At 53.8% G+C, this 57671-nt stretch carries 50 protein-coding genes and 3 pseudogenes (2 of these 53 cut by a window edge); 44 read left to right on the top strand and 9 right to left on the bottom strand.

The features are described 5' to 3' along the window. From KXU80_RS15395 to KXU80_RS15385, 3 genes are all read left to right on the top strand, one after another. Positions 1–164, top strand: the 3' portion of a protein-coding gene (locus tag KXU80_RS15395; protein ID WP_219834146.1) for a TetR/AcrR family transcriptional regulator. 418 nt of this gene lie to the left of the window's left edge; the window shows 164 of its 582 coding nt (coding positions 419–582); its start codon lies off the left edge, out of view; the stop codon is at positions 162–164. Positions 165–277: 113 nt separating this feature from the next. After that, positions 278–1102, top strand: a complete 825-nt coding sequence (locus KXU80_RS15390; protein ID WP_219834145.1) for an SDR family oxidoreductase — start codon at positions 278–280, stop codon at positions 1100–1102. 177 nt (positions 1103–1279) lie between these two features. Further along, positions 1280–2533, top strand: a complete 1254-nt coding sequence (locus KXU80_RS15385) for an MFS transporter (RefSeq protein WP_219834144.1) — start codon at positions 1280–1282, stop codon at positions 2531–2533. A gap of 134 nt (positions 2534–2667) precedes the next feature. On the opposite strand, the gene KXU80_RS15380 is transcribed toward KXU80_RS15385, so the two are convergent. Continuing rightward, the gene (locus KXU80_RS15380) at positions 2668–3543 is read right to left on the bottom strand and encodes an AraC family transcriptional regulator (RefSeq protein WP_219834143.1); all 876 of its coding nucleotides are present in this window, start codon (positions 3541–3543) and stop codon (positions 2668–2670) included. Between the two features lie 147 nt (positions 3544–3690). On the opposite strand from KXU80_RS15380, the gene KXU80_RS15375 reads away from it, so the two are divergent. The 3 genes from KXU80_RS15375 to KXU80_RS15365 all read left to right on the top strand — a co-directional run bounded on the left by KXU80_RS15375 (position 3691) and on the right by KXU80_RS15365 (position 7372). Continuing rightward, positions 3691–6429, top strand: a complete 2739-nt coding sequence (locus KXU80_RS15375; protein ID WP_219834142.1) for an alpha-L-rhamnosidase — start codon at positions 3691–3693, stop codon at positions 6427–6429. Between the two features lie 360 nt (positions 6430–6789). Next, complete coding sequence (locus tag KXU80_RS15370; protein WP_219834141.1) at positions 6790–7023, top strand: ferredoxin; 234 nt, start codon at positions 6790–6792, stop codon at positions 7021–7023. Continuing rightward, the gene (locus KXU80_RS15365) at positions 7016–7372 is read left to right on the top strand and encodes a globin domain-containing protein (protein ID WP_219839063.1); all 357 of its coding nucleotides are present in this window, start codon (positions 7016–7018) and stop codon (positions 7370–7372) included. Before KXU80_RS15370 ends, KXU80_RS15365 begins: the two co-directional genes overlap by 8 nt. A gap of 72 nt (positions 7373–7444) precedes the next feature. Here KXU80_RS15365 and KXU80_RS15360 read toward each other — a convergent pair whose 3' ends face one another. Next, positions 7445–9040 (bottom strand): phytoene desaturase family protein, encoded by a 1596-nt coding sequence (locus tag KXU80_RS15360; RefSeq protein ID WP_219834140.1) that lies wholly within the window; start codon positions 9038–9040, stop codon positions 7445–7447. 242 nt (positions 9041–9282) lie between these two features. Here KXU80_RS15360 and KXU80_RS15355 point away from each other — a divergent pair, with 242 nt between their 5' ends. The 4 genes from KXU80_RS15355 to KXU80_RS15340 all read left to right on the top strand — a co-directional run bounded on the left by KXU80_RS15355 (position 9283) and on the right by KXU80_RS15340 (position 11061). Further along, a complete protein-coding gene (locus tag KXU80_RS15355) occupies positions 9283–9816 on the top strand; it encodes a DinB family protein (RefSeq protein ID WP_219834139.1) in 534 nt (177 codons plus the stop codon). A gap of 98 nt (positions 9817–9914) precedes the next feature. Beyond that, positions 9915–10100, top strand: coding sequence for a hypothetical protein (locus KXU80_RS15350; protein ID WP_219834138.1), 186 nt, complete (start codon positions 9915–9917; stop codon positions 10098–10100). Between the two features lie 65 nt (positions 10101–10165). Next, positions 10166–10540, top strand: coding sequence for a VOC family protein (locus tag KXU80_RS15345; RefSeq protein ID WP_219834137.1), 375 nt, complete (start codon positions 10166–10168; stop codon positions 10538–10540). Positions 10541–10746: 206 nt separating this feature from the next. Then, the gene (locus tag KXU80_RS15340; protein ID WP_219834136.1) at positions 10747–11061 is read left to right on the top strand and encodes a cupin domain-containing protein; all 315 of its coding nucleotides are present in this window, start codon (positions 10747–10749) and stop codon (positions 11059–11061) included. Between the two features lie 133 nt (positions 11062–11194). On the opposite strand, the gene KXU80_RS15335 is transcribed toward KXU80_RS15340, so the two are convergent. Next, entirely contained in the window at positions 11195–11980 is a 786-nt protein-coding gene (locus KXU80_RS15335; protein WP_219834135.1) for an SDR family oxidoreductase, read from the bottom strand. 335 nt (positions 11981–12315) lie between these two features. Here KXU80_RS15335 and KXU80_RS15330 point away from each other — a divergent pair, with 335 nt between their 5' ends. The 12 genes from KXU80_RS15330 to KXU80_RS15275 all read left to right on the top strand — a co-directional run bounded on the left by KXU80_RS15330 (position 12316) and on the right by KXU80_RS15275 (position 24463). Then, positions 12316–13935, top strand: coding sequence for a response regulator (locus KXU80_RS15330; protein ID WP_219834134.1), 1620 nt, complete (start codon positions 12316–12318; stop codon positions 13933–13935). Then, complete coding sequence (locus KXU80_RS15325; RefSeq protein ID WP_219834133.1) at positions 13932–15710, top strand: sensor histidine kinase; 1779 nt, start codon at positions 13932–13934, stop codon at positions 15708–15710. The genes KXU80_RS15330 and KXU80_RS15325 overlap by 4 nt, the downstream gene beginning before the upstream one ends. Before the next feature lie 116 nt (positions 15711–15826). Then, the gene (locus KXU80_RS15320; RefSeq protein ID WP_219834132.1) at positions 15827–17272 is read left to right on the top strand and encodes an ABC transporter substrate-binding protein; all 1446 of its coding nucleotides are present in this window, start codon (positions 15827–15829) and stop codon (positions 17270–17272) included. 118 nt (positions 17273–17390) lie between these two features. Beyond that, complete coding sequence (locus tag KXU80_RS15315; protein ID WP_258171463.1) at positions 17391–18308, top strand: carbohydrate ABC transporter permease; 918 nt, start codon at positions 17391–17393, stop codon at positions 18306–18308. Continuing rightward, complete coding sequence (locus tag KXU80_RS15310; RefSeq protein ID WP_219834131.1) at positions 18305–19135, top strand: carbohydrate ABC transporter permease; 831 nt, start codon at positions 18305–18307, stop codon at positions 19133–19135. Before KXU80_RS15315 ends, KXU80_RS15310 begins: the two co-directional genes overlap by 4 nt. Before the next feature lie 43 nt (positions 19136–19178). Next, on the top strand, positions 19179–21020 hold the full coding sequence (locus KXU80_RS15305) for a glycoside hydrolase family 127 protein (RefSeq protein WP_219834130.1): 1842 nt from the start codon (positions 19179–19181) through the stop codon (positions 21018–21020). A gap of 320 nt (positions 21021–21340) precedes the next feature. Continuing rightward, positions 21341–21814, top strand: coding sequence for a DUF2975 domain-containing protein (locus KXU80_RS15300; protein ID WP_219834129.1), 474 nt, complete (start codon positions 21341–21343; stop codon positions 21812–21814). Next, positions 21811–22014, top strand: coding sequence for a helix-turn-helix domain-containing protein (locus tag KXU80_RS15295; protein WP_113035934.1), 204 nt, complete (start codon positions 21811–21813; stop codon positions 22012–22014). Before KXU80_RS15300 ends, KXU80_RS15295 begins: the two co-directional genes overlap by 4 nt. A 281-nt stretch (positions 22015–22295) precedes the next feature. Further along, positions 22296–22643, top strand: a complete 348-nt coding sequence (locus KXU80_RS15290; RefSeq protein WP_219834128.1) for a hypothetical protein — start codon at positions 22296–22298, stop codon at positions 22641–22643. Between the two features lie 16 nt (positions 22644–22659). Further along, positions 22660–22833 (top strand): hypothetical protein, encoded by a 174-nt coding sequence (locus KXU80_RS15285; protein ID WP_219834127.1) that lies wholly within the window; start codon positions 22660–22662, stop codon positions 22831–22833. A gap of 109 nt (positions 22834–22942) precedes the next feature. Then, positions 22943–23182, top strand: coding sequence for a hypothetical protein (locus KXU80_RS15280; protein ID WP_219834126.1), 240 nt, complete (start codon positions 22943–22945; stop codon positions 23180–23182). Between the two features lie 234 nt (positions 23183–23416). Continuing rightward, positions 23417–24463, top strand: a complete 1047-nt coding sequence (locus KXU80_RS15275; RefSeq protein WP_219834125.1) for a hypothetical protein — start codon at positions 23417–23419, stop codon at positions 24461–24463. Between the two features lie 406 nt (positions 24464–24869). Here the strand turns inward: KXU80_RS15275 and KXU80_RS15270 are convergent. Then, positions 24870–26131, bottom strand: a pseudogene (locus tag KXU80_RS15270) (IS110 family transposase); the annotation flags it as partial. A 247-nt stretch (positions 26132–26378) separates the two neighbouring features. Here KXU80_RS15270 and KXU80_RS15265 point away from each other — a divergent pair. Beyond that, a pseudogene (locus KXU80_RS15265) lies at positions 26379–27665 on the top strand (IS110 family transposase). Between the two features lie 614 nt (positions 27666–28279). On the opposite strand, the gene KXU80_RS15260 reads toward KXU80_RS15265, so the two are convergent. Further along, positions 28280–29179, bottom strand: coding sequence for a LysR family transcriptional regulator (locus KXU80_RS15260; RefSeq protein ID WP_219834124.1), 900 nt, complete (start codon positions 29177–29179; stop codon positions 28280–28282). 299 nt (positions 29180–29478) lie between these two features. On the opposite strand from KXU80_RS15260, the pseudogene KXU80_RS28095 reads away from it, so the two are divergent. From KXU80_RS28095 to KXU80_RS15210, 9 genes and pseudogenes are all read left to right on the top strand, one after another. Then, positions 29479–30225: pseudogene (locus KXU80_RS28095) on the top strand (SDR family oxidoreductase). 114 nt (positions 30226–30339) lie between these two features. Further along, on the top strand, positions 30340–31779 hold the full coding sequence (locus KXU80_RS15245) for an ester cyclase (RefSeq protein ID WP_219834121.1): 1440 nt from the start codon (positions 30340–30342) through the stop codon (positions 31777–31779). Between the two features lie 252 nt (positions 31780–32031). Then, a complete protein-coding gene (locus tag KXU80_RS15240; RefSeq protein ID WP_219834120.1) occupies positions 32032–32601 on the top strand; it encodes a hypothetical protein in 570 nt (189 codons plus the stop codon). Between the two features lie 168 nt (positions 32602–32769). Beyond that, positions 32770–33180, top strand: coding sequence for a hypothetical protein (locus KXU80_RS15235; protein ID WP_219834119.1), 411 nt, complete (start codon positions 32770–32772; stop codon positions 33178–33180). Between the two features lie 330 nt (positions 33181–33510). Continuing rightward, positions 33511–33942 carry an NUDIX hydrolase gene (locus tag KXU80_RS15230; protein WP_219834118.1) on the top strand — a complete coding sequence of 144 codons (432 nt, stop codon included), beginning with the start codon at positions 33511–33513 and terminating at the stop codon, positions 33940–33942. A gap of 282 nt (positions 33943–34224) precedes the next feature. Beyond that, a complete protein-coding gene (locus tag KXU80_RS15225; RefSeq protein WP_219834117.1) occupies positions 34225–35187 on the top strand; it encodes an ABC transporter permease in 963 nt (320 codons plus the stop codon). Between the two features lie 14 nt (positions 35188–35201). Continuing rightward, positions 35202–36101 carry a carbohydrate ABC transporter permease gene (locus KXU80_RS15220; RefSeq protein ID WP_219834116.1) on the top strand — a complete coding sequence of 300 codons (900 nt, stop codon included), beginning with the start codon at positions 35202–35204 and terminating at the stop codon, positions 36099–36101. 84 nt (positions 36102–36185) lie between these two features. Continuing rightward, complete coding sequence (locus KXU80_RS15215; RefSeq protein ID WP_219834115.1) at positions 36186–37967, top strand: extracellular solute-binding protein; 1782 nt, start codon at positions 36186–36188, stop codon at positions 37965–37967. A 142-nt stretch (positions 37968–38109) separates the two neighbouring features. Next, positions 38110–40002 carry a sensor histidine kinase gene (locus KXU80_RS15210; protein ID WP_219834114.1) on the top strand — a complete coding sequence of 631 codons (1893 nt, stop codon included), beginning with the start codon at positions 38110–38112 and terminating at the stop codon, positions 40000–40002. A 2-nt stretch (positions 40003–40004) separates the two neighbouring features. Here KXU80_RS15210 and KXU80_RS15205 read toward each other — a convergent pair whose 3' ends face one another. Next, a complete protein-coding gene (locus KXU80_RS15205; protein ID WP_219834113.1) occupies positions 40005–41549 on the bottom strand; it encodes a response regulator in 1545 nt (514 codons plus the stop codon). 208 nt (positions 41550–41757) lie between these two features. After that, entirely contained in the window at positions 41758–42651 is an 894-nt protein-coding gene (locus tag KXU80_RS15200) for a helix-turn-helix transcriptional regulator (protein ID WP_219834112.1), read from the bottom strand. 197 nt (positions 42652–42848) lie between these two features. Here KXU80_RS15200 and KXU80_RS15195 point away from each other — a divergent pair, with 197 nt between their 5' ends. Next, positions 42849–43802: a glycoside hydrolase family protein gene (locus KXU80_RS15195; RefSeq protein WP_219834111.1), complete on the top strand. Its 954-nt coding sequence runs from the start codon at positions 42849–42851 to the stop codon at positions 43800–43802. A 341-nt stretch (positions 43803–44143) separates the two neighbouring features. Here the strand turns inward: KXU80_RS15195 and KXU80_RS15190 are convergent, their stop codons facing one another. Further along, a complete protein-coding gene (locus tag KXU80_RS15190) occupies positions 44144–45073 on the bottom strand; it encodes an AraC family transcriptional regulator (protein ID WP_219834110.1) in 930 nt (309 codons plus the stop codon). Between the two features lie 187 nt (positions 45074–45260). On the opposite strand from KXU80_RS15190, the gene KXU80_RS15185 reads away from it, so the two are divergent. The 6 genes from KXU80_RS15185 to KXU80_RS28090 all read left to right on the top strand — a co-directional run bounded on the left by KXU80_RS15185 (position 45261) and on the right by KXU80_RS28090 (position 51060). Beyond that, positions 45261–45995, top strand: coding sequence for a ThuA domain-containing protein (locus tag KXU80_RS15185; protein WP_219834109.1), 735 nt, complete (start codon positions 45261–45263; stop codon positions 45993–45995). 374 nt (positions 45996–46369) lie between these two features. Continuing rightward, on the top strand, positions 46370–46984 hold the full coding sequence (locus KXU80_RS15180; protein ID WP_258171023.1) for a M15 family metallopeptidase: 615 nt from the start codon (positions 46370–46372) through the stop codon (positions 46982–46984). Positions 46985–47077: 93 nt separating this feature from the next. Next, the gene (locus KXU80_RS15175) at positions 47078–48184 is read left to right on the top strand and encodes a sugar ABC transporter substrate-binding protein (RefSeq protein WP_219834108.1); all 1107 of its coding nucleotides are present in this window, start codon (positions 47078–47080) and stop codon (positions 48182–48184) included. Between the two features lie 99 nt (positions 48185–48283). Then, on the top strand, positions 48284–49807 hold the full coding sequence (locus KXU80_RS15170) for a sugar ABC transporter ATP-binding protein (RefSeq protein WP_219834107.1): 1524 nt from the start codon (positions 48284–48286) through the stop codon (positions 49805–49807). Next, positions 49804–50790 (top strand): ABC transporter permease, encoded by a 987-nt coding sequence (locus KXU80_RS15165; protein WP_219834106.1) that lies wholly within the window; start codon positions 49804–49806, stop codon positions 50788–50790. The genes KXU80_RS15170 and KXU80_RS15165 overlap by 4 nt, the downstream gene beginning before the upstream one ends. A 141-nt stretch (positions 50791–50931) precedes the next feature. After that, complete coding sequence (locus KXU80_RS28090; RefSeq protein WP_258171022.1) at positions 50932–51060, top strand: hypothetical protein; 129 nt, start codon at positions 50932–50934, stop codon at positions 51058–51060. A 125-nt stretch (positions 51061–51185) separates the two neighbouring features. On the opposite strand, the gene KXU80_RS15160 is transcribed toward KXU80_RS28090, so the two are convergent. Beyond that, positions 51186–51992 carry a class I SAM-dependent methyltransferase gene (locus KXU80_RS15160; RefSeq protein ID WP_219834105.1) on the bottom strand — a complete coding sequence of 269 codons (807 nt, stop codon included), beginning with the start codon at positions 51990–51992 and terminating at the stop codon, positions 51186–51188. Positions 51993–52257: 265 nt separating this feature from the next. Between KXU80_RS15160 and KXU80_RS15155 the strand changes: the two genes are divergently transcribed. From KXU80_RS15155 to KXU80_RS15135, 5 genes are all read left to right on the top strand, one after another. Next, positions 52258–52845, top strand: a complete 588-nt coding sequence (locus KXU80_RS15155; protein ID WP_219834104.1) for a DUF6518 family protein — start codon at positions 52258–52260, stop codon at positions 52843–52845. Between the two features lie 121 nt (positions 52846–52966). Further along, positions 52967–53476: a GNAT family N-acetyltransferase gene (locus tag KXU80_RS15150; RefSeq protein ID WP_219834103.1), complete on the top strand. Its 510-nt coding sequence runs from the start codon at positions 52967–52969 to the stop codon at positions 53474–53476. 14 nt (positions 53477–53490) lie between these two features. After that, complete coding sequence (locus tag KXU80_RS15145) at positions 53491–54036, top strand: nucleoside-triphosphatase (protein ID WP_219834102.1); 546 nt, start codon at positions 53491–53493, stop codon at positions 54034–54036. A 251-nt stretch (positions 54037–54287) separates the two neighbouring features. Beyond that, the gene (locus KXU80_RS15140; RefSeq protein WP_219834101.1) at positions 54288–56003 is read left to right on the top strand and encodes a response regulator transcription factor; all 1716 of its coding nucleotides are present in this window, start codon (positions 54288–54290) and stop codon (positions 56001–56003) included. Between the two features lie 13 nt (positions 56004–56016). Continuing rightward, positions 56017–57671 carry the 5' portion of a cache domain-containing sensor histidine kinase gene (locus KXU80_RS15135; RefSeq protein WP_219834100.1) on the top strand. The gene runs 163 nt beyond the window's last position, so 1655 of the gene's 1818 nt are visible here — the first part of the coding sequence; it begins with the start codon at positions 56017–56019; its stop codon lies off the right edge, out of view.

Genomic DNA, 57671 nt, shown 5'->3' with positions numbered 1-57671 from the left:
ATCAGCAGCTATTCGTGAAGATGGACCCTAAGCTGATGGTTCAGATGCATTACGGCTCTATTGTCTACAGCGTCAAAGGAAATATTCAGAGCAATTTCGGACTGAACGCGGAAACCACGCGCCAAGTCATCCAAGCCTGTTGGAATTCCGTTCTGGCGAGATGAAATTAAGTCCTGGTCGCCCAGGACCCTTTTTTCGCCTATTTATAGAATGAATATTCGGTCTAACGGGAATGTTATAAATAACAATACATGCACGCACAAAGGAGTTTACAACCATGAAGAAAACTATTTTTATTACAGGCACGAGCTCAGGACTTGGCAAATTAACCGCAATTGCTTTTGCTAAGCTGGGTTGGAACGTTGCAGCGACGATGCGGACGCCGGAGAAAGAAACAGAGCTGACGCAGTACGATAATATTAAGCTGTTCAAGCTCGACGTGACCGATGTCGCTCAGGTGAAATCGGCGGTAGAGCAGGCGATTGCGGCTTTCGGCCGAATCGACGTCGTGGTCAACAATGCGGGCATGGGCTCGTACGGCGCTTTGGAGCTGGCGAAGGAAGACACGATCGATTGGCAGTTTGCCGTGAATGTCCGCGGTCCTATTAACGTTATTCGTGCCTTCCTGCCGCATTACCGGGAGAACAATGGCGGGAAGTTCATCAATATCAGTTCCTATATGGGCGTCACTTCCGCCGTACCGCTCGGTTCACTCTATAATATGTCCAAATTCGCGCTGGAAGGCTTGACCGAGGGCCTCTATTACGAACTGAAGCCGTTCAATATCGGTCTGCATCTGATCGAACAAGGGGGATCCAAAGGCAACAACTTCATCGACAGCATCGTCTGGAATACAAGCGAAGAAATTAAGGCTTACGACGGAATCATAGCCAAATTGAAATCCCTCATGGAATCAGCCAAGGACGACGAGAGCTTGGTCGATGATCCGCAGACGATTGTTAACGCCATTAAAGCGCTGGCCACCGGGGAGAGCACGCAGTTCAGAACGCTGGTGGGCGATTCCGCGAAAGGCCTCATGGCCATGCGGAATTCGATGCCGATCGAGGAATATCTGGAGAAGATCGCAGCGAACTATAATTAACGGTCTACATCTTATACAGGGTTAAAGCATAGAAAGCAGGATCAGTAGAAACCAGGATGGCCAGAGCGGCCTCCTGGTTTTTGGCTTGCTGTCCTTCTGCGGTTCATGTTGACAAACAAAGCGGTTGATCGGAAGATGAAGAGGTGCTCCGTCAACTTCGCGGGCATAATTCTATGAATGAGGAATAATCCATTGCAGAAAAGAACCTTAACGCTCAATCATCTGCTCTTGCTGCTCGTCGTGTTCGGCGGCTTTCTGATCTTCGGCTTCTCGGAAAATATTAAAGGGCCCGCGATTCCTCGCATGCAGGCCGACTTCAGTCTGGACGAAGGGCAGCTGGGCGTGCTGCTCGCGCTGAATTCGCTCGGTTATCTGGTGGCCTGCTCCTTTACTTCCGCGCTGTCTAAGCGGATCGGGATCAAATGGACGGGCATCGCCGCGTTCGCTTCGATGACGCTCGCTGGCGTGCTTATTTATGCGGCGAAGAGCTATCTGTTTCTGTCCGCATCGTATTTTCTCATGTACATCGGCAATGGCATGCTGGAGATCGGGCTTGCGATTATGGCCGCCCGGATATTCACGAAGAATACCGGCACGATGATGAATCTGGCGCATTTCTTCTATGGACTAAGCTCCATCGTTGCGCCGCTGATCGCCGCCTCGATGATGGGCTGGCACCTATCGGGCGGCGGCGAACTTGGCTGGCGCGGCATGTATCTAATCATGCTGTCGCTTGCCGTGCTGCCCATTCTTCCTTCGCTGCGAGGTAAGTTTCCCGAAGAGCGGCACGAAGCCGCCGAGCATGTCTCCTACCGCGAGCTGCTGCGCGATCCTATAGCTTGGCTGATCGTCGCCATCCTGTCGTTCGGCGTCGTATCGGAGCTGGCTGTCGGCAGCTGGCTGGTCAACTTTCTGGAGAAGGCTTACGGCTGGAGCATGGGTGACGCTTCCGGCATGCTGTCCGCCTTCTTCTTGTTCTTCACGCTTGCGCGGTTGTTTCTGGGGCCGGTCACGGACCGGATCGGCTACACGTTGTCGGTTATGATTTTCGCCGCGTTCTCCGGATTGTGCAGCTTGGCCGCCGTTTTGATCGGCGAGAATGGCGCGATCTTGTTCGCCGTGGCAGGCGCCGGCATTGCCCCAATCTATCCCACGATCATGGCGATGATTACGAAACGCTACCCCAAGGGAACGGATACGGCGATTACGTTCACCGTTACGCTCATGGGCATCGCAAGCGTCATCGGCAATCTTCTTATCGGTTATGTGATCGATTTCGTTCGGGGGCAGTTCGAAGGCAGAGGCAGCGCGAAGGGGCAGATTCTTGGCCTTCAGGCCGGTTACGAGTTTATCGCCCTGCTTGCCTTGTTATGCTCGGGCTGCTGCTTGGTTCTCTATATGCTGCTTCGCCGCCGCGGAGAGGTCGTATGAATACAGATACTTCGGCGCGCGCCGCGTGCATGACAGGCACGAAGAACCGCCGCTCCTTTGCAGGGAGCGGCGGTTCTTCGTTGTAAACTCGTTATGGAGCGATGCCGCTTAGCTGCTCATAAGGAGAGCTGGGCTTAGTGCGCTGAGCTCGAAGCACGGTACGCCCTCGGCGAGACGCCGTTCTTTCGTCGGAACAGGCCATTAAAGAAGGGAAGGTCCTGATAGCCGACGGCGGAGGCGATGTCGCTGATTTTGCGGTTGGTCGTGCGCAGCAGGCGGCAGGCTTCGAGCATGCGGACATGCTGGTGGTATGCCTTGAATGACATGCCGGTCTGCTTCGCGAACAAGCGGTGGAACTGCCGTTCGCCGATGCCTGCGATGGCGGCCATCGCAGGCGCGGACAGCTCCTGATCGAACCGGCTGTGGATCGTATCGATGACCGTTTCCAATCCGACCGGCATAGCCGGCCTCGCCGCCGCGGATGCAGCGGACCGCTTGCGGTCCAATCGGAACAAATAGATGAGCAGGCCGAGCACGCCTTGATACAGCGCCGCTTCTCGTCCGGGATCGCTCGCGAGGAATTCGTAATGGAGCCGTTGGAACATTCGCTGAAATTCGCCGTAGGGATCAGCATAACGCCGGTAATCGGCAGCATCCAGAAGCAGCGCCAGCTCGCTGCCGCCCGGTACGCTGCCTAGCAGCCGATGCACGGCTTCCGGCGCGATGACGCAGTTGTAGACGATGAGCGGCTGCTTCGGCGCAGCCGTCAACGGACGGAACACATGCGACACGCCGACGGGAATCAGGAAGATATCGCCTGGCGCGACCGGAAACGCGCCTGCGCCGATGTGATGCGTGCCTGCTCCTTCGCTTACGTAGCTGATCTCCAGAAAATCATGCCGGTGCTCCGTCAGCTGATAGTCCTCGACCGCCCGATTCACGTAGATCGGCAGCGCAGCGTCGAAGAAATCGATGCCGTGCATAAGCGCAATGGGGCGATGGATCGTCATCTGTGCATCTCCATTTCGTAATGGCTGAATCGCCATGCATAAAAGTCTGATTCACCCAAGATATTGCGATGAATTCCATCTTATACTGAAGACAAGGATGGCGCAAGCAAACCGCAATTACGATGAACGAATGGAGCGTGAGCACGGATGGTTTTTGAAGTGAAATCGCTTACTTGCGAGTATCGCAAAGGTCTGCTGGGGACGGATGTTCAGGTGCCTCGGTTCGGGTGGGAACTGCGGGCTGGCCGCAGAGGAACGGTGCAGTCGGCTTACCAGCTGCAGGTCACGGAAGAGGAAGGCGGCTTCGAGTCTCCACTGTGGGACAGCGGCAAAGTAAACGCTTCGCAATCGATTCAGGTGGTCTATGGCGGACCGCCCTTGTCTTCGCGGACAAGGTATTACGTACGCGTGAAAGCTTGGGATCAGAACGGCTTGGAGTCGGCGTGGAGCGATCCGGCCTGGTGGGAGACGGCGCTGCTAGCGCCCGAAGAATGGCAAGCGGAGTGGATCACGCCGGACGAGGCCGCCATTGATCCGCAGGCGGAGCCGGTATTCATGCTGGGCAAACGGTTCGGCGTCAAGCCAGGCATCGTCTCGGCCCGCATATACGCAACGGCAGCCGGCGTCTACGAGCTGTACGTCAACGGAGTTAGAGTCGGTGACGAGCTGCTTGCTCCGGGGTGGACCAGCTATCGGAAGCGGCATGCCTATCAATCGTACGACGTAACGGACATGCTGGCGGACGGGGACAATGCCATCGGCGCACTGCTCGGCAACGGCTGGTATAAAGGCCGGCTGGGCTGGTCAACCGGCCACCAGCTGTATGGGGAACGCCGTGCGCTGCTGCTTCAGCTGCATATTCGCTATGCCGACGGCACGGAAGAGACCGTCGTGAGCGACACGACGTGGAAAGTCTCGGAGGCGCCGATCCGCAAATCGGATATTTACGACGGCGAAGCGTATGACGCCCGTCTCGAGCAAAGCGGATGGAGCACCGCGCAGTTCGACGATTCGGCTTGGAGCGGGACGCAGCGCCTCGCGCTGCCGATCTCGCAGCTCGTCGCGCAGGAGCATCAACCGGTACGGGTTACGGAGACGATTCGTCCGCGGGAGCTGATGATCACGCCGCGCGGCGAGACCGTGCTCGACATGGGGCAGAACATGGTGGGTAGGATCCGGTTGACGCTGAACGTCCCGGCGGGAACCGAGATTCGGCTGACCCACGCGGAAGTGCTGGATAAGGAAGGAAATTTCTATACGGGCAACCTGCGTACCGCGAAGCAGGAAATTGTCTATACGGCAAAGGGCGTTGACGGCGAGACGTACGCGCCAACCTTCACGTTCATGGGCTTCCGGTATTTGAAGGTCGAGGGCTATCCGGCCGGGCAGGAGGCAGAGCTTACTGACCGCATCCAAGGCGAGGTCATGCATACGGATATGACGCCGACAGGCGAGTTCGATTGCTCCAGCGAGGCGGTGAATCAGCTGCAGCGCAATATCGTATGGGGACAGCGGGGCAATTTCCTCGATGTGCCGACGGACTGCCCGCAGCGCGACGAGCGTCTCGGCTGGACCGGCGACGCGCAGGTGTTCGTCCGTACGGCGGCGTTCAACTATGATGTCGCCTCGTTCTTCGCGAAGTGGCTTCGCGACCTCAAGGCGGATCAGAGCGCAGAAGGCAGCGTGCCGTTCGTCGTGCCGGACGCGCTGAATGCAGTCAATGCTTCGGGCGCGCAGACGAAGGAAGGGGAAATTACGGCTTCGTCCGCTTGGGGCGACGCCGCCGTCATTTGCCCATGGACGATGTACCTCTGCTACGGGGATGTCCGCGTACTTGAGGAACAATTCGACAGCATGCGCGCGTGGATCGGCTACATTCGCAAGCAGGGCGATAACGAGTATCTTTGGAATACCGGCTTCCACTTCGGCGACTGGCTCGGCCTGGATGCCAAGGAGAACAGCTACGTTGGGGCAACGCCTCGCGATCTGATCGCGACGGCATTCTACGCATATTCTACGCGGCTGGTCAGGGAAACCGCGGTCGTGCTTGGCCGCGCCGAGGAGGTTCGCGAATACGGCGAGCTGTACGGCCGAATCAAGGCCGAATTCCAGAAGGAGTTCGTGACGCCGAACGGCCGGCTGGCCGCGCCGACGCAGACGGCGCATGTGCTGGCGCTGACGTTCGAGCTGGTCGAAGGAGAGGTCAAGAAACGCATCGCCCGGGACCTGAACGAGCTTGTCGTTAGCAACGAGTATCATCTAACGACGGGCTTCGTCGGCACGCCGTATCTGTGTTTCGCGCTGTCGAACAACGGCTTCCACGAGACCGCCGTGAAGCTGCTCATGCAGGAGAAATACCCGTCATGGCTCTATCCGGTGTCGAAGGGTGCGACGACAATCTGGGAACATTGGGACGGCATCAAGCCGGACGGGTCGTTCTGGAGCGACGACATGAACTCGTATAACCATTATGCTTACGGCGCGATCGGTGAATGGATGTACCGCTGCGTGGCAGGGCTGGATATGGATGAGACGGAGCCCGCTTATCGGAAAATCCGCATTCATCCGCGGTTTGCGGATGGCGCGCTGACGCATGCGAGCGCCGCGCTTCAATCGCCGTACGGCCGAATCGAGTCGGCATGGTCGGTAGACGAGGAGCAAACCGTCGTACGCATGACCATTCCGGCGAACACGACGGCGGAGGTTATTCTGGACGGCACGACGCTTGCCGAAGTGAGGGAGGGCGGAATCGCGGCCGTTGCTGCAGACGGCATTACCGCCGCGGCGGAATCCGAGAATGGCGTCATCCTGACGGCGGGTTCGGGCACGTACGAGTTCCGCTATGCGATGAAGAAGGAAATCGAGATCGAGGCGGCGCTCGTCTAGCGCTGTCGCTGTGCAATACCAAAGCCGGCTTCTGTTCACAGCAGTAGCCGGCTTTTGGTGTTGTCCTTAGGCTAATTTGCCTTGGGAGCCGAGATGGACGCCGGAGCAGATGTCGGACGCTGCGAAGGAGCTGCTCGATCTGGAGGCGCTTCGGCGTTGGAAGGAGCAATGAAGAAGCGCCAAACTTCAAGAGAATCGTTTTTTTTTGTGCAGGACTTGAATATCTTATCCTGAGGCTGTCTAGACAACTGCGGATAAGCATCGATGCTTGGCCATGACAACCTGATTTTGAGCCTGAAGCCGTGTCAAACCATGACGCGGACCCAGGCAATCTCCATCCAGGAAAGGAACGTGGACGCGATGGGTTTTTATACAAAGGTTGATAAAGAAACCTGCATAGCATGCGGGGCGTGCGGCGCGGCTGCACCGGACATATTCGGCTATGACGATGAAGGCTTGGCGGAGAATATCCTGCCAGGGGACGGTAATGAGGGCATTATTGAAGTGTCGAAGGAGCTGGAGGATGATTTGGATGATGCGGAGTCGGGCTGTCCGACAGGCTCGATCGTAACGTCGAAGAAGCCTTATAAGTAAAGCGGCACATGGCCAGTCAGGCGTTTTTCTGCCCGTTTGTCTACGCGGACCCCGAGCTCTCGCCCTTATTTATGGGGAAATTGAGGAGATCAAAGGTAAACAAAAGAAGTTTCTGACCAGCTGCTCGGCGGGCTGCCGCTGTATACGGAGTCGTATGGCTTCACGAATGAGAAAGCTTCATATGGACTTCATCATTCATCCAAGGCTCGCCGCAGCGTGGCTGTCCTGCATGGAGCGGGCGATGAATACGGTCGGTCTAACCGGCGAGGAGCGGGAATTCCTCTTCGATCGGCTGCGCAATGTGGCAGCGGTAATGGTGAATGCCCCGGATGATACAGAAGCGGCCTGACCATACGGTACTGCTTGACAGCAAAGTCCCTCCCGATTCCGGAAGGGACTTTTTTGCGCGGGGATTCTTAGATTACGGGTGATGCGATAGCAGCTGCTGCGCCACGATGTAGCCCGAGCCGCCGTTGATGCCGTGGCCCGGCCAAGTGGCAGCACCCAGCATGTACAGGTTCGGGATTTCCGTCCGGTGGCCCGGTTGAGCAGGCAGCGGTCGGAACAAGTAGCTCTGCGCGAAGTCGTGCGATCCGCCGTAGGGATCGCCGGGACCGGAATTCGGGTTGAAGCGGGCAATCGTGTCCGGCGTAACGACATACTTGCCGATGATCGCGCCCGGAACGTTTGGAATATGCTTGCCCACGATGCCAATGACGCGCTCCGCGAATCGTTCGGTCAGCTCTTGCGTCCACGTGCCGTCGCCGACGTCGATCTGACCGGCTGCATCGCCGCGGGGACGGCAAGGCACCTCAAGAACTTGGAGGCGCATGATGGCTTTGCCTGCCGGTGCTCGGCTCGGATCGAGATTGGTGGAGCAATCGACCGTAAAGGTCGGCTTGGCCGGCAGAAGATCGGCCATCCCCTGCGCGATTGCTTGGGTAAAGCCATCGAGCCCATCGGTCAGATGGGGCTGGCCGACGTTGGCAAACCGCGGATCCGGCCACTTCGGCGCTTCGCTCAGTGCGAGATGGATCTGAATGCAGCCTCTTCCATAGCGGAATCGCTCTGCCTGCGCGCGCAGGACGGGGCTGACCTGTTCGTCCGCTAAGAGCGACAAATACAGCTGATCCGGGCCTGTAGAGGCGACGACAGCATGCTTCGCGTGGTATTCTTCCCCTTCCGCCGTGCGCACGGCAACAGCCTTGCCGTTCTTGACGAGGATCCGCTCAGCTCCCGTACCTGTTACGATCGTGCCGCCCTGATCCTGGACTAATTGACTTAGTGCCTTCGCAAGCATCTCGCTGCCGCCCTCCGGGATCGGCATCCCGCCGCCCATAAGCGCCATTGCCGTGAGCGGCACCCAGATGCCGCTGCCGATTTCGTCCGGCGTGCGGCCCAGATGCGTAACCCATGATGCGAGCATGGCGCGCATGACAGGAGACCGGAAATCGCTTACCGCATTGCGGGCGGTGGAAAACAGGGAAGCGGCGAACGGCGAATAGCCATTTCCTCTGGATTGCTCGTTATGCAACAGCTCCCGAATAATGCGGGAAGCTGGCTGACCGGACAAGTCGAGATTAAATAACTTGAATACATTCCCCGCATAAGGCGCGAATGCTTCGAACATCCGTCCGAGCGCTGCGCCATCGCCGGGGGCCAGCCGCTCCGCTTCAATGGCCAAGTCCTCGCTTGAGCGCGATAAAACGGCTGTCTCTCCGTTCTCCATCGAAACGCCTGTCGGCAGATCCGTGTTCACGTAACGCAGGCCGCGCGCCTCGAGCGCATCCTTGAAGTCCGCATAAGCAGGGCCGGTCAGGAACAGGGGATGGGCTGCCGCGTAGACATCATGCTTGAAGCCGGGCAGCGTCAGCTCTTCCGTGCGTAGAAATCCCCCCGGGCGGTCATTCTTCTCCAGGATAAGGACGCTTCTTCCCGCTCGCGTCAAATAAGCAGCCGCGATCAGCGCGTTATGGCCGCTCCCAATCATAATTACGTCGTATGTGTTCTTCAACAACGATTCCTCCTCCGATTTAACGAAGCCAAATCTAGTTTAGCGTAAGGAAGCGGCGAGGGATGGCGTTTGTTGTCGATTAATACAAAATTTACCTAAATTTTTAATAGCGAATTAAGGAATTTTTTATCCAGGAAGAGAACCGTGGACGTGATATGCGTTGTGTGTTGTGCTGAAGGGGCAGTTATCCGCAAACAAATATGTTAAAATATAGATATCAATTATCCGGGAGAGGGTTGTTACAAGTGAAATACGTAGAAGAAATCATGAGTACCATGAATACGGAACTAGATCGAATTCTTTCCTGCTTGGATTTGTTATCGGAAGAACAAATCTGGTGCAAATTCAAGCCTGCTATGAACGCAGTGGGAAACTTGTGTATCCATTTGGCTGGAAATGAATATCAGCATGTTATAAGCGGGATCGGAAGAATGCCAAACATTAGACAAAGGACAAGTGAATTCACTTCCGACCGTACCTATACAAGAGATGAACTAAAAGCATTGTTAACTCGAACGAGAAACGAATCATCAGGGATCCTCAATCGCTTAACCGAAGATGAACTGAGCCAACCTGTAAGAATCCATTATTCAATAGATGATTGGAATACGATGAAGGATAGAAGTCCGAATGAAGCTGAAGAGGCTGGATATACAAGGGATATCCAAACTATATTACACCAGGTAAGCGAGCATTATGGTTATCATACCGGTCAAATCATTTTACTTACAAAGCTTTTAATCGATACGGATAAATCCTTATCAGGATATACGCATTGAATGAAGATGATGCGCAGCGTATTAAGCTGTGAGGAATCAAGAAAACCTTTGGTAAATATATGTTAAATAGAAATGGAATCTTGAGGTGGTTAATAAATATGACCGTCGTTGTACGCCTCATGCTTCTTAGCGGGTTTACGGATAAAGCAAACTATTATGGCGGCATAACAAAACAGATCTTCCCGAATACCCGAAAAGGGGATTTATCCGTTTATTACAGCAATAACTGTGCCGCTACAGCATTCAACGGCGAAGATGCTCGTCACATGGAGGGATCATTCTGAATTACTGGAGTTAAAACCTGTGACAGATTAATGCGTTCAAAATTCAAGTTAAAAGGAGAATAAAAATGAACGAAGCGAAGTCCTTTCTCGATCAGATTCATTACTTCCGAATTCCGGTGACCGATCTTGACGTATCCGTTCGTTGGTACGTAGATATTCTTGGCCTTGCGCTGCGTACAAAAACAGACGAGCGAGCCGTCTTTGAAGTTGGGGATGGGGCGCTTCTGGTGATCGTCAAGGCAGATGCAGATTCAAGAGGACATTTTTACGTTGAGGGAGCACCAGCGTTTTCGGTCGGGTTTACGTGCCCGGATATTCATGAGTTTCGGGAATATCTTATCGAACAGGGAGCTCGTGCAGATTCGATGGAAGAAGAAGCGGGTCACTTCTACTTTTGCTTCTATGATCCGTCCGGCAACAAACTGCAAGCGCATTGGTGAGATTATAGTTTCCACTTATCACGTCCTGCGCGGTCAATTCAGGAATGTTTATTAGCAATATAGTAGTAAGTAAGCGGCTTCCAGTAAGATAAACGTGCTCTAGAATGCAATGGGGGCGTGACCGGAAATCACATTCGAGCGCCCGGGCAGGGCTTATAATGGAGAAGGTTAGGCAACGCAATCGTAATTGACGGAGGTTAGGAATCATGGATCATCGATTTGCTTTAACGCATCCGGACAAAATCAAGCCGGTCCTGACGGAAAACAAACTCAAAGTCGTGGCGCTGCACCTGCAGCCGGGCGAAAGCTTGGAGAAGCATCATGCCAGCCGGCTGCTGCTGCTGCAATGCTTGGAAGGGAAGCCGAAGTTCGTGCTCTACCCTGCCCGCGGCGACAGCCATCCGCCGGAGGAATTTCGACTGGAGCCGCTGACGCTGTTCCGCGTGGAGGCCGAACGTGAGCATGCCGTATACGCGGACGAGGGCGAGTGCCGATTGGCGCTGTGGCTTGTGGAAGAATAAATAGATCGATAGGCATGGCAAATAGCCCTGAGCCGTCTCATACAGACAGCTCAGGGCTATTGTTATTGTCTTGATCGATAGGGAATAACGGGGTTGCGGTCAGCCTGGCTGCTGCGCGGGCAGGCCTTATCGCTTACAGTCCGCGCACAAGCCCGCCGTCGACCATGAGCGCTTGGCCGGTCATGTAGCTGTTCGCGGGCGAAGCCAGGAACGCGACGTACCGGGCGAATTCCGCCGGTTCGCCGTAGCGGCCGACGCCGATTTCGCCTGCGGATTTTCCGCGCTGCTCCTCGTACGGCACGCCGGCTGCTGCGGCGCGTGATTCGTCGAGCGAGCGAACGCGATCCGTCGCGAAGCGGCCGGGAGCCGCCGCATTGATCAAGATGTTCCGCGGCGCCAGCTCGTCGGCAAGCGTCTTGATCAGCCCCTGCACGCCAAGACGCAGCGAGTTGCTGAGCACGAGGCCGGGAATTTGCTGCTTAATCGACGTGGAGGAGACGTACACGATGCGGCCGCCTTCGGCCGGGAAATGCGGCAGCGCATGCCGGATCAGCCGGACGACGCTCATGACGCTCAATTGAAACGCGGTTTCCCACTGCTCGTCCGTAATCGCGGCGAACGTGCCCGCAGGAGGGCCTCCGGCGTTGCAGACGAGTCCGTCGATCGCGCCAAACCGCTTCGCGCTTGCCGCGACTAGCGCTTCGATGTCCGCCGGTGACGAGAGATCCGCCTGCACGGCGAATACGTCCCCGCCGGTCTCGGCCGCGATGCCGGACGCGGCTGCTTCGATCGTCTCCGCGTTTCGTCCGCAGATGACGACGTTTGCTCCCTCCGCGGACAGCCGCAGCGCGGATGCCCGACCAAGCCCCTTGCTTGCTGCCGTGACGAGCACGGTTTTACCTCTTAAATCAAGATCCATATGGAAGACTCCTCCTGTCGCCGTGGATAGCATGATGCTGCAGCTTTCTAAGGCCGACGGCGTTTTATTACCAGCATGCAACATTTGGCCGCAGATGTCGAGCTTGGCTGCAGACTTAATGGGGATAACGTTTAACCGCATGAAGGGTCGCTTGCGAAATCGCCTCCGGATTATGATTAGACTGCCTATACGCGGATACGTTAATGCCGTTAATCCCAGCTGCTTGCAAATATATACTCTGTTCAACGCTTCGAAGACGTAGTACTGTATAGAAAATATCGGAGGGGCGCCGGCTGGTTCGAGTTACTGGCGGTTTCCGCGGGAAGGAGAACGGGATGAACATTCTCATCGTGGACGACGAGCCGAGACATCTGAGAGGGATGGCGGGTATGATCCGATCGATGCGGCCGGAGGCGCGTGTCTCGGTTGCCAAGGACGGAGAGGAGGCGCTTGCGGTTGTCCGCTCGGAGCTGCCCGACGTGGTGCTGAGCGACATTCAGATGCCGAATATGGACGGGCTTGCCTTCTTGAAGCATCTGGAGGAGGAGGGCATTCAAACAAAGGTCGTCATGGTATCGGCGTACAACCTGTTCGAATACGCGCAGATCGCGCTCCGTCACGGCGCGCATGATTATCTGCTGAAGCCGGTGGATGCCGACAAGGTGGAAGCGCTGCTGCAGCGGCTGGAAGCGCAGATTGCGGTAGAATCGAAGCAGCGCGAGGAGTCGGAGATGCTGAAGCAGCGCGTGGAGCTTGCTTCTTCCGCTTACCGCAGCAGGCTGCTGCACTTGTGGCTAAGCGGCAATCTAACGCCGAGAGAACGGGCGGAGCTGGAGGAGTGGGAGCTCGCGCGAACGGCGAATGCTATCCTGCTGACGGAGATCGACAGGCGCACGGGAAATCAGGACGAGCTGCAGCCGGAGACGCTTCACGCGATTGCGAGGCAAGTGGAGCAGCTCGGCTCGGCCTTCGGACAAGCCGCTACGTTTGCGCTGCAGACCGCATGGAACCAGCGCGCGCAGCTGGTCACGATTTTGCGGCTGGGAGAGCCCTTCGATCAGCTGCGCCAAGCGCTGCGCGGCGCGCTCATCGCCGGGAAGCAGCAGCTGCTGCCGGCAGGCGCACTGACGCACGGTATCGGAGGAAGGCAGGAGGCCGATCCATATGAAATCGATATCATGACAATGCATAAGCGGGCGCAGACTGCGCTCTCTTATGCTTTTCACGACGGGTGGCAGGGCGTTGTCGATTACGATGCACTGACTGTCCGGGCGAAGCCCGTATTTCGACTGGACGGGGAGCAGCTGTTCGAAGCGCTTCAAGAACCGACGATGGCGGCCGCAGAACGCATGTGCCGGAGCGCCTTCGAGGAGCTTGCCTGCGGCGGTCATGCGGATCCGAAGCTTATGAGGGATTACGCGGCGCTGACGCTGATGAAAGTGAAGAGCCGGACGCGGGACATCACGGACCGCCGGATTGGAAGCGTTATCGGGGATACGGCTGTTTCCGCAATTCCGGAATGCAGCGGCAGCGGCGAGCTTATGGAGCTGCTGCTGGATGCGCTGAGCTGTATCCATACGTCGCTGAACGAGAGCAAGCAGGATCGAAGCGAGATGATTATCCATACCTGCCTAAGCTGGATTCAGGAGCATTACCGGGAGGATCTGACCTTAGAGATGGCGGCGGAGAAGTTTCACTTCAACGCATCGTATTTCAGCACGTTAATGAAGAGCCGGACCGGCCGGTCGTTCTCCGACCATATCGCGGAAGCGCGCATGCGCCGGGCCAAGGCGCTGCTTATGAGCGGGCAGCACAAAATCTATGAAATCTCGGAGCAGTGCGGCTACCGGGATACGAAATATTTTACGCGTATATTCAAGAAGCAGGTGGGGTTGTCCCCGGAAGCTTATAAGCGTATGGCTCACGCACAGGCCGGAAATGAGGATGCCGAATGACCTTTCGCGCGCGTCTGCTGCTCAGCTATCTCGTTCTGATTGCCCTGCCTCTCTTGGTGCTGAGCACCTTGTTTTACCGGACGAGCCTGAACGTCGTCACGGAGCAGGCCCAGAAGAACGTGTATGCCGTCGTGCAGAAAAACAACGAGGTGATCGATACGAAGCTCGGCGTGGCGGACCAGAGCAGCCGGGCATTATTCGTCGACAAGGATTTATACGATATTTTCAGCAAGCTTGATCCGGACAAGGGGGAAGAGCTCGTTGCAGCCGATCGCCAAATTACCGCGATTCTAAGCAAGTACTTCTCTCAGAACGAGGACGTCTACAACGTGCAGCTGTGGACCTCGTACTTTAACTTCGGCGCCTCGCGTTCGCTGCCCCAAGGCGACCCGACGAAGTCGCAGCTGTACCGGGAAGCCGAAGCGGCGGCGGGCAAAATGGTCTGGTATCCGACGTACGATTTCATCACGATGTTCGACCAACCCTGGCTGGAGGCGGGGACAATCGATTTCAGGTATTTATTCTCGGCGACGCGGCTGCTGAATTTCTCGCATCTCGAGGACAGCACGCTGGTCAAGCTGAAGCCGGAGATCGAGCGCCCCGTGCTGACGATCAGCTACAAGTCCACAGTGCTGGACGAGCTGTTCGAGAAAAGCATCCCGTCCGGCTCCAGCTACATGGTGCTCGATCCGAACGATATCGTGGTCGCATCGAGCGGCAAATCCCAAATCACGAAGCGCGACAAGCAGAGCTGGATCGCTGCTTTCCGCGTACAGGGCAGCGGAACGCAGCGAATCAAGATGAACGGGCAGAACATGATCGTCTGCTTCGACCGCTCGGAGGTGACGGGCTGGCTGTCCATCGTCATTACGCCGGAGTCGGCGCTCGTCAGCAGCCTGGTGCCAATCATCCGCACGTCGACAATCGTCATCGCGCTTATCCTGATCGGCGTCGCGCTGTTGTTCGCGTACTTCATTCTCGGCCGGATGACCGGTCCGATGAAGAAGCTGATGGGAGCGATGCGATCCGTCGGCGAGGGCGATTTTCAGACGCGGGTCGACGTGGACCGCAACGACGAGTTCGGCCTGCTGTCGCAGCGGTTCAACCGGATGAACGACCGGATCCATATGCTGGTCAAGGAGAATTACGAGATAAAGCTAAAGGAGAAGGAAGCCGAGATTCACGCGCTGAACATGCAGATGAATCCTCACTTCCTGTACAACACACTCAACATCATGAATTGGACCGCGATCGAGAACAACCAGAAGGAACTAAGCAAGATGCTCGTCGGCTTGTCCAATATGCTGCATTATACGTCCCGCAAGGATTGGGGGGCCGTTCATCTGTCGGAGGAGCTGGAGTGGATGCGGAACTACTTCTTCATCATGTCCGCCCGGTTCGAAGGCAAATTCAGCGTCAGCTACGACATCGAGCCTGCGCTTTACGAAGAGAAGCTGCCGCGCCTGCTTTTCCAGCCGTTCGTCGAGAACGCCATTCTGCACGGGTTCAGCCAGCTGGATGCGGGCGGCATCATCATGATTCGCGGCTGGACGGAGAGCGGGAGCCGGTATTTCGAAATTCGCGACAACGGACGCGGGATCAGCAAGGAAGGCATTGACGGCATTCTCTACAAGGAATCGGCCTCGATCGGCATTAAAAATACGATTTCACGCATCCAGATGGCTTACGGGGATGTCTACGGGATCCGGATCGATTCCGCGCCGGGCGAAGGTACCAGCGTCATCATCCATTTGCCGCACAACACCCAATATTAGTCCACCATTCTAGAAATGTTCGGGTTTTGAAAGCGCTGTCTGTCCCTTACAATAAAACCATCATAGACTGCAGCTATGAGCGAACAACGATGAAAGCAGAGAGGGGCTCGTTATTCATGGTAAGAAATCAATGGAAATTTGTTTCCGTGCTCTTGGTCGTCATGCTGTCGAGTATCGCCATCTTGACCGGCTGCACGAAGTCGGACGGCGGTAATGCCAATACGAATAATAATGCTGCAGGCAGCAGCGATGCTGGTCAGGACACGAACGCCGGATCGGCCGACGCGGGCAACGGGGAGAAGATTCAGCTTCGGTTAACAGGCTGGGGCGCGCCGCAAGAGGTTGCATCGTATAAATTCGCCATCGAAAAGTTCGAGAAGAAGCATCCGAATATTAACGTGGAATTTCAGGCGATCAGCGCCGATTACGATACGAAGCTGACGACGATGGTTGCCGGCAACGACGAGCCGGACGTCGCCATGATGGAATCGGCTACGATTGCTTATCCGCTGGCCGAGCAGGGCAAGTTCGTGAATTTGCAAGACTACCTGTCCAAGGACACGGAAATCACGCCTGACGCGCTGGTGCCGAACATTACGTACTCCTCGCAGCCCGGCAACGTGATCGGGATCGGACCGGGGCCGGAAACGTTCGTGCTGTACTATAACGAAGACGTGTTCAAGGCTGCGGGCATCGAGCCGCCGCCGGCAGATCCTGCTGGGGCGTGGAAATGGGACCAGTTCGTAGACGTCGCGAAGAAGTTGACGATCGACAATAAAGGCCGCAACGCTGCCGAGGAAGGCTTCGATCCGAAAAACATCAAGCAATTCGGCATCAACTTGCCGACGTGGTGGGGTGTCTACAGCAACTTCATCTACTCCAACGGCGGGGATTTCCTCTCGGAAGACGGCAAGAAGCTGGGACTTAACGAGCCGGAAGCGGTCGAGGCGATCCAAAAGATGGCCGATCTGATCAACGTGTACCATGTGGCTCCGTCCCCGCTGCAATCAAAGAACATTCCGGGTACGAATGTCGCGCTGCAGACGAAGAAAGTCGCCATGGCTTTCGACGGGCAATGGGCAGCCGCGAGTCTTGCTCAGTCCAAATTTAATTACAACGTGGCCCCGATGCCGGTGTTAAAGGAGCCGGTAACGACCGTCGTAGCCGGCATGTTCTCCATCTTCAAGTCGACCAAGCACCCGCAGGAAGCGTGGGAATTGCTCAAGGCGCTGATCGATCCGGATGCTTCGGTGGATGTTATAAAGGCAGGCCTCTGGATGCCTTCCCATAAGGATTGGTACACAGATGCCAACAAGCTGGCCCAATGGACACAAAACCTGCCGTCCCGTCCTTCCGGCTACAAGGGCGCAGTCATCGACATGCTGCTGAACCACAGTCACGCGACGCCGACGGCGTATGTCAAGAACTTCAACAAAATCATGGATGCCATCAATCCGGCACTCGATAAAGTATGGCTTGGCAAGCAATCCGCTAAGGAAGCGTTGGATGCGGTTGCCGCGAAAGCACAAGAGCAGGTGCAAGGACGCCGGGACGTGAAGTAGAGTCCGGCGGCAATAAATGACGAAACGCAAAGGCATAGAGGGCGGCGGTTCTTGCCTAAGGACGCCGTCCTTTGCTTTAACGACAGGAGGGATCGGCATGGAGGTTCCGGCTTTGCAGATGAAACCGGCCAGGAAGAAAAGCTCGGCAAGGGAGCGCAAGGCGCTCTTCTACGGCTTGCTGTTCACGTCGCCGGCGATTTTGGGCTTCTTGATTTTTACGTTCGGACCTATGGTCGCAAGCTTCTATCTCAGCTTGACGGATTACAACGTCTTCAAGGCGAAGACGGCATTTATCGGATTCGACAATTACGCGAAGCTGTTCTCGGGCGGGGACGAGCTGTTCTACCAATCGCTCAGCACGACGTTCTACTTTGTCATTCTACGCGTGCCTGCGGTCATTATTATCTCGTTCTTCCTAGCGCTTTTGCTGAATATGAACGTTAAGGGACGGTCCGTGTTCCGGACCATTATCTATCTTCCGAGCATTGTGCCGGCGGTGGCGTCTTCGATGATCTGGCTGTGGCTGCTGAATCCGGATCTCGGCCTCGTCAATACGGTGCTCCAGAAGCTGCATCTGCCGACGAGCGACTGGTTGTTCGGCGAAGCCAGCGTCATTCCGTCGATCGTGCTCACCACGCTGTGGGGCATCGGCGGCACCGTCATCATTTTCCTGGCGGGACTTTCGGGCATTCCGAAGCAATATTACGAAGCCATCGACGTCGACGGCGGCGGCTGGATGCACAAGCTGCGGCATATTACGATTCCAATGGTGACGCCGACGATTTTCTTCAACACGATCATGACGATCATCGGCTCCTTCCAGGTATTCAGCGAAGCGTACATCCTGACGCAGGGCGGCCCGAACAACAAGAGTTTGTTCTTCGTGTTTTATCTGTGGCGCACCGCGTTCCGGGATACGGAAATGGGCTACGCTTCGGCGCTGGCATGGGTGTTGTTCGTTATCATTTTGATCTTTACGTTTATCGTATTCAAAACCTCGAAGTCCTGGGTCTATTACGAGGGGGATAAAGCATGAGAGAGTCCAGGCTTAAGCTTACGGGGGGCTATATTGCCCTGCTGATCGTATCCGTGATGTTCATCGTGCCGTTCGTGTGGCTGCTGCGCAGCTCCGTCATGGATCTGTCCCAAATCTTCATCATGCCGCCGGAATGGATTCCGAGGCCGTTCCATCTCGAGAACTTCAAGGAAGCGCTGACGGTCTTACCGTTCGGCACGTTCTTCACCAACACGTTCATTATCGTCGCCGGCGTCCTGCTCGGCACGGTCGTCTCGAGCACTGTCGCCGCGTTCGGCTTCTCGCGCATCCGCTGGAAGGGGCGCGACGCGGTCTTCGCAGTGCTCATGTCCGCGATGATGCTGCCTGGCGCCGTGACGCTCATTCCAAGCTTCCTCGGCTGGAAGACGATCGGCTTCTACGATACATTCTATCCGCTGATCGTCCCGGCGTATTTCGGCGGAGGCATCTTCAATATCTTCCTGCTGCGCCAGTTCTACTTAACGATTCCGCGCGATTTCGACGAGGCGGCGTTCGTGGACGGAGCGAATTATTTTCAAATTTACTGGCGCATTCTGCTGCCGCTCAGCCGCTCCGCGGTCATCGTCGTCGCGCTGTTTACGTTCCTCGGCTCGTGGAATGATTTCATGGGGCCGCTTATTTACTTGAAGAGCGACAGCCGCTTCACGCTTGCGCTCGGTCTGCAGATGTTCCAAGGCAGTTACACCGCCCAGTGGGATCTGCTTATGGCGGCATCGGCGGCCGTCGTTCTGCCCTGCGTCGTCGTATTTCTCGTCGGACAGCGCTATTTCCTGGAAGGGATTACGCTTACAGGGTTGAAAGGGTAGTAGAGGTTAGGGCAAGGCGAATGAATCAGGGAGGGTTATGCGCATGTCGAAGGTAGGAAATCCGGTGAAGGGCTGGCAGGGCGTGCCGTTCTCCAAGGTCGTCATTGACGATGCGTTCTGGCGCCCGCGGCTCGAAGTGCTGAAGAACGTCACGATCAAGGTATGCCTCACCAAGTGCGAGGAGACGAACCGGATCGCGAATTTCGCGCTGGCAGGCGGGCTCATCGAAGGCAAATTCGAGGGTATGTACTATAACGATTCCGACGTATACAAGGTGCTGGAAGGTGCGGCGTACGCCCTCATGACGGAGCGCGATGCCGAGCTGGAAGCGGAGATCGACCGGATTATTGCGCTGATTGCCGCCGCGCAGGAAGAGGACGGATATCTCTCTACGTATTACACGCTGGAAGCGCCGGCGCTCAAGTGGACGGATATGGAGAAGCACGAGATGTACAACGGCGGCCATCTTATCGAGGCGGCAGTCGCGTATTACGAAGCAACCGGCAAGTGCGAGCTGCTGGATGTGGCCTGCCGTATGGCCGACCATTACGACACGATATTCGGCCCCGGCAAGCGCCACTGGGCGGAGGGGCACGAAGAGATCGAGCTCGCGCTCGTGAAGCTGTTCCGCGCCACGGGCGAGGAGCGCTACTGGAAGCTGGCGCTGTGGCTGCTCGAAGAGCGGGGCCACGGCCACGGCGTCGGAGCGATCTGGGATAAGCCGGACTGGGGTCCGGCTTACTGCCAGGACGACGTTCCGGTGCGCGACATCCAGGAAGTGAAGGGACATGCGGTCCGCGCGATGTATCTGTATACCGCCATGGCAGACGTAGTCTTGGCCTCCGGCGATTCGGCTTACATGGATGCGCTGGACCGGGTGTGGGCACATACGGTGGAACGCAATATGTATGTGACGGGGGGAATCGGACCTTCCGTGCATAACGAAGGCTTCACGCATGATTATGACCTGCCGAACGAATCGGCGTATTGCGAGACCTGCGCCGCGATCGCGATGGCATTCTGGAATCACCGGATGAACCTGCTGCACGGCGACGGGAAATATGCCGATCTTGTGGAGCGGGAGATGTACAACGGCGCCTTGTCGGGCATCTCGCTGTCCGGCGACAAGTTCTTCTACGTGAACCCGCTCGCTTCGAAGGGGGAGCATCATCGCGTCGACTGGTTTCACACGTCCTGCTGTCCGACGAATTTGGCCCGTTTCCTGCCGTCCATCGGCCAGTACGCGTATGCCGTAGCAGAGGATGGCATCACGGTCAATCAGTATATGAGCAGCACGGCAACAGTGGTAGCGGCAAACGGCGCAAAGGTGGAGATGGTTCAGTCCACGGCGTATCCGTGGGACGGCCGCATTGTGCTGACCGTATCCCCGGAGCAGGCGGGCAATTTCACGGTGCGGCTCCGCCTGCCGGGCTGGTGCAGAGGCTATCGGGTTTCCGCGCAGGGCGAGCATGTCACCGGCACAGAGGCGCTGGCGGAGAAAGGCTACATCGTGCTGAACCGGCACTGGACGCCGGGCGATACGATTGAGCTTGCGCTCGATATGCCGGTGGAGACGGTGCGTTCCCGCTCGGAGGTTGAAGCGAACCGCGGCCGGATCGCGATTCAGCGCGGTCCGGTCGTGTACTGCGCCGAACAGGCCGACAATGCCGGGCTGGACTATGACGGCTTCGCCCTGTCCGCGCAGGAGCCGTTCGCGGCGGAGCATCGCGGCGAGCTGCTTGGCGGCGTGACAGTGTTGCACGGCAGGGAGAGCGAAGGCAAGCCGTGCGTGCTTGTGCCGTACTATGCATGGGACAACCGCGAAGCGGGCTTCATGCAGGTGTGGGTGCGCGAGGCGGAGGACCGGCGGTTGTACCGGTTCTAGCGAATACGCAAAATAGGGAAAATAATGAGGTAGAGCCGTTCGTTGTCGGTCGCGTGAAGCGATTGATGGCGGACGGCTTTTGCGGCTAACAGGAGGTTACGCTAATACGAATGGGCAGGATAGTTTAATCATTTTTGCGAATAACTTCAATTAGTGGGTTCATAAATATGTCCGTATCTCGGATCAAATTTGAAGGAGGAACAAATAAGCCGTATGGCTTCTTCTTTATAAATAACTTGTTGGGCTCAAACGAAGGTATCAATACATTTTTATTGTAAAACGATAAATGAAGTGATAAAATCAAAAATGAGGTGAAATAGATGAAAAAAGAGACGCTCTTTTTAAAAGTTGTTCTGGTTGTTATGGCAATTCCTGCATTAGTGATGTGTTTTTATGGACTCCCAGCGATGGCGCATAGTATGATGCCGGATTTCCCGGATATTAAAGTTTATCTTTCCGCTTTGGCTGCGTATGTGGCGTCTATTGCGTATTCATTTACGCTACTTCAGGCATTTAAGCTTCTCAGGTACATCGATACAAATACCGCTTTTTCGCAAACCTCTGTTTTAGCGCTTAAGAAAATAAAGCGAGCGGCGGTTGTCGTATCACTCATGTTTGCATGTAACCTCCCGCTTTTCTACTTTGTAGCTGACGGCGCAGACGCACCAGGCGTCATGGTCATCGGGCTATTTATAACCTGTGCGCCAGTCGTAATCGCAGTATTTGCCGCAGTTCTTGAGAAACTGCTCAAAAACGCGATCGAGCTCAAAGAAGAACAGGAGTTGACCGTATGATAGTGGTTAACATTGACGTCATGCTTGCAAAGCGGAAAATGAGCGTTACTGAGCTATCGGAGAAAGTCGGCATTACAATGGCGAACCTGTCGATACTTAAAAACGGAAAAGCGAAAGCCATTCGAATCTCAACACTCGAAGCGATCTGCAAAGCACTCGATTGCCAGCCTGGAGATATTCTCGAGTATCGGCAGGATTGAATAAAATAAAAAACCCGCCGTAAGTCGCAAATGTAAGTAATGATGAAGAGTTCGAAAGCTATATCAATCCTAACGACTACATAGCCTTCGCCTTTGAGGTTAACGGCAATATGACACTATACCATAAGAATAACTCATCAATAATAATGCTTGCTCATGACCATTTTTAGGTAAGCAGTTTTGTATGGAACCGGCTGAAAAAGATGTATGATTGTATAATTTGAACTTTTATAACATATATTAGTAAACGATTTGCAACTGTAAATAAAGGAGGGTGGTTAATGCTTCCGCCAGATGATACTTCCTTCCGGGCCGACGAGACGGAGGGACAAGCTGCCGCTTTGTTATCCACGGGATTAAACGAAACACTCATGGAACGTTTCAAACGTTATTACCGACAATATCGACTGAATTCCGGGGCGGATGAGGGCTTTATTCTAGCCAGAGAAACATTGGTGCTCGCCATGTTGAATGACATTAGCAATTATGCCAATGCGGACGATTTAATATCGATACGCCGAATGATGGGCGAATGGGATGAAATTCACTTGATGATTCAAGCCAGCAATGATTCTCTTAAGGAGAGTTTCGAGCAGGAGCTCAAGCTGCACACGTCAACTAAGCATTAGGGAGGAGGCCATCTTTATGACCCGCAAAATTCCAGAAACGGACGGTAATCAGGATACATTATATGAGGATCTGGAGGTGCATGAACGAACGGGCTTCTACTCGAACGAGAAGCTGTCGGACGAAACGAACACCGGATCGGTATCCGACATTGATGAGTCCGCCGACAGACTACGGCACAAGAAGGATTAGCTGATATGGCCGGAAAATCCTGTATGAGACGTGTTGGAGGACAAGAACAGAGGTACATGAAGATCCGCGGTTTCCGCGGATTTTTTATTTTGCCAAGGAGCGACTAGACTTGAAGAACGTGGCCGTTACGGGAAGAAATATATACGGCGAGCCGGGATTAGGTACAAATGTGTTCAAGCTGATTGTGCATCAAGGAGAGCTAACGCTGGAAAGTAAGGCTGCATATTGCGGCGTCCGTAAAACAGACAGCCTGTTTCAATATCCGGGAGGGATCGTCCTCGTCGACAGCGGCCATGTGTTGCTCGCCCCGGCCCGATGGCACTGTGATGCAGGAGGCGGATGTGGATAAAATGCTGGATACGAACGATACAAGCAGCTATTGCCCACGGAGCTTTCAGTCAGGTAAGAGATAAATAAAACACGGAAGCAGCCGTCTTAGTTCGGTTGCTTTTTCATTGAACGGGAGTTTAGCTCAGAAAACAAGGGCACTTCAACGACCAAGACCAACACAAAATATGTTTTAGTCTAATAAAGGATTTTCAATGTCATTTGGGGAAATTAACCAGAAAATAGGGGGTGCGTAATGTCAGATAATATTGGAATTAATATCAATAAAGTACAATTAGAAAACTATAAGTTTAGTGGAATTGATGCTTCTTTAGTCGGTGCGATTAAATCAGTTGCTGATTATTATCAGATCCCTTTGACAACATCATGGATATATGGCATGACAGGGCTTTCCTTCTTGAATGTACTTGATGAAAACCTAGTGGAACCCAATGGAGGACCACCTGAACCAGAGGTTTTTGATCTTGTACGTAATATTGGATTAGAGATAGATGGTCTGCATGTTTATGCAGAAAGTAAAGATTTTATTAACTTGCAGGCAGAAGCATGGGAGAAGGCAAAACAAGCCATTACCTCAAAGCAACCAGTTTTCGCAAAAAATATAGATATTGGGAATCAAACATCAGTGATTTATGCTTATGATGATGTCGGTTATTATACGCGAACATGGCATTCTGGATATGAGAACAGTGAAGACGTTATTCCTTGGAACTCACTAGGCTTAAGTCAATGTCCATGTATTGATTGCGAAAATTATCGGAAATCAACCAACCAGACGGTTAACTCGGAAAGTGGTTTGATTTCTTTACATTGGGCTACTCCAATCGAACCAGTAGATGAATTAACTACTCTTAAAAATGCACTTGGATTTGTTATTCGACTAAACGAACAAGGAAGTTATATGTGGTCAGAAAAAACTTATTACGTCGGTTCAAAGGCCTACGAAAAATGGTTGAATGCATTGGAAAGCGAGGCTGTAGATAAATATTTTTTCAGCCTCTTTTTAGAGATTTTGTATGAAGCAAGAAGCCATGCGGTGAAGTTTCTTACGCAATTGAAAGGAAGAATTACAGGTTTAAATGAACAAATGATTGATGAAGGGATAAATATATACAGCGAAGTGGCTTCAAGATACAAAATCTTGAAAGAGATGTATCCGTATGAAGAACCGCGTCAAAGCGAAATAAAGCAAAAAGAGCAATGTATCACAATCGTCAAAGAGTTATATCAATTGGAGAGATATTGTTTCAAATTTCTAAAAGAAATCCATGCTAGATTATGAGTCAAGTCATTAAACTCCCTCGGTACGATTTAGTTTTCTCACGAATGCTCGCTTATTCCCAGGATTTCACCCTCGACAGAAATACAGAAAGATAGTAAAGGTGACACCGCAGTAAACCAGGACATCATGAAGGCGTGAGGAAATAGAGGGGGAGGGTGTATAACCCATATCCTTCCATATACTGCACGCTTCTCCACGCCGCCCCCGGAGGTTTTCACTCCCATGTCTCAACGGGTCGATGCCCTCTCATTCCTTCGTTACGCCTGTCCAAGGGGTGGAGGCCGGTCTTGCTAACGGTACGGGTCGGTGCCCTTTGGTTGAATGGATCCGGTACTCCGTGCTTTCTTTGAAATCCCGCGAATAAGCCAAAATTCGTGCAACGAAACGGTAGAATCTGGTTATCAGCTTGCTGAATAGGCATCGTTTTATGAGGATTGTAGGCTTCCCGGCTACGAGCCATTCCAACGAGTATGCGAGCTAGTTTACCACACAGCTTCATAAGTGACCTCATTTTCTTCATCTTTTTCACCTGTACATTGAATGCATGCATGGCTTTGAATTCCGGATTGTTCGCTATTAAACTCATGGCCATCATGAAGATAAACCGTCGGAGGCGAGAGCGTCCGCGTTTGCTGATTTTCATCTGTCCGGTCCATTTGCCTGAACTTGCTTCCGCAAGGTTGAGGCCGGCGTGACGCAACAGGGCATTGCCATGAACAAAGCCGCTTAGATCTCCTGCCTCACCAAGAATACCGGCCAGTGAAATGGCGCTAATCCCTTTGACAGCAAGCATGGATTTCGCAAAAGGAATCCGATCTAAGACGGAGATGATCGCCGTCTCTACCGTTGCTAGCTGCTGGCAAGCAAGGTCATATTCATCAAGCAATTGCTTTAAGTGAAGCTTGTAAGCAGGCGTAGCCTGTTTAGATCCAACAGAATGACTAGCAAGCGAGATAAGAGCTCGAGCCCTGCGCTCACCAGAATGCCGTTTCATAAGGGTTTTCCAGCCAGCTATGACGTCTTGGGGCTGCAGCTTACTCAAATCCTCGGGCGAGGGAAAGAGACGCAAAGTAGCCAACGAGCCCGTGCACATCAAGCTCTTGAAGACTTGTCGCAACTCTGGGAAAACAACGTCAACCCACCGATGGATTTGGTTCTTGGCACTGACAAGTCTCGTCACGACAGAGTCGCGGTTTGAGAGATGAACACGTAATTCTTCAAAGGCTTCCGGCGTGTTTCGGATGAACGAGTAGTAGCCGTTTTTGACCATGTCCGCAATGCGAGCGCATCCTTTTTGTCGCTCTTGGAAGGGGTGTTGTCGCGGTTTTCCTTATTCTTTTTCACTAGATGAGGGTTAACGAGAACAACTTCAACTTGATGATTGGAGAGCCAGTTAGCGAGATTATGCCAGTAATGACCGGTTGGTTCCATGCCCACAATGGCTGGAGTTAGATTATGAGTCGCTTGTAGTGAATGGATCCATCGAAAAAGAGTTTGAAAGCCTTCTTCGTCATTGGAGAAGGAAAGGGGATGACCAAGTGCGATTCCTCGAAAGTTAACAGCCCGTGCCACATGGGTTTGCTGAGCGATGTCGATACCGACGACCAGATGGTGAGCGGTAATTTTTTCAATGAGTTGATTTTGTTTGTCCTGCGATTTAAACTTCATAGTAGAGCGTCCTCCTGGATGATGGGATTTTAAGGGCTATGACCCGTTGCGTACTCCCATCGTACCGAGGCGCTTTTCTTTTTTCAAAGACGAAATTAATCCATCTACAGGAATGCTAACGGGCAGCATTCCTATAATGTAAAAATATCAGGTTTGAGAAAGAAAAAGACTCCTTGGTAAGATTGTTTAGGGATCCCGGTAGCTGGCCAGCGAACGGATCCAAAAACAAAACCAAGGAGACTACAACATGAATTCTACCCAAAACGAGCGAATAACTCAAATCACATCTACGACTCTAATCGTCGGGGTGGACATTGCAAAGTTCAAGCACGTGGCTCGTGCCCAGGACTTCCGGGGAGTCGAAGTTGGGAAGCCGGTAACCTTTGAGAACACGTTAGATGGATTCGAAAGATTCAATTCGTGGTTTCGCAAGCTCATGGCTGAGCAAGGATATAATGACGTCATCATCGGTATGGAACCGACAGGCCATTACTGGTTGAATCTCGTTCATCATTTGAAGCAGTAAGATATTACGTGTGGTGTGGTAAATCCGTTGCATGTGAAGCGGACCAAAGAACTCGACGACAATTCACCGACGAAGAATGACGTCAAGGATGCACGCGTCATTGCCCAACTGGTCAAAGACGGGCGGTATGCCGTACCCAGCCTGCCGCAGGGCGTTTACGCCGAACTGCGAGAGGCGACGAAGATTCGCGACCATCTGTCGACTGACCTGCGTGTGGTGCAAGGGCGCATGCATAACTGGCTGGACCGCTATTTCCCGGAGTTTTTGACGGTGTTCAAAGATTGGGAATGCAAGTCGGCGATACAGCTTCTTAAGCTCAAACTTCTGCCGGGTGAAATTGTCCATGTATCGGATGAGTATCTCCTTGAACATATGAGACAGGTAGCGAAGCGCGGCGCCGGATTGAGCCGGATCCACCGGTTTAAAGAGGCGGCTCGCTGTTCTGTAGGCATTGAGCAAGGCAAAGAACTGGCCAAGATGGAACTGCAGCTGCTGCTTACGCAGTACGAATTTCTTCAGGAGCAGTTCACCGAGTTGCATGCAAGAATGGATGAGCTCCTGGAGCAAATTCCAAGCAGCAAGCAGCTTTTGGCCATGAAAGGGATTGGTCGCGATACGGCGATTGGATTTCTCGCAGAAGTCGGCGACATTCAGCAGTACCGGCATCCCAGACAGATCAGCAAGCTGGCCGGTCTAAACTTGCGTGAGAATACGTCCGGCAAGCACAAAGGCCAGACGAAGATCACAAAGCGCGGCAGGAAGGGGCTTCGAGCCTTGCTGTTCCGGGTAGTCATACCGCTCGTGGCGAAGAACCCAGCCTTTAAGGCCTTGCATGAATACTACACGACAAGACCAGAAAATCCGCTTAAGAAAATGCAGTCGCTCATTGCGTTATGCAACAAGTTGATCCGTATTCTGTTTGGCATCTTGAAGAAAGGCCATGCATTCTACGAGGACAGGATGCTGGCTGATATCCCTCGATTTGCAAGTGAACCGATTGCCGCTTAAGTTACGAACGGGCATTAAACGAAATAAACCATGACAACAGCAGAAGCACGGATGAGTCGGAGCTAACTAACATACGGACGTAGATCCTGGCGGGCAGCATATCTGACCTCCACCTCATGGATAGGTTGAATGAAGGAATGTGGGAGCGAAGATTCTGTGAGACATGGGAGGGTCACCACCATGAGACCTTGTGGAGATCCAAAAGTGCGACTATATCTTTCCTAAGTAACCACTTTTTAAAGCAGGTGGTCTAAGGAGAGGTTGCTTTGCGCTTTTCCCGTCTCCAAAGTTCCCCTCACCTTGATAACCAATCCAACTGCTCATGGTTAATGTGTTTTTGAGAATGCCGCATTCTTGAGAATAAGCGAGAAATCCTGAGAAAAGCGTTTGCTCATAGAGGGAGGTTAATGCAGCAAATGAGCTGGCTGATTCAAGGTAAACGGATGGCTAAAGGGCTATAACAATAGTAAACGACATTACGTAATTGGGCTGCTGGGTTCACGTAGGCGGAAATTTCAAGAGGCGCTCAAGAGGTGCCTGTCAAATAGCAAACATAAATTGCGCAAGACAATAAAAGTCCACCCAGTGAATCAAAAACCTGGTGGACTTTTACTTTAATCAGAACCTTCTCTTTGTGTTACTTCGCGCGCGATCTGACGTATTTCTTGCAAAATCGGTAGTTGTTTTTCCTCCTTCCATAGCACTGCCGCCTCCGAGATCAGCGGGGGATCGATAAGTCGCCGATAGGCGACTTCATCCGGTCGAACTCTGCTAATGCTGCTCGCTACTAGAGACACCCCAACTCCGGCTGCCACAAGACTAATGATAGCAGACTCGGTTGCCGCCTCTTGATTAATGACGGGGCTAAATCCAGCCAAATGGCATAACGAAATGAAATCGTCGAAGATCATGCGATTTGCGCTGCGTGAGTACATCACGAACTTCTCGTTTTCTAGTTCCCGGAGCGAAAGTGATTGTCGCTCGGCTAGGGGATGATTCTTGGGGAGCGCGATCGCGGCTGGCTCCTGATAGATCGTTTCATACGCTAATCCAGACATTTTGGCGCCGGGGAACATCAAGAAGCCAATGTCCACGTCTTCGTTTAGAACCTTAAGCTCCAATTCAGGAGAAACCAACTCGAGAAGCACGATCTCAAAATGCGGGAACCGTTCTCGAAACTGGCGCACAATCGGTGGCAGAACGCTATATAAACTGTAACTTGAGTAACCAATAATCAACTTGCCGCCTTCACCGCGCGCGATTCGTTGCGCTATTTCCACCCCTCGGTCAATTCGCCCAAGACCGGCCTGAACATCGGCCAGCAGCGCCTCGCCAGCGGACGTTAGCGCGACCGTACGGGTCGTTCGCTTCAACAGTTCAACGCCTATCTCATCCTCAAGCCTCTTTATTTGATAACTGAGCGGTTGTTGGGCCATATGCAATTGCTCGGCCGCGCGTCCGAAGTGTAAGGTCTCGGCTACCTTCATAAAATAGCGCAATTGTCGCAGTTCCATGAAAACCCTCCATGTTTGATCAAGCTTCAGCGACCATTATATATAGATTTAGTGTTAATGTACATTGATATAGTGTTTATCATGCGGTAAGTATCGATGTAAAGTAGTACTTGTACCGGGGCGGAACAATTTATTCTAAGCATGATCTAAACGTATTTTGTCAGTCACAGCGTATCGAAAGCCGGCATCATAGTAGGGCAGCTTATAATATTCGTGCGTTCCGGTAAGCCTCGGGAGCTTAGATAAGTTAACCCCAATTTTTTCAATTAAGTCTAGAAATTAAGGAGGGAGGAATTTACATGGACAGATTATCTCTTCAGGGCAAAGTAGCGTTGGTGACCGGAGCGTCGGGTGGGATTGGTAGGGCTATCGCCGAGCGTCTTAGTAAGGACGGTGTCAACGTGGTAGTCAACTACTACCCCAGTGCCCGTCAAGACGCCGAAGAGGTCGTGCAATGCATCGTACAAAGCGGTGGTAAGGCTATCGCTGTGGGGGCTGACATCTCCGACTCCGCGCAAATGCGAGGACTGTTTGATTTAGCCGAGAAATAATTTGGACACGTGGATATCGTGGTGCTCAACGCTGCGAATGTGAAACACGGCACCATTGTCGGCACGACGGATGAACAGTTCGATGAAATGTTTGCTACCAACACACGCGGGAGCTTCATTGCCCTCAAAGAAGCGGCCATCCGACTTCCGGATGGAGGGCGGATAGTCGCTATCTCTGCTGGACTGACAATCATCCCTCGTCCGGGAACTGGCGTTTACGCAGCGAGTAAAGCCGCTACTGACCATCTTGTTCGAGTGCTCGCTCATGAAGTAGGCGCTCGGGGAATTACCGTCAACAGCGTCCTTCCCGGCGCTACCCTTACGCCGGCTCTGATCGCTGCCGGACAAGCGGTTATCGACGGAGAGATTGCCCAAACACTTCTGGCACGCGTCGGTACGCCGGAAGACATCGCTGACATTGTCGGCTTCTTGGTATCAGATCAAGCCCGATGGATCACCGGTCAAACAATCGGCGCCGGCGGCGGGATGTTCTGAACGCATGACCTTACTCGGATAGTAACCCCTTCGAGTAGACAAGTGCTAAGAGTCTCTTTAAGCCGATTACCTTAAAGACTTAACTAAATGATGCTAAGGGAGAGATAATTTGCGATGAAGAAATTCCATAATAAATTAAAGGTATTAAGTCTTGCTCTAACGATGACACTTGGTACAGTCGGAACAGTATCGTTCTCGAATAGTTCGCATTCTTACGCAGCTACTGTTGTAAGAGCGAACAAAGTTGAAAAATCCAACCAGGGTGCATCGTCTAGTCATCAACTGAAGCCAAAACAGGTAGCCGCGGCGTTCTACGCCAGCTACAACGGGGATCTCGCCGCTGGCTTCGAGAAATATATTTCAAAGAAATTGGTGCTTCACGGGTTCGACGGTCCCATGGACCGCGGAGTTTGGCTCGCTAGCGACCTCGAGCTAAAAGGGGCGCTCAAAGGTTATAAACTGCAAGTTCTCGATCAAATAGCGGAAGGCAACAAGGTCGTCACACGTTGGACACTGGGCGGCGTCCAAACCGGCACGATTCTGGGAATTCCAGCGTCCGGCCGCGAAGTCCACCTCAGCGGTATTTCCATCGACCGCATTGAGAACGGCAAATCCGTCGAGCACTGGTCGGAAGGGAACTTCGGACGATTCTTGCAGGAGCTCCAGGCTCCCCCAACCAATCAAGTAACTCAAAACATTAAAAACAATAAAGTCCAGGTATCAAGCGAAGTCTCGGCCAATCACCTACTGAAGCCAAAACAGGTCGCCACGGCGTTCTACGCTAGCTACAACGGGGATCTCGCCGCCGGTTTCGATAAGTATATCTCGAAGGACCTGTTGCTTCACGGATTCGACGGTCCCATGGACCGCGGAGTTTGGCTCGCTAGCGACCTCGAGCTAAAAGCGGCGCTCAAAGGCTATAAATTGGAAGTGCTCGATCAAATCGCAGAGGGCAACAAAGTCGTTACGCGTTGGACCCTGGGAGGCGTCCATACCGGCACGATTCTAGGAATCCCAGCATCCGGCCGTGAAGTCCACCTCAGCGGTATTTCAATCGACCGCATTGAGAACGGCAAATCCATCGAGCACTGGTCGGAAGGAAACTTCGGTCGTTTCCTGCAGGAAATCTCGACTCCTCTAAACAACCAACAGGATCCAAAACAAGTAGCCGCGGCGTTCTACGCTAGCTACAACGGGGATCTCGCTGCCGGCTTCGATAAGTATATCTCGAAGGACCTGTTGCTTCACGGATTTGACGGTCCCATGGACCGCGGAGTTTGGCTCGCTAGCGACCTCGAGCTAAAAGGGGCGCTCAAAGGTTATAAATTGGAAGTGCTCGATCAAATCGCAGAGGGCAACAAAGTCGTTACGCGTTGGACCCTGGGAGGCGTCCACACCGGCACGATTCTAGGAATCCCGGCATCCGGCCGTGAAGTCCACCTCAGCGGCATTTCCATCGACCGCATTGAGAACGGCAAATCCGTCGAGCACTGGTCGGAAGGGAACTTCGGCCGTTTCCTACAAGAAATCTCGACACCTCTAAACGGCAAGTAATGCTGCACGGCTGAACCATAGGTACTCGGCGGCGGGATGTTCTGAACGCAGGACCTCACACGGATAGTATCCCCTTCGAGTAGACAAGTGCTAAGAAAGCACTACAGTCTACTTGAAGGGGACTTTTTATGTCTGAGATCCACAAGACAAATTCGATAGTTAAATGCAAGCTGGCTTTGTCCAACTAACGGGCAGAATAATTCAATCGGCGACATGGTAAACTACTCCAAAAAATACCGGAGGTTTCTTTCCATGTTCCGGAGAGCCATTTTAATTTTCTTAACTTATGTAAGCTGCTTCATTGATATGGGCGCAGTAAGGGCATCTAATAGCCCAGCAATTTCTTTACTAGAGGCTCATCAGATCGGTCTTGGCGAAGCTAGAAAATGGGATACTCAGGCAGAGTTAATTTACATTACGAGTGTTGGTGATAAAGGATCGATGCCTCCTTCAACGCTTGGGCATGATGGAAAAAGGGAAATTTGGAATTTGCTCTTTACAAATGGTCCGCGAAACCAAACTCTGATCATCAACATAAAAAAAGGTAAAATCGCAATTGAACAAATAGCCAAAGAAAACACTCAAGATTTTAAAATTATTCCACAAGGTGATCTTTTACTTGATTCAACAGATATGGTGCAGACTGCGATTAAATACGGTATAAGACCAGGGGAGGGATGGGCTGAAGGATATCACTTCAAGATTAGTAAAGATCAGCATGCACTGTTTTTCGGAGTAATTGGGCAGAACAAGGATGGTAAGATGACAAAGTTGTACATGGACAAGGCAGGGAAGGTTCTTGGATCTGAAACGAAAAAATGATTGATAACAATAGAATCAATTGGCATTGGAATAGAAAGTCGTCGAATTGACAAGAACTTGATCTCATTCCCGATGAAAGGCAGGAATCGCATAACACTAAAGGGCAGATAATGCGTAACAAACTCTTTGCATACTGCGTTTAAGATATAATTGGGATTGCAAGGAGGAATGATTTTTATTCGACAAAAGACGCTCGTCACGTTGGCATTGCTACTTCTCGTTATCCTTTTCATTGTCCTATGGTTCGTATCGGGTGGAAGAGGCAGTACAGTCAAGAGCTTCGAGGATTCGATCGAAACGATACAAAATCGCGAATTTCTCGTGAACTGCTCTGATGAAGTCAACCGCGGCAAACACGGAGCAATCGACGATGTCGGTTACTTATGCAACATCAAAGTAACGAGCGAAACCAAGCTTGCGGACGCCGACGGGAAGCCGCTTCGGTTTGAAGATTTCGCGTATGGCGATACGATTCGGATTACATTCTCCAAAGGTAAAAACATCAGCAGCAATAAGAAGAGAACATTCGACGCGGCCGAAATCATTCGACTACAGCAAGCATTGGGTGTTCAGGAGTAGTATTAAATTCATCCAAGCTAGAGGGCAGAGTAGATGTCATTGTTAAACTAACTGGGAACGTTAGCGTTCAATAATAGAGCAGCAGCTCAGACTTTTTTTCTCGTCTGATATGCTGCTGTTCCGTTTTTAGGGGTCAGTCTAATACTTATTTTTCAGAGCCTGACGGGTTTGGCAATTCGAAACACCGCACGAATTCAATACATCCAGTCTAATACTTTATTTTCTTAAGACAGGAGGCGGAACTGTGCCGCGTCTAAAGCATCTAAACAAGTCTTCGTTTGAGTATTATAATAAATGGATTTACTGGGCTTAGTTAACACGGAGGATACCATGAGAACCCCAATTTTCTTCGGAGCCGTCCATCTCCTCTTCTATCGGAACGAGGAAGTGCTGCTCCTGAAAAGAAAGAATACCGGCTTCGAAGACGGCAAGTGGAGCGTCGTGGCAGGACGGATCGACGGCGGAGAAGAAGTGAAATCGGCCGCGATTCGGGAAGCCAAGGAAGAAGCGGGCGTCGATATTTTGCCCGAGGACCTGGACATCGCGGGCGTGATCCATCGCAAGAACGGAAACACGGAATGGATCGATTTCTATTTGAACGTTCGCGCTTGGCGCGGAGTGATCGTCAATGCCGAACCGCATAAATGCGAAGCGCTGCAGTGGTTCGACCGCAGGGCGCTGCCGGAGCCGATGATCGGTTATATCCGCACGGCCATTGGGAAGAACCGCGGCGAGATGTGGTTTGATAGCTTAGGCTGGTAAGCTGGAGAAGGTTGAGACCGGGATCAAAATACTGAAATTAAGCGGCAAGTCGTCGGCATTCTCCCTGCGATCTGGTTTTTTGGTTTTCAGCCGCAGGGATGCATCGCTCTTTATCATTGCGGGACCGACCATTAGGTCGGCCTTTTTTTTTGATCCTGGACGCAGGCAGCAAACGACTCCAAAACCGTATCAGCATTCGAAATTATTATTATTTGCAGCGCCTCCTCTGCTCGCTACACTGAATATGACAGCGCATCCATAACTGAAAGGAGCATGACTTCCATGAAAACTGCCGCTGAACCGAGGGCCGGTACCCTAGCTCCGAAGAAGGATTCCAACGCGCAGAAACGAGCCGGCTTTCAGCTGTTTCTGCTGACAACGCCGCTGCTGGCCGTCGTCCTTTTATTTTGTTATTACCCGCTCTATGGTTGGATTTATGCGTTCTTCGATTATCATGCCGGGATGAAGCTGTCGGATACGCCGTTTGTCGGCTTGAAGCACTTCGCCGCGCTGGTGGACAATGCGGTGACACGGGAAGACATCGTTCGCGTGCTGCGCAATACGTTTGCGATCAGCTTTCTGGGCATTCTGACATCGCCCTTGCCCGCGATCTTCGCGATCTGCTTGACGGAAGTCCGCTTCAAGCGATTTCAGCGTCTTGTGCAAACGCTTACGACGCTGCCGAATTTCATCAGCTGGATTCTGGTCTACGCCGTCGCTTGGTCGGTCTTCTCCGTAGGGGACGGATTCCTCAACCGCTTCCTGCTCGCGGCGGGCCTCATCCATAATGAAATCAATTTCCTAGCCACGGACAGTCATATCTGGCTGACGATGCTGGCGTACGCGACCTGGAAAGGCCTCGGCTGGAGCGCGATTATCTACCTTGCCGCGATTGCCTCGATCGAACAGGAGCTGTACGAAGCGGCGACCGTCGACGGAGCCGGCCGTTTTGCGCGGATTTGGCATATTACCGTACCGGGCTTGATGCCGACATTCTTCGTGCTGCTGCTGCTGTCGATCGCCAACTTCATCAACAACGGACTGGAGCAATATTTCGTCTTCCAGAACCCTATGAACAAAGGCGGCATCGAGGTGCTTGACCTGTTCGTGTACAACCAAGGGATGCTTGGCAACGATATTCCGTTCGCCACGGTCGTCAGCATGCTGAAGTCGGTCGTCAGTATCGTGCTCTTGTTCGCCGCGAACGCGATGTCACGGGCAATCCGCAAAGAATCGATTATTTAAGGAGGTCTACCCGGATGCTGCATGAGGAGCGAACGCTCGGCAACCAACTATTTAACGTCATGAATATTATCGCCTTCACCTTATTTACGCTGGCTTGCATTTTCCCGTTCTACTACATCTTCATTAACACGATCAGCGATAACAAGCTCGCTTCGACCGGGCAAATTCTGCTGCTCCCGAAGGGGACGCACTTCCATAATTACGTCGAAGTGTTCAAGATCAAGGGACTGTGGAACGCCGCGTTCATCTCGGTCGCCCGCACCGTTCTCGGCACGCTGCTGACCCTGGTGGGTTCGGCCTTCCTCGGCTACGCGTTCTGCCGGGGCGAATATTGGAAGCGGACGTTCTGGTACCGGTTCGTGATCGTGACGATGTACTTCAATGCGGGATTGATTCCTTGGTTCGTGACAATGAAAAATTTAGGCATGCTAAATAACTTTCTGGCCTATATCCTGCCCGGCTTGGTGTCGCCTTTCTTCGTGATTTTGTTCAAAACCTACGTCGAGCAAATTCCGCCGGCCCTGGAAGAGTCGGCGCAGCTCGACGGAGCCGGCTATATGGTGCGGTTCACACGGGTCGTGCTTCCGCTCTCGATGCCGATTTTGGCCACCATCGGCGTATTCGCAAGCGTCGGACAATGGAATGCCTTCATGGATACGCTGTTTCTGATGCGGGATGCCAAGCTGTATACGCTGCAATTCGTGCTGTATCAGCATCTGAGCGAAGTGAACGCGCTGGCGGCGCTGATGCGTTCCTCGTCGAGCGGCCAGCCGATCGACCCGTCGCGGCTGCTGACGGCGACTTCGATTCGAATGACGATCTCCATCGTCGTGGTGCTGCCGATTTTGTGCGTGTATCCGTTTCTGCAGCGTTTTTTCGTGAAGGGAATTATGATCGGTGCCGTCAAAGGCTGACGAGGCAAGCAGGATACCGTTCAGTAATGGCGTCGGGAAACCGACGATTACAATAGATAGGCATATAAATGGGAGGCAATCACGATGCGCGTGAATCGAAAAGCATTCGCGGCCGCGGCCGTCAGTCTGATGATGGTCATGAGCGCTTGCGGCAGCAACGAGAACAGCGGCAGCACAGGGAACACGGACACAGGCAGCGCAGGCAATACGGGTGCGACGGATGAAGCGAACGGAGGGACCGCCGATAACTCGGGCAGCGGAGCCGCCGCGGACAACGAAACGGTCACGCTCCAAATGTTCTCTTTGCCGGCAAATACGTCGGGCTTGCAGGAGAACTGGTGGGCCAACATTTTGCAGGAGAAGGTCGGCGTTAAGCTGGAGCTGCTGCCGTCGGGCGATCAGGGCGAGCAGAAGCTGCAGGCGCTCATGGCCGGAGGCGAGCTGCCGGACATCGTTGTATTTAAGACGCCGAAGCAGGTGTCCGACGCGGTCCGGGCGAATATGCTGCTGAACCTGGACGATTACGCAGACAAGCTGCCGAACCTGGTCAAGAATGCGGGTAAGTCGCTGCAATACTATCGGGACATCGCAAGCAACGGTACCGGCAAGGCTTACTCGGTCGGCAATGCGATCGGCAAGGGCGACGTGATGACTGAGCTTAACTACGGTCCGTCTCTGCGGTGGGATTTGTACAAGAAGCTGGGCATGCCCGAAATCAACACAATGGAGGATTACTTGCCGCTGCTGAAGAAAATGCAGGATTTGGAGCCGAAGACGGCGGACGGACAGCGCGTATACGGGTTCTCGCTATGGAAGGACTGGGACAGCATTAATATGGAGCAGGCGACGCAGCCATCCGTATGGAGCGGCATCGACACGGGGGACCAGCTCGCGCTGCCGTTCCTGCAGGTGAATATCGGAACCGGGGAAACGAAGAGCATCCTTGATGCGGACAGCGAATATATCCGCGCCCTGAAGTTTTACTATCAAGCGAACCAAATGGGGCTCGTCGATCCCGACTCCCTTACGCAGCGCTTCGATACCTCGGCACAGAAGGTGCAGCAGGGACGCGTGCTGTTCGGCTGGTGGCCGTGGTATACAGGCGGCTACAACACGCTTGAACATATGAATGCCGCCAATCCTTCAGGCTTTCGCTCCGTCCTGCCCAAAGATTACAAAGCATTCTGGTGGGGCGAGAATCCGATCGGCAGCTCGTGGTCGTTCGCGATTAGCGCTTCCTCGAAGCACGTCGATGCCGCGCTTCGTTATCTGGACTTCATGTATTCGACCGACGGCATGCAGCTGCTGATGAATGGTCCGAAGGGCGTCACCTGGGACGTGAACGACAAAGGCGAGCCTTACGTTACCGATCAGGGCTGGGATATGATCGAAAATAACAAGGATCTGCCGGGAGGCGGCAAGCTTGGGGAAGGCACAGGTACTGTGAACAGCTACGGCTTATCCGGCGCCAACCTCAATCCGTCAACGGGGCAGGCGCTCAATTACGGGTATTGGCCGTCCTCGCAAGGCCGCAATCCTTCCAAGCTGATGAAGGATTGGCAGGATACGACCGGCTTCAAATCGACGACCGAGATGCTGAAAGCCCAAAACCGGTACACGCTGACGCCGCTTGCGATGAAGCTCGTGCCGCCGATGGACGACGACATGAACGCGTTCAAGAACAAAATCGGCGACGTCGTAAAGACGAACTCATGGCTGGCCGTGTTCTCGAAGAACGAGAACGAATTTAATAGCTATGTCGACGACATGCGGAAGAAGGCCGAAGGACTCGGCGTTCAGAAGGTGCTCGACTGGGATATGCAGGCATGGAAGACCGCGCAAGAGAGCGCGGCGAAATACCAATAACGATTGCCGCCGCCGTGAAGAATATGCCGGCTGCCGATCAAGCAGGTCCTAGCGGCCTGCTTTTTTGATCTATAATGGAGGATAGGATGCTCAGGGCCAGCCCTGGCCTGGTTAAAGACAGCAATGAAGGGAAGGACATGCGATGCTTGTCATGAAACAGATGCGCAGGTGGTTTCCGCTTCGGTTCCAGAATCGGCTCATGCTGTACAATACGCTCATCTTTCTCGTCGTCGCGTATGCGCTCGCGTTTCTGGCCGTCCGTTATGCGAATCAGCTCGATACGGTGAAGCAGCTGCAGGCGAGCCGCGATGCGCTGAATGCGGTCACAAACTTTTACGACCGGAAGCACGATCAATTCGTAAATTTGCTGTTCCCGCTCTATGAGGATCCCGCCAATTACGACAAGATCAATAATCTGCTGGAAGCGAGCTCCGATCAGGACTACGAGACCGATCCGTACTTGAAGTCGGGCATCGTCAGCCTGCTGCAGAACGTGACTGTGAAGGACAGCGACATTGCGGCGATTCTGATCCGCAAGACGCGCACCGGCACCAACTTCCTGTACAGGAGCCAAAGCCGAACGATCGAGACGGTAGGGGAGAGCTTCCCGTTTGCGGATGTTTTGCGAAGTAAGCGGGGGGGCAGAAGCATTTATGGCAGCCGGCTGCTTGGCGGTACGCTGTCCCGCCCGGTCGAGGTTTACGGGATCGCGGGTGAGCTCGGCAGCCAGAACATTCGAACGAACGCCGGCCAGATTCTGATCGCATACGCGACAAGTCCGATCGATAAAATCCTGGACGCCTATTCGGGCCGCAAACAAGGGCGGTTCCTGCTGCTGACGCGGAGCGGCGATCGAATCTACGACTCCAGGGGCGAGTATGCCGCGGGACCTTGTCCATCCATAGAGCTGCTGCTCTCCGGGAAAGATCAGGCGGTCATCGACGGGAAGGCGGAATACATCCAAGTCGTCAATCAGCTGGGCCGCAATTACATCGGCGTCAATCTCGTCCCAATGGGAAAGATCGAGACGGGAAATCCCGGTCTTGCGTACAAGGTTTACGGCGCCATCACGGCGATGGCCGTTCTGTGCGCGCTGCTCTACGCCATGGCCGGATCCATTGTCGCCAAACGGCTGCATCAGCTTGTCCGGGCGATGAAGCGCGTAGGCGAGAGCGATTTGTCTTACCGGGTGCCGGTAGGCGGGCGCCATGACGAATTCGGCGAATTGGCGATTCGGTTCAATCGCATGACCGGCGAGCTGCAGGAGATGATCAAGCGGGAATATATCAGCGAGCTGCGTAAGAAGAACGCGGAGCTTCATGCCTTACAGGCAGGGATTAATCCTCATTTCCTCTACAACACGCTGGAGGCGATCCGGATCAAAGCCAATGACGAGGGTAATGCGGATGTCGCGGAGATGATCGTGCTGCTGGCTAATTTGTACCGCAGCATCGTGAAGGACGATACGTTTATTTCGATCCGCAAGGAGCTGCATCTATGCGGGATGTACATCGATATTTTCTCGATGCGCTATGCGGGAAGCCTGCCCGATTACGCGCTTGACGTCGAGCCGGGGATCATGGACTGCCTGATTCCGAAAAACCTGCTCCAGCCGCTCGTCGAGAATTATTTTGTCCACGGGCTGCGGGACAGGGAGGAAGATAATCAATTCGCCATCACGGGCAGACGGCGAGGCGAGGAGATTGAATTTGTCTTCGAGGACAACGGTCGGGGCATCGCGCCGGGGCGGCTCGCGCGAATTGCGCAGGATCTGCGCAAGGACAGCCTGGACGACACGGCAGGGAAAAGGCAGAGTTACGGCCTGCTGAACGTGCAGGAACGCATTCGGCTCGTGTACGGCAAGGACTGCGGCTTGGCGGTCGTGAGCCCGGGGCCGGGCCTCGGAACGCGCATTGTCGTCCGCATCAAGGCGCAGACCAGCACTCCCTCCGGCGATGCGCACGAGATGGGACGCGGCATGCATGGGAAGGAGAGCCCCCGGACGCGTCTAGTTGATGGTGAGGGCTCGCGGTGAGATCAACGCTCCGCAGGCATCGAAACGAGGGAGCGCCTGCGGAATTCAACCGGCGAGTAACCGTACGTCTTCTTGAACAGGCGGTTGAAGTAGCTGTGGTTCGGAATGCCGATGCGCGGCGCGATGTCGCTGATTTTCAGATCGGTTTCAAGCAGCAGCGCACGGGCGGCTTCCAAGCGGGCTTGCGCGACGTAATCGTTGAAGTATTTGCCGGTTTCGTCTTTGAACAGCTGCCCGAGATAAGCCGAGCTGACCTTCATGGACGCAGCCAGCGTCTTCAGCGAAAGCTCTTTCCCCAGCCGGAGGCGGATCTGCTCCAGCGTTTGCCGAATGAGCGGATGATACGAGCCGCTGCGTTCATGCATCGCCTTGACGGCTTCCGCGATCGCGGATTTCATCCAGTGGGTGAGCTGCTCCGGCTTCCGCGCTTCCATGAAGGTCGAAAGCTGCCGCAGCATGCTTGCAGGCAAGGCGCTTCCGACTCTGCCGGCGTCGATCGTCGACTGAACGAGCTGCAGCATGAACGGAATGGCTGACGTATGGGGATCTGCCGAAGCGCGCAAGGAATGAAGGATGGCCTGCAAGGCTTGGTCGACGCTGCCGGCTTGCAGCAGCTGGATGAACGAGACCCGGCTGAGGGCAAAGGGGTCCATCTCGGCCCCGCAGCGCCAGATCGGGACTGCGGGATTCAGATAGCGGTAATGCAGGGCAAGCCGCGCATCCGAGAAGCTTTCGTGCACGCGCGAGGACGAAGCCGTTAGCCGTCCGGCGGCCGCGAACGCGTGAATGCCGCTCGAAGCGGCTTTCTGGATGATGCTGCGAAGCATCGACTCCAGCTCGCCTTCGAGGGAGTCGTGGCTGATAATGACGACTCGGAAGGAGGTGTCCATGAAGCATTCCTTCAAGCACGGCGAAGCCGGCATGCTTCTGCACAGCTCCAGCAGCCGGGCTGCGGCAGGAATCATGCCGCAAGCTGCGGCACCCTGTTCTGTTCCATCGACGTTAACCTCGAGAACGGCTGCTCGATACGCTTCCGCTCGTAAGTCGATATGAAGCAGCTCTCCCCGCTCGAACAGCTCGAATTCCTGAATCAGGCCGTTGACCCAGCGATCCAGAATATTGGTGCGGAAGGCCACCATGTCCGGCCATTCGTGCTGAGCGTGAGAGCGGTCCCTGTCCAGATTTTGCAGCGTCTGGAGAAGCGTCTCATGCAGCTCGTTCTCGTTGATGGGCTTGAGCAGATAGTTCTCGACGTTTAGCATGAGCGCCTTTTTGACGTAGGTGAACTCGCTGTACGCGCTGATGACGATGCACCGCAGCGAGGGCTGCAGTTCCCTGGCGGCCTTAATCAGGCTGATGCCGTCGATGATCGGCATATTCACGTCGGTAATGAGCAGGTCGATCGTTTGATCAGCCATGAGATCCAGCACGTCCTGTCCGTTCGAGGCGACCGCGGCAACGTGCATGTTGTAAGCTTCCCAATCGGTATGGCTGCCGATGCCAAGCGCCGTCTGCAGCTCGTCGTCCACGATGGCCACGTTATACATAGATGCCTCACTCCTCTTCGGTTTAGGAATAACCTCGATCGTTCGAACAGGGTTTAGTGTTATGAATGCGCTATCATTATAATAAGTGTAGCGAATATGGATGTTATTCGATATAGCAATTATTTCGAATGTTGATACAGATTCCGGCAGCGGGCTCGACGCCATTGTTATGCTACCCGAAGCGGTTTCTTCTTGTACGGGTTGCTCGTCATTCCAGTTCCCGCCGATCCCCGGTTATGAACTGATTCCGGTATGCCGTAGGGCTCATGCGCGCGTACCTGCCGAAGCGGCGCGTAAAATACGCGGGGTCCTCGAAGCCCGCGTCAGCGGCGATTTCGGCAATGGGGCGATCCGTCGTTAGCAGCTGAAGCTTGGCCTGCCCCATCCGATATTCATTCACGTATTCGTTCGGCGTGCAGCCGAAGACGGCCCGCATGCAGCGCGTTATGTAAATAGGATGGTAATTCAATGCGCTGCGCAGCTGTTCGTTCGTTAATGCCTGCCGATAGTTCGCCCGCAGGTACGAGGCTGTCCGTTCGGCCAGCTTCACGACGGCGGAATCCATGCGGCCGGAATGGACATCGCCGTACATGCGGAACAGCAAATTATGAAAAATCGCCTGCCGCTTCCAACTGCTGGCCAAGTCGGATTTCGAGATCAGCGACAACAGCCCTTCGATCTCGGCATAGACGGCCGCCGGGTCCGGGAGCGTCATGAGGCGCGGCAGACGCAGGGTATGCTGCTGTCCGAAGTCTCTAACGTGGGCATGATCGGCGTTCGGTTGCGGCGAGAGATGAATCGGCCCAGGTTCGCTGCGATCCGACCACAGCGAGGTGAGCTGAAAATGAATCCAATAGAACGTTGTCTCTGCTTCGCACGGCTTCGTCGGATAATGGTGCAGGTCCGGGCGAAGAATCAGTGCCTGGCCTGCCCCGACTTCCGCGTCAATGCCTGCCTCCCCGATAAACAGCGTCCCTTGCGAGACGACGATCAGATCGAATACGCCGATCATCTGCCTTTCGACATGTTGATCTCCGGCTGCATACACATCGCGGCCGCCCGTCAGAAAATGGGGGAGCGGAGGAACTTGAACGATAATCATGGGAAGGGACCTCTCTAGCGTGATAGTTTCAATAATCCCATCTATATGTTTACTCCCATAGTACCGTGCATGCCAATTTCAAGTCAAAGTTAGCTTTAACTAGTTTCAAAAGTCCAATAAAACGTTTGGAACGGTCCTTACTGCCGCCAGTCGCCAGCCGTTATATTGAGAAGTAGACAAGGAGGCGTATCTGAATCATGAGCGAGCCATTTTGGAATCTGTTTAAGGGAAGTTATCAGCAAAACTGTTTATCATGGCATCATTCCGCCCACAATCCCGTTATACCTGCCAGCGGGGAGACGTGGCGCAGCGTCTGGGTCGCCAATCCCGATATTCTTACCTTTAACGGACGGAAGCTGCTGTATTACCGAGGTAATGGCATTCAGCCGAACACGGACGGCCAGCGGCATGACCGGCTGGCGGTTGCCGAAATTATGAGCGTCACCCGGGATACGATCGAGCTGCGCGATCTCCATGGCGGCGAGCCGATTGTCGACGTTGGCGGGCCGGACGAATTCGACGGCAAGGACGTGCTTGATCCCGCTGCCGCCTTGTTCAACGGGCAAGTGTTCCTGTACTACTCCGCCATTGGAGCGGGCCCGGATTGCGTTGGCCTAGCGGTCAGCAAGGACGGCGAAGCGTTCACGAAGGTTGGAAACATCATGGAAGGCAGGGCACCGGCCGTCGTCGTGAAGGACGATCATATTTATATGATTTACCAATTGGTCGAAAATAACGGCTACCGGCTCTACCTGTCCCGCTCGAAGGACGGCATCCATTTTGAACGTGTGTCCGAGGGGGCCATATTCGCAGGCGATCCGGGCAGCTGGGATGCCCTGTCCGTCGTGACGGCGCGGCTGCTGAAGGACGGGGACTATTACTATATGATCTACGGCGGCAGCTCTTATTTGGAGGACGAGCCGGACTTCTTCGGTTTGGCGCGTTCCACGGACCTGCTGAACTGGGAGCGCCATCCCGGCAATCCGATCTTCGGCTGCGGCGCGAAGGGCGAAGAGGACGGCGGGGCAATATGGTTCCCGGCGCTGCTCGAAACGGAGGATGCGTTCGTGATCCTATACGAGGGAAGCCGCGGCAAGTACAGCTGGGACATTTCGTCGCAGATTTGCATGGCATCGTTGCCGAAGGGGTAGTGTGTCTGGCGGGCGCTAGCAAAGCAGAAATTTGACAACATTAATTCATAAAAATGGCCCTGCAGCTGAAGAAGCTGTAAGGCCATTTTTGGTTTGTTGCCTACTCTCCCCGCTAGCTTCCTTTTCGTTCAGCCAACCGGAGCAAAGACATCACGACAAGAGACTTGAACCGTTCGTCGCTTCACAAGCAGTCCCGCAACGTCCCTTCTACTACGAATCCAAGGGAAGCATATAAGCGAGCTCGATCGTAAGCTCCAAAATCGTTAAAGGCATAGTTACGAAAATCAATGTCGATTTTATCGAGGCACTCCTTGGTTCGTTATGAGCGGTGCTGCAAGCCTTTACGAGCTCCCGCCCGCCGCATCCGCCCGCAGCCGGTCTCTAAACTGCTTCGGCGAGCAATCGTTAAGCCGGTTAAATAACTGATAGAAATGCCCGAGGTTCGACATGCCCACGGCTTCCGCTGCTTCTGCGATGCTGATGTCGGAGGTCAGCAGCAGCTGCTCCGCGCGCTTAATGCGCTTGAATACGACGAAATCGGTGAACGTCATGCCGAGCGCCTTCTTGAATGTTTTCAGAAAATGGGTGTAGCTCAAGTTCAGCATACCGCTCATCGTCTCGACGGTGAGCTTCTCGCTCAGGTGTTCCTCTACGTAAGTGATGACGGGGCGGAGCCGTTCGAATAGAAGTTCGTCATGGTAATGCAGCAGCTTCCGGCTGTCGCCGCGCAGGAGCAGCAGCAGAATCGATTTGATCCGCGAGGAAACGGCAAGCTCGTAGCCAAGCTGCATCTCGTTCATTTCCGTATAAATATCGCGGATGAGCGCGGCGATCCGCATGCGGACTTCACGGTTCTCGCTGAATATATAATTAAGCGCGCTGAGCGGGCGGATGAGCTCGGCAAAATGCATCATGCTGCTGATCGTGCTCTGGTCCCAGTATTTGCGCAGGTTGAGCTGGAATACGAGGTAGCTGAGCGGGCTGTCCTTCGTATGCATCGTGGTGTGCGGCTCGGCCGAGCCGAACAGCGCGACGTCGCCTTTGCGGAGCACCAGCTGCTCCTCGCCGTAGTAGGCAGTCATTTCGCCCCGCAGAATGAGCAGCAGCTCGATTTCATCATGGTAATTCCATAGGGGAAGCGGCTGCTTGCGTGATGCCTCCTTGCGCAGACGCTTGGTTTCAGCGGTTAATTCGGAATCGATCCGCCATATTTTGATGGCGAGGAATGGATTTTGATACGTTACATGCTCATGGTACATTTCGTCCGGCATCGCGGGTCTCCTTGTATGCAAGTCGCTGCAAGATTTCGTAACCCAAGTGTACCATAATTCGATGACCTTGCAGCCATAAATGACAGAATACCATAATAATTCAGCATCATCTGCAATCGATTCCGCCGCGTTGTCTCCCCTATAATTAAAGGCAAAACAAGTGCTTATACAGGAGGAAACGACGACGATGACGCAGCAAATCAATGTAACGATATGGAACGAATTCCGCCATGAGAAAACAAACCCGAAAGCGGGCGAAATTTATCCGGACGGCATGCATGCCGCGATTGCCGAAGGGCTGAGCGTGCAGGGCGAGCTGCGATTCGCAACGCTGGACGAGGCGGAGCACGGATTGACGGACGAGGTGTTAAACAACACTGATGTGCTGATCTGGTGGGGCCATCTCGCCCACGGCGAAGTGAAGGATGAGATCGTCGAGAAGGTCCATAACCGCGTGCTGAAAGGCATGGGTCTCATCGTGCTGCATTCCGGCCATTTCTCGAAAATCTTCAAGAAGCTCATGGGCACGTCCTGCGACCTGAAATGGCGCGAAGCCGATGAGAAAGAACGCATCTGGGTCGTCAATCCGGCGCATCCGATCGCGGCCGGCATCGGTGAATATATCGAACTGCCGCAGGAAGAAATGTACGGCGAGCACTTCGACATTCCGCAGCCGGACGAGCTGGTTATGGTGAGCTGGTTCGAGGGCGGCGAAGTGTTCCGCAGCGGCTGCTGCTATACCCGCGGCAACGGCAAAGTCTTCTATTTCCGTCCGGGCCACGAGACGTACCCGACGTACCACAACCCGCAGGTGCGCAAGGTCATTGACAACGCCGTGAAGTGGGCCGCGCCGGTAGACCGGGAATATCCGCGCTACGGCCATGCCGCTACGCCGCTCGAGCCGATCAAGGGCACCCAATAAGCTCGATTGCAACAGCAAGCCGAATGAATGCCTGGTTTACGACCGGGCTTTGTTCGGCTTTTAATAACGGGATAGGCGGACTTTCCAATTCATCGTTGTGTTCAGCATTGTAATGGCGATGACCGCGGCATACGTAATTTCTTCCTCTTCGAACTGATTCGAAGCATCGCCACGCCGATTCTGCCTTACGTACAGAGGTAATATGCGGTAGAAATACGCGCGAATAAGTCCAAGTAATGATTTTTCGATAAAAAACGACAACCATTGTCGTTTTTTTTGTTTTCTATTTCCGTTATCGGTTGTAAAATAGGATAGACTAGTAAAATAGCAATCTAGCATGAACAGGATAGCTGCTAGAAGGATGTGGAAGCAGGATGCCGGATTTACATGTTTCCGTCCCGGCCGGCCGCGGCGGCATTAACCCGATGAGGCGCAGGCAATGGCTGCTTGCTGCAATGCTGCTCTCGCTTGCGGGACTCGTCGTTATTAATTCTCCTGCAAGGGAACGAATATGGCCCCAGCCAGAGATCGATAACCTGCCGCCTGTCAACGCGCTGCATCCCGTGGTAGCAGCCAAGATGAACGCGCTGATCCAGCAGACGAAGAAAGCCGGGATCACGATTCTGATTACCGACGGCTTTCGCAGCAATCTGGAGCAGGACGTCCTGTACGAGCAGGGCAGAAGCAACGAGAAACAGGTGGTCACGAACGTCAGGGGCGGCGAATCGTTCCACAATTACGGGCTCGCCATCGATTTTGCACTGCGCACCTCGAAAGGAAATGTCATCTGGGATTTGAAGTATGACGGCAACCGCAACGGAAAGTCCGATTGGATGGAAGTGGTCGCAATCGCCAAGTCCATGGGCTTCGCATGGGGAGGCGACTGGAAGAGCTTCAAGGACTATCCGCATCTGCAGATGGATTTCGGCTATTCGATCCGCGAGCTGAAGCGGGGTAAGCGGCCGCCGGATACAATAAAAACGCCGTAAATTCTATTAATTCCTATTGACATAGTCGGATATAACACTTATAGTGGGAATCATATTCTTAGAGACATATAATATGGGGAGGAATAATCATTCATGAAACAACAGAAACGCCTGGGCTTCGTGTTAGCCCTCATCCTTGCGGCCGTACTTGTACTGTCGGCTTGCGGCAATAAAGCAGAGAATAACGCAGGAACTAATGCAGGAGCTGACGCTTCGAGCGGCAATGCAGCTGCGTCGAACCCGCTTTCAGGCAAGAAAATCGCACTTATTATGAAATACAACCAAGGTACGTTCTCCGCGCAATATATCGACGGCGTAACGAAACAAGTCGAGAAATTCGGCGGCAAGGTAACCGTGCTTGCATCGGATAATGATTTGAATAAAATGGTAACCAACTTGGATACGGCGATTAACCAAAAGTATGACGGTATCCTGCTCGACCACGGCACTGCCGATTCGCTTACGAATGGTGTTAACAAAGCACTCGCGGCGAATATCCCGATTGTTGCTTTCGATTCCGGTTTGTCGATCGAAGGCGTGACGAGCTTGGCGCAGAACGACCAAATGCTTGCTGATAAGACGCTTGAAGCAATGGCGAAAGACACTGGCGGCAAAGGTAACATCGTAAAAGTATGGGTCGCAGGCTTCCCTCCAATGGAGAGCCGTCAAATTACGTATGCAAGCTTCATGAAAAAATATCCGGACATCAAAGAAGTTGCCCAGTTCGGCGATGCGAACCAAGCACAGCTTGACGCACAAACGCGCATGGAAGCGATTTTGAAAAAATACCCTGAAAAAGGAAGCATCACGGCTGTTTGGGCAGCATGGGATGAGTTCGCTAAAGGCGTAACGAACGCAATTAAGCAAGCAGGACGTAACGAAATCAAAGTATACGGTATTGACCTCAGCGACGAAGACCTTGCGCTGATCCAAGATCCAGCAAGCCCATGGGTAGCAGCGGCAGGCGCAGATCCATCCTCGATCGGACAAGTTCAAGTACGTTACTTGTACCAGAAGCTGCACGGCGACAAGACGGATGCAACGGTTCAAATCGAGCCGGTATTCGTAAGCCGCGATGCGCTTCCGAAAGACAAAAAAGTAACGACAGCAGATCTTGGCGAATACGTCCAAGGCTGGGGCAAGAGCGAGCAAGGCAATACCGATTACCTGAAAGAGCTGGAACAATCCGCAGGTAAATAAGGGTCGGATTGTGATTGAAAGCCATTGGGTACGGCGCGGGTGAATCCCGCGCCGTTTCCTGTTGTCTATAAGTCCTGCGGGAAAGGGGTTTTTGAGCCGATGTCGACAGCAAAAGCTGCTCGGGTGCTGCAGATGAGCGGCATCAGTAAATCGTTCGCCGGTGTACCGGCGCTTAAGGGCGTGGATTTCGAACTGCGCGGCGGCGAAGTGCACGCACTGCTTGGCGCAAACGGAGCCGGCAAAAGCACGCTGATGAAAATTTTATCCGGCGCCTATGAAGGCGATACCGGAACAGTCACGATTGACGGCGAAGCGCTGCTTGTCCGCTCGCCGGCGGACGCGAAGCGATCGGGCATCCACTGCGTGTATCAGGAAGTGGATACCTCGCTTGTCCAGCACTTGAGCGTAGCGGAGAATATTATGCTGGACCGTCTTGCTTCTTCGGAAGGGAGCGCCTGGGTTTCCTGGAGCAAGCTGAACGAGGAAGCCGGGCAGGTGCTGGCTAAGCTGGGGCTGCACATTGATGTGCTTCGCAGCGTGTCCGATTTGACCCTTGCCGAGAAGCAGCTTGTGCTGATCGCGCGGCTGTTCGCGCAGGAAGCGAAATTCGTTATTTTGGACGAGCCGACGGCTCCGCTCAGCTTGGAGGAGGCAGATCGTCTCTTCGGACTGATGGAAGGCTTGAAGAAAGCCGGCATCGGCATCGTCTTCATCTCGCACCGGCTGCCGGAGGTATTCCAGGTGAGCAACCGGATCACGGTCATGAGAGACGGCGGTATTGTTATGAATGAATCCGCCTCCGACACGAATCCGAGCGACGTCATCCGGGCGATGCTTGGCAAGAGCTTCGAGGAAGAATATCCGAAGCTTGAAGCAGCCATCGGCGGACCGCTGCTCGAAGTGAAGGGCTTGGCAGCGGGAAGACGCGTCCGCGGTGTCAATCTGACCGTGAACAGCGGCGAAATTGTTGCCGTCGTCGGTCTTGTGGGCGCCGGCAAGACGGAGCTGTCCCGAATTCTGTTCGGCGCAGACGTCGCCGAGAAGGGAAGCATCCAGCTTGCCGGCAAGGAGTCACTGCCGCATTCGCCCGCCGAAGGCGTGGAGTCTGGTATCGTGCTAGTGCCGGAGGAACGGCGCAAGGAAGGCATTCTCGTTCGCGAATCCGTCTTGCACAACCTCAGCCTGCCGATCTTGAAATCGCTCAGCCGCATGGGGTTCATCTCCCGTACCAAGGAGAAGAAGCTTGCTGCGGATATTATCGGACGTCTCGGCATCAAGGCGTCCAGCCCGGATATCGAGACCGCCTTCCTTAGCGGGGGTAACCAGCAGAAGGTCGCGATCGGCAAATGGACGAACACGGATGCCAAGATTTTCGTATTCGACGAACCGACGAAAGGCGTCGACGTCGGCGCGAAGCGCGATATTTTCCGGATTATTGGCGAATTGGCGCAGCAGGGCAAGGGGATTCTCTATTTAACATGCGAATTCGCTGAGGCGCTTGGCTTGGCCGATCGAATACTCGTCCTCTGCGATGGCGAGATTGTCCGCTCATTTGCCCGCGGGGAAGCAACACAAGAAGATCTACTTTATTATGCGAGTGCGGGTAAGGAGGAATTGGCATGAACAATCGGCTGCTGCAATTCTCGTTTAAATACGGGGCGCTTATTTTTATCGGTGTTGTCCTGCTGTTCTTTTCGCTTTACAATCAATATTTCTTTACGTACGCCAACCTGGCGGACATTCTGCGTTCCATTTCCATCGTAACCTTCGTCGCGATCGGCGTGACGATCTCGCTTACGGTTGACGGCTTCGACCTGTCCGTCGGCTCGACCGTGTCGCTTGCTACGGTGCTCTCGGCGACGTTAATGGTGTGGTATCAAATGCCGCTCGTGGTCGTCATCATTGTGCCGCTCGTGTTCGGCGCGATCGTGGGGTTAATTAATGCGTTCTTGATCGTTAAGGTTCGCATTCCCGATCTGTTAGCGACGCTAGCCGTCATGTATATCGTCAGCGGCGTGCACAAGACGTATACCAAGGGCTATTCCATCTACAGCAACATGCAGATGCAGGATGGCAGCAAGGCGCCGGGCGTTATTACGCCCGAGTTTCTCTGGATCGGCCAGGGCAAGCTGTTCGGCGTACCGTTCCCCGTCATTCTGATGGTCATTGCGGTTATCGTGGCGCATCTGTTTTTCAAATACACGCGTCTTGGCAGACAAATGATCATGATGGGCGGCAATGAAGAAGCGGCTCGTCTATCCGGTCTTCGCGTAAAACGCGTGCGCACGATCGCTTACGTCATCTCCGGCGTGCTCGCGGCGATCGGCGGTATCTTGTTCGCTGCCCGTGTCGGCAATGGACAAGTGGATGCCGGCTCACCGATGCTGATGGAAGCCGTCGCAGCCGTATTCGTCGGCTACTCCGTTTTCGGTGCGGGACGCCCGAACATTATCGGCACGTTCTTCGGCGCCATTCTGATCGGGGTGCTGGTCAACGGCATGACGATGCTCAACGTCGAATACTACACGACCGATATTATCAAAGGCGCCGTATTGGTGCTCGCGCTTGCCGTGACGTTCATTCACTTGACCCGGCGCAAGGCTTGATGCGAAGCCGGTTCGGCAATCGGTAGGGCATAACAATCGCAAGACAGCAGTTCCGGAGCCGCAGAGGCGCCTTGGAGCTGCTGTTTTTTTAGGATCCCAGCATACCGTACCTGGGTGCGGACAACAGTGTGAATCAGTGATGTGAGCGAGCTCAAGAAGGACAGCCGGGTGCAGCGTTCGCACGGCGGCGTCGTCTTTCAAGAAGCGACCGCGCAGGCGAAGAGCGAGGAGCCGGATCTCGCTTCCAGTTTAAGGGGATATATGATTTAACTCGTTAAGCGATGAAGCAGAGGCAGCCCGAACGTCGGAGAGACGTAAGGGCTGCCTCCTTTGCTTTGCTGCTGCCGTGGGCTTGCCGCTTCGGGCGCTGCGCCGTGGCTGTTTAATAAAGGCGGTTAACGTTTCATGCCATGCATCGATAGCCAGTGCGGTAGCGCCGCAGAGGGGTTTTTCGTCCAATCGCACAGCTGTTCAAGCGCTTCGGCGTCGTACGTTTCTCCTTCTTCCGTCGACTCGTCGATCCAGAACGTCCCGTCGACTGCATACATTTCTTCCATATGTACGAGCTGCAGTCCGGAAGAGACCATGGCATTCATAATATCCTGGATCCGCCATTTGTATGTGGTAACTTCGCCGAAGGGACCCGTTTCATCATAGGGCTTTACGATCTGCAGCTCCTCGCGGGCCTGGATACCGAACGGGCGCAGGAAAGGATGGATGTCGTACATGATGTAGCTGCCACCTTGCTTGAGCACCCGATGCATATTCGTATACATGGCAGGAAGGTCCTGAATCCAGACATGCACGCCGTTCGAAGTGTAGACCAAATCGTATTCCCCACTGCTTATGCCCTTCAGCTGCATCGTGTCCTCGCATAGAAACCGGATGTTCCAGCCGTGCTTTCTGGCGATTTGGGAGCTATTCTCCAGCTGTCTCTCCGAGATGTCGCAAGAGGTAACGTCGGCCCCCAGCAGATGAAAGGCAAACACCGCATGATTGTCGCCGCTCGAAGGAACGCAGACGCGTTTGCCCCGCAAATCCGGCAGTGCTCTGTTTAACATGGTGAAGGTAACCGGATGAAAGGCGGATTCCGGCACATGGATGAGTTTCGTTATCGCTTCCTCGGTTCTGTAGCGGCGGTACCAGGTGTCCGACCACTCGTTCCAATTGGTTTTTACGATGTTGGTGGATGGATTGCCCATTGGCGGCGACCTCGCTTTCGATAGATGTACTTGTGGCAGTTCCTATATTGCCTTCCACCCTATTATCCAGTATATGGATTATAAATGGAAGACTTGAGCTGCTGCCAGCGATTGTCGCTTAGCGGTAGAAGACGAAGCGGTAACGAGTCGAATAAATTGATCCCAATTTGTTTGAAAAATTCGTGCCGGCGAATTAGAATGGACAAGACGTTTGTTCAAGCAAATTACATCAGGTGTCTACAGCTTCGGATCGGGAGGATTTACTTTGAAAAGGTCGAGTTTTGGCGCATATCTTATTGTCTCGGCAATCGCGGGACTTCTTGTGGGCATCGCAACAGTGCTGGGGCAGGGCCTATTGCCCGGAAATTGGAATTCGCTCGCAAATTCCGGCGCGGTATGGCTTGTTCCGGCGTTCTTCCTCGGCGGAATCGGCACATCGAAAACAAGAGCTGCGGCCGGAGGTGTCATCTCGCTGATCGGCATGGTGGCGGGTTACTACGGATACGCGAGGTTCGTACAGCATATGCCGCATTCGCTCTATTTTGTAATCGTATGGCTCGTGGCTGCTGTCGTCGGCGGAGTGATCTTCGGCCTCGGCGGCTATCTCTGGGGACGCAAATACGGCAGTGCGCTGCTCGGCGGCGTGTTCGTAACGGAAGGATTGAATATTTTCCTGCACGAGGGCTACGATCACATGCATGGCTTCGGCGCTGCGGAGCTGGTCATTGGCATTGCGCTCGTGCTGGTCATTGAACGCTCCAACTGGGCACGCTTCATTTCGCTGGCCGCGATGGTCCCTGTCGTGGTACTCGGGCTGCTCGGCTATGGGCTGCTGGCTTCAATCACGGGTTGAGTTCATATTGTAATCGATACGGCTGCTGAGCGAGATGCTTGGCAGCTGTTTCTTCATCTAGATGCTTTCAGAATTGGTTGCAATCGTGGTAGATTCCGTACAATAGAGGAGGGTTCCTAATATGAACATTCAGTTGTCGCTCGTCCCTTACGAGGATAAGACAGTATTGCAGCACCTCATTCAGTTGTATCGTTACGACAGCAGCGAATTCGACGGTCATGTTCTAAACAGGCATGGGTTGTACCTGTATAAGTACTTTGATCATCAGTGGACGGATGAATACCGGCGTCCATTTATCGTCACGGTGGACGAGGAGATCGCGGGATTTGCCCTGGTTATGCTGGACGTGCCGCAAGCGTATATGAAGCTGAACACGGCAGAGCGGACCAACGTAATCAGCGAATTCTTTATTATGCGAAAATATCGGCGACAAGGCGTGGGCAAGCAGGCGGCCTTGTCCGTATTTCAACAGTTTCCGGGCACTTGGGAGATTAGACAAACCGCATCCAATAAGGACGCCTACTCGTTCTGGAAGCATGTCATTCACAATTATAGAGCAGACGGCAGCTATCAAGAGGCAAGCGTACATAATGACAGCTGGAACGGGCCGGTATTCGTCTTTGAATCTTAAGCGGGAGGTAACGCATGGAGACAACCAGAAATCATGTGTTTCTATTGACGGGCAAAGCACGATTGGGGAAGAGCACGGCAATGAAGGCTATCCTGCAGCAATTGGGGCCAGGCAGATGCGGCGGCTTCTTTACGGAAGAAATGCGGGATGCATCGGATCGGATCGGTTTTCGGTGCGTGACGGCGGACGGCGACAGTGAAATCATCGCCAGCGTTGCGAGTGCGAGTCCGCTTCGCATCGGTCGTTACGGCGTAGAGGTTGAACGCTTCGAGGCGATTGCGCTTCCCGCCATTCGCAGGTCCCTCCAACATAAACAGATCACGCTGATCGATGAGATTGGATTCATGCAGGTGCTCTCGGAGCCTTTCGCGCAGCTGTTGGAGGAAATCGTCTTGAATGAACGATATCTTATCGCAGGCACGGTATGCTTGGACAGCCATCCGGTTATTGATCGCATCAAGCGAGCTCCCGGCATAGAGCTGGTCATGCTGACGGAGGATAACCGGGACGGCATGGCGGAACGATTCATTCGCGGGATGGAGCTCGGCTCGTTGAAGTAGGGCACGCGAGCGGTCATACGCGGACGCGACAGCCAACCTGCAACATTCCGCCAAACGACAATACACTGGTGATAGTTTTGTATACTTGTAGAAAGAGGATGGAAATTGAAAGAAAGGAATATGTAAGGAGGCTGCCGAAAAGTAAAAATAATGCACCAAATCCAAAAATAAAAACATTATATTAGATTCCCAGCTTCTGTAAGATGAGTAGTAAAGCATGACGGTGACGATTCAATGAGGAGGGCATTCGTATGGTAAAACTCATGGTAGTCGACGATGAACTTTGGATTCGGGAAGGGTTGAAGCAGACCATTGATTGGGCGGCGCACGGCATTGAGTTTATCGGCGACGCCGAGGATGGCCTGCAGGCGCTGGAGCTGCTGGAATCGAACGTTCCGGACATCATGATTACGGATATTAAGATGCCCTCTATGGATGGAATGGAGCTTATGGAAGAAATGAAGCGGCGTGGTATCGTTACCAAGGTAATCTTCATAAGCGGCTTCAACGATTTCGTCTATGCACAGAAGGCCGTTAAGCTGGGGGCCTTCGACTATATATTAAAGCCGATCGAGGAGAATGTGCTGCTTGAGATCATTGACCGCTGCGTCGCCGAGATCAAGCAGAAGCGGAAGCTGTTCTCCCGTATGGAAGAGCTGTCCGGCCTGGTGAGGGAAAGCATTCCGCTCGCGAAACAGAAGCAGCTCGAAATTTGCTTGTCCCGGCCGATTGCAGGGCAGGAGCTTCGGGCCAAATGGGAGGCCCTCGGCATTGACCTGAATCCGGAGCGGCTCGTGGTGCTGTCTGCCGTCGTCCATGATTGGGGCGAGCGCGCCTTGAACGAAAGCGGGTGCTCGCTCATGCGTTATGCGCTCGGCAATCTCATGGCGGAGATGCTCGCGGAAGAAGGCGTCCGCAGCTTGGCCTGTCCGCTGCATGAGAATGATTTTGCGGACGTGGCGCTTATCGCCTCCTTGGAGGATGGGACAGCTTCCGCAGGTCAAGACGATGTGTGCCGCGGCGCGGATCGGATGATTAAGCGGGCACTGCAGATTCTAGGCTTGCGCATCAGCATTGGCGTCAGCGGCACGGGGGAAGGGAAGAAGCTTTTTTTCGCGTTTAGGGAAGCGCTTACATATAGTGTTGATTATTTTGTACGTGGTGCGGGTCTCGTACATGGTACAGCAGCGGGATGCACGCCCTCGTCCGGCGTAAGAGAAGGTCATGCCACAGCGCCGGCGCATCGAACGGGCGGATCAGGCGACATGCACGAAGCCCTTGCCGGCGAGGTTCCCTATATCACGATTCAGACGGAGGCGCTGGATACGGCGTGGTCCAATCGGATGCTTCACGCCATGAAGCAGATGGACGAAAGCAGATTGTCCGAGCTGCTGGATGAGCAGCTGAAGCTGCTTCAAGAGACGGTCAAGCAGGGAAGTGCGTTTGCCGTTCGCTGCGAGATGAATCTGTATATCGACATGCTGCTGGCCAAATGGCAGGAGCTGTGCAGGGGCAAGGACCGCGCCAAGCCCCGCGAGATTACGCATCAGATGAAGCTGCAGCTGTACCGATGTCCGCTTCCGGATTGGAAGCAGACGGTGATGAACGCTTTTCTCAAGAAAGATTCAGGCGCGGCCGGATTCGGACAGAAACGAACGATCGAGCACGCGCTGCGCTATATCCACGACAACTTTCATCTTGGCATCAGCCTTCATAACGTGGCCGAGACGATCTACTTGAACCCCTCGTATTTCAGCAGAATGTTCCATGAAGAAGTCGGAGAAACACTCAGCCGCTATCTCATCCGCATCCGGATTTCCAAGGCCAAAGAGCTGCTTGAACAAACACCCCTCAAAATTTATGAAATCGCCGACCGGGTCGGCTATAAGGATTTTCGCCATTTCGTGAAGACGTTCAAGGAGTGGGAGGGCATGACGCCCGCCCAGTTCCGCAACTACGGCGCATAGAAGAGAGGTCATCATGATGCTGTCTTTCGTTCGCAAATCGAATCTAACTTCGGTAGGCGTTAAGGTGTTCGGCTTCTACGTCGCAAGCATGCTGATTATTATCGCCGTTATGGGCTATCTCGCCTATGACAAATCCGCGGAAATGATCGAAACCAAAATCGGGGGCATGGCACTCCAAAACGTACAGCAAATGAGCAAGCGGCTCGATACGATTCTGGCGGGCTACGAGGACCGCTCGCTGCTCGTTCTCGGCAACAAGAATATCCAGAAGCAGCTGGTCGGAGACTTTCAGAACGGGCTGGAGCGGATCGATACGAACAATGACAACACGGCGTTTCTCGCCAATCTCGTCAATTCCAGAAACGATATCGAGAACATCTATCTGCTCGGAGAGAAGGGCTATTCCTTCCGGTATTCGCCGCGAGATTCGTTTCCCGTCTACAATCCGTACGCTGCCGATTATGCTGAAACCGAATGGTACAAGCGAGTTCGCGAGGCGGACGGGCAAGTCGTTTACTTCGGCATCGGGCCTTCCCTGATCAGAGGCGAGCAGCCCGGCGCGGGGCCGGTGTTCTGCTTTGGCCGGGCGGAGAAGGACGTCAACCGGCGCGGCGAAATTATCGGCGTGCTGCTGTACGAGATGGATCCCATCGAAATTACGGATCTTCTTGCGGAGATCGACTACGATGGTTCCGGCATGAATATACTCATTGATCAAGAAAAACGAATTGTCGGAGACAAGGACGGCTTGCTGGGCGCAATCCCCATCGGCCTTCCGCTGTCGAAGGCGAATCAAGGCATATTCAGCAGTCAGAAGGGCGGCGAGAACAAGCTCGTCGTCTACAACCGGCTGGAAACCGCGGACTGGACGCTGGTCGGCATGATGCGCGGTACGGACTTAATGAAGGAAGCCCGGGATATCCGCTGGTATATGCTAACGCTCGGCGTCATATTCTCCTCGATCGGCATCTTGCTGGCGGTCATTATTGCATCGTCGGTGCACCTGCCGCTGCAGAAGATGATTCGGGCGATGCGCAAAGCAAAGAACGGGGATTTCGACGTGCGGATCATGGACAAGCGGGAGGATGAATTCGGGTATTTATTCATTCATTTCAACGAAATGGTAGCTCGGATCAAAGCGCTGATCAACGAGCTGTACGTGCAGAAGCTGCTGGAGCAGGGGCTTCAGCTGAAGATGCTGGGCTCGCAGATCAATGCTCATTTTCTATACAATACCTTGGATTCCGTGCACTGGATTGCCCGCATTCATAAGGTCGACGACATCAGTACGATGGTCTTCGGCTTGTCCAAGTATTTGAGGCTAAGTCTAAGCGAAGGCAAGGATGAGGTCGCCATCAGCCAGATTGCGCAATTGATCGACAGCTATATTATGATTCAAAAGGTTCGGTACCGGGATAAATTCTCGCTGCATCTGCACGTGGACGAGTCGCTTGGCGACTACAAGGTGTTGAAATCGATCTTCCAGCCGATTGTGGAGAATGCCATCTATCACGGGCTGGAGAAGAAATCGGGTAAGGGCAGGCTCGATGTTTCGTTCCTTCAGGAAGGCGGCAGCTTGAAGTTTATCGTGGTGGACGATGGGAAAGGAATTGCGCCGGATAAGCTGAAGGAGCTGCGCGAGCAGCTGCTGCGGCGCGGCGGGGATAC

This window comes from Paenibacillus sp. R14(2021) (assembly GCF_019431355.1).
Taxonomy (GTDB): domain Bacteria; phylum Bacillota; class Bacilli; order Paenibacillales; family Paenibacillaceae; genus Paenibacillus_Z.
Note: the sequence above shows the minus strand (reverse complement) of the source record. Positions and strands in the feature narration are given on the sequence as shown.

Excerpts from the sequence above, each read along its gene's own strand:
- KXU80_RS15175 (WP_219834108.1), top strand. The coding sequence starts at position 47,078 with ATGAAACAACAGAAACGCCTGGGCTTCGTGTTAGCCCTCATCCTTGCG.
- KXU80_RS15165 (WP_219834106.1), top strand. The coding sequence starts at position 49,804 with ATGAACAATCGGCTGCTGCAATTCTCGTTTAAATACGGGGCGCTTATT.
- KXU80_RS15210 (WP_219834114.1), top strand. The coding sequence starts at position 38,110 with ATGCTTGTCATGAAACAGATGCGCAGGTGGTTTCCGCTTCGGTTCCAG.
- KXU80_RS15310 (WP_219834131.1), top strand. The coding sequence starts at position 18,305 with ATGAGAGAGTCCAGGCTTAAGCTTACGGGGGGCTATATTGCCCTGCTG.
- KXU80_RS15300 (WP_219834129.1), top strand. The coding sequence starts at position 21,341 with ATGAAAAAAGAGACGCTCTTTTTAAAAGTTGTTCTGGTTGTTATGGCA.
- KXU80_RS15390 (WP_219834145.1), top strand. The coding sequence starts at position 278 with ATGAAGAAAACTATTTTTATTACAGGCACGAGCTCAGGACTTGGCAAA.
- KXU80_RS15260 (WP_219834124.1), bottom strand. The coding sequence starts at position 29,179 with ATGGAACTGCGACAATTGCGCTATTTTATGAAGGTAGCCGAGACCTTA.
- KXU80_RS15290 (WP_219834128.1), top strand. The coding sequence starts at position 22,296 with ATGCTTCCGCCAGATGATACTTCCTTCCGGGCCGACGAGACGGAGGGA.
- KXU80_RS15295 (WP_113035934.1), top strand. The coding sequence starts at position 21,811 with ATGATAGTGGTTAACATTGACGTCATGCTTGCAAAGCGGAAAATGAGC.
- KXU80_RS15385 (WP_219834144.1), top strand. The coding sequence starts at position 1,280 with ATGAGGAATAATCCATTGCAGAAAAGAACCTTAACGCTCAATCATCTG.
- KXU80_RS15240 (WP_219834120.1), top strand. The coding sequence starts at position 32,032 with ATGTTCCGGAGAGCCATTTTAATTTTCTTAACTTATGTAAGCTGCTTC.
- KXU80_RS15200 (WP_219834112.1), bottom strand. The coding sequence starts at position 42,651 with ATGATTATCGTTCAAGTTCCTCCGCTCCCCCATTTTCTGACGGGCGGC.
- KXU80_RS15320 (WP_219834132.1), top strand. The coding sequence starts at position 15,827 with ATGGTAAGAAATCAATGGAAATTTGTTTCCGTGCTCTTGGTCGTCATG.
- KXU80_RS15160 (WP_219834105.1), bottom strand. The coding sequence starts at position 51,992 with ATGGGCAATCCATCCACCAACATCGTAAAAACCAATTGGAACGAGTGG.
- KXU80_RS15195 (WP_219834111.1), top strand. The coding sequence starts at position 42,849 with ATGAGCGAGCCATTTTGGAATCTGTTTAAGGGAAGTTATCAGCAAAAC.
- KXU80_RS15190 (WP_219834110.1), bottom strand. The coding sequence starts at position 45,073 with ATGCCGGACGAAATGTACCATGAGCATGTAACGTATCAAAATCCATTC.
- KXU80_RS15145 (WP_219834102.1), top strand. The coding sequence starts at position 53,491 with ATGGAGACAACCAGAAATCATGTGTTTCTATTGACGGGCAAAGCACGA.
- KXU80_RS15185 (WP_219834109.1), top strand. The coding sequence starts at position 45,261 with ATGACGCAGCAAATCAATGTAACGATATGGAACGAATTCCGCCATGAG.
- KXU80_RS15340 (WP_219834136.1), top strand. The coding sequence starts at position 10,747 with ATGGATCATCGATTTGCTTTAACGCATCCGGACAAAATCAAGCCGGTC.
- KXU80_RS15285 (WP_219834127.1), top strand. The coding sequence starts at position 22,660 with ATGACCCGCAAAATTCCAGAAACGGACGGTAATCAGGATACATTATAT.
- KXU80_RS15350 (WP_219834138.1), top strand. The coding sequence starts at position 9,915 with ATGACCGTCGTTGTACGCCTCATGCTTCTTAGCGGGTTTACGGATAAA.
- KXU80_RS15325 (WP_219834133.1), top strand. The coding sequence starts at position 13,932 with ATGACCTTTCGCGCGCGTCTGCTGCTCAGCTATCTCGTTCTGATTGCC.
- KXU80_RS15220 (WP_219834116.1), top strand. The coding sequence starts at position 35,202 with ATGCTGCATGAGGAGCGAACGCTCGGCAACCAACTATTTAACGTCATG.
- KXU80_RS15335 (WP_219834135.1), bottom strand. The coding sequence starts at position 11,980 with ATGGATCTTGATTTAAGAGGTAAAACCGTGCTCGTCACGGCAGCAAGC.
- KXU80_RS15370 (WP_219834141.1), top strand. The coding sequence starts at position 6,790 with ATGGGTTTTTATACAAAGGTTGATAAAGAAACCTGCATAGCATGCGGG.
- KXU80_RS15345 (WP_219834137.1), top strand. The coding sequence starts at position 10,166 with ATGAACGAAGCGAAGTCCTTTCTCGATCAGATTCATTACTTCCGAATT.
- KXU80_RS15305 (WP_219834130.1), top strand. The coding sequence starts at position 19,179 with ATGTCGAAGGTAGGAAATCCGGTGAAGGGCTGGCAGGGCGTGCCGTTC.
- KXU80_RS15225 (WP_219834117.1), top strand. The coding sequence starts at position 34,225 with ATGAAAACTGCCGCTGAACCGAGGGCCGGTACCCTAGCTCCGAAGAAG.
- KXU80_RS15215 (WP_219834115.1), top strand. The coding sequence starts at position 36,186 with ATGCGCGTGAATCGAAAAGCATTCGCGGCCGCGGCCGTCAGTCTGATG.
- KXU80_RS15230 (WP_219834118.1), top strand. The coding sequence starts at position 33,511 with ATGAGAACCCCAATTTTCTTCGGAGCCGTCCATCTCCTCTTCTATCGG.
- KXU80_RS15330 (WP_219834134.1), top strand. The coding sequence starts at position 12,316 with ATGAACATTCTCATCGTGGACGACGAGCCGAGACATCTGAGAGGGATG.
- KXU80_RS15235 (WP_219834119.1), top strand. The coding sequence starts at position 32,770 with ATGATTTTTATTCGACAAAAGACGCTCGTCACGTTGGCATTGCTACTT.
- KXU80_RS15170 (WP_219834107.1), top strand. The coding sequence starts at position 48,284 with ATGTCGACAGCAAAAGCTGCTCGGGTGCTGCAGATGAGCGGCATCAGT.
- KXU80_RS15180 (WP_258171023.1), top strand. The coding sequence starts at position 46,370 with ATGCCGGATTTACATGTTTCCGTCCCGGCCGGCCGCGGCGGCATTAAC.
- KXU80_RS15275 (WP_219834125.1), top strand. The coding sequence starts at position 23,417 with ATGTCAGATAATATTGGAATTAATATCAATAAAGTACAATTAGAAAAC.
- KXU80_RS15205 (WP_219834113.1), bottom strand. The coding sequence starts at position 41,549 with ATGTATAACGTGGCCATCGTGGACGACGAGCTGCAGACGGCGCTTGGC.
- KXU80_RS15140 (WP_219834101.1), top strand. The coding sequence starts at position 54,288 with ATGGTAAAACTCATGGTAGTCGACGATGAACTTTGGATTCGGGAAGGG.
- KXU80_RS15375 (WP_219834142.1), top strand. The coding sequence starts at position 3,691 with ATGGTTTTTGAAGTGAAATCGCTTACTTGCGAGTATCGCAAAGGTCTG.
- KXU80_RS15245 (WP_219834121.1), top strand. The coding sequence starts at position 30,340 with ATGAAGAAATTCCATAATAAATTAAAGGTATTAAGTCTTGCTCTAACG.
- KXU80_RS15380 (WP_219834143.1), bottom strand. The coding sequence starts at position 3,543 with ATGACGATCCATCGCCCCATTGCGCTTATGCACGGCATCGATTTCTTC.
- KXU80_RS15315 (WP_258171463.1), top strand. The coding sequence starts at position 17,391 with ATGAAACCGGCCAGGAAGAAAAGCTCGGCAAGGGAGCGCAAGGCGCTC.
- KXU80_RS15150 (WP_219834103.1), top strand. The coding sequence starts at position 52,967 with ATGAACATTCAGTTGTCGCTCGTCCCTTACGAGGATAAGACAGTATTG.